The 57,671-nt window shown below is 48.5% G+C and carries 57 protein-coding genes and 1 tRNA gene (1 of these 58 running past the window's edge); 29 read left to right on the top strand and 29 right to left on the bottom strand.

Translation table 11 applies throughout. The features are described 5' to 3' along the window. Positions 1-70 precede the first annotated feature (70 nt). A complete protein-coding gene (locus BKE30_RS05820) occupies positions 71-1,504 on the top strand; it encodes an aminotransferase-like domain-containing protein (RefSeq protein ID WP_076877659.1) in 1,434 nt (477 codons plus the stop codon). Between the two features lie 76 nt (positions 1,505-1,580). On the opposite strand, the gene BKE30_RS05815 is transcribed toward BKE30_RS05820, so the two are convergent. The 5 genes from BKE30_RS05815 to BKE30_RS05800 form a co-directional block, all read right to left on the bottom strand. Then, a complete protein-coding gene (locus BKE30_RS05815; RefSeq protein WP_076877703.1) occupies positions 1,581-2,321 on the bottom strand; it encodes a phosphoribosyltransferase in 741 nt (246 codons plus the stop codon). 153 nt (positions 2,322-2,474) lie between these two features. Next, positions 2,475-3,650, bottom strand: a complete 1,176-nt coding sequence (locus tag BKE30_RS05810) for a hydroxymethylglutaryl-CoA reductase (RefSeq protein ID WP_076877658.1) — start codon at positions 3,648-3,650, stop codon at positions 2,475-2,477. A gap of 173 nt (positions 3,651-3,823) precedes the next feature. Next, positions 3,824-3,982: a DUF2474 domain-containing protein gene (locus BKE30_RS16585; RefSeq protein ID WP_143253661.1), complete on the bottom strand. Its 159-nt coding sequence runs from the start codon at positions 3,980-3,982 to the stop codon at positions 3,824-3,826. A 23-nt stretch (positions 3,983-4,005) separates the two neighbouring features. Continuing rightward, entirely contained in the window at positions 4,006-5,010 is a 1,005-nt protein-coding gene (gene cydB, locus BKE30_RS05805) for a cytochrome d ubiquinol oxidase subunit II (protein ID WP_076877657.1), read from the bottom strand. 2 nt (positions 5,011-5,012) lie between these two features. After that, positions 5,013-6,506 carry a cytochrome ubiquinol oxidase subunit I gene (locus BKE30_RS05800; protein ID WP_076877656.1) on the bottom strand — a complete coding sequence of 498 codons (1,494 nt, stop codon included), beginning with the start codon at positions 6,504-6,506 and terminating at the stop codon, positions 5,013-5,015. A 332-nt stretch (positions 6,507-6,838) separates the two neighbouring features. On the opposite strand from BKE30_RS05800, the gene BKE30_RS05795 reads away from it, so the two are divergent. The 4 genes from BKE30_RS05795 (at position 6,839) to BKE30_RS05780 (ending at position 13,169) form a co-directional block, all read left to right on the top strand. Next, positions 6,839-7,405, top strand: coding sequence for a hypothetical protein (locus BKE30_RS05795; RefSeq protein ID WP_143253660.1), 567 nt, complete (start codon positions 6,839-6,841; stop codon positions 7,403-7,405). A gap of 114 nt (positions 7,406-7,519) precedes the next feature. Then, positions 7,520-9,820, top strand: coding sequence for a TonB-dependent receptor domain-containing protein (locus BKE30_RS05790; RefSeq protein ID WP_227518350.1), 2,301 nt, complete (start codon positions 7,520-7,522; stop codon positions 9,818-9,820). 362 nt (positions 9,821-10,182) lie between these two features. Next, a complete protein-coding gene (locus tag BKE30_RS05785) occupies positions 10,183-11,352 on the top strand; it encodes a type III PLP-dependent enzyme (RefSeq protein ID WP_264754289.1) in 1,170 nt (389 codons plus the stop codon). A gap of 158 nt (positions 11,353-11,510) precedes the next feature. Then, a complete protein-coding gene (locus BKE30_RS05780) occupies positions 11,511-13,169 on the top strand; it encodes a GMC family oxidoreductase (protein WP_076877652.1) in 1,659 nt (552 codons plus the stop codon). Between the two features lie 109 nt (positions 13,170-13,278). Here BKE30_RS05780 and BKE30_RS15835 read toward each other — a convergent pair whose 3' ends face one another. Continuing rightward, complete coding sequence (locus BKE30_RS15835) at positions 13,279-13,617, bottom strand: hypothetical protein (RefSeq protein WP_143253659.1); 339 nt, start codon at positions 13,615-13,617, stop codon at positions 13,279-13,281. 273 nt (positions 13,618-13,890) lie between these two features. Here BKE30_RS15835 and BKE30_RS05775 point away from each other — a divergent pair, with 273 nt between their 5' ends. Further along, complete coding sequence (locus tag BKE30_RS05775; RefSeq protein ID WP_076877651.1) at positions 13,891-16,275, top strand: YgiQ family radical SAM protein; 2,385 nt, start codon at positions 13,891-13,893, stop codon at positions 16,273-16,275. A 78-nt stretch (positions 16,276-16,353) separates the two neighbouring features. Here BKE30_RS05775 and BKE30_RS05770 read toward each other — a convergent pair whose 3' ends face one another. From BKE30_RS05770 to BKE30_RS05760, 3 genes are all read right to left on the bottom strand, one after another. Next, positions 16,354-16,959, bottom strand: coding sequence for a glutathione S-transferase family protein (locus BKE30_RS05770; protein ID WP_406564669.1), 606 nt, complete (start codon positions 16,957-16,959; stop codon positions 16,354-16,356). Between the two features lie 50 nt (positions 16,960-17,009). Next, positions 17,010-17,708: a helix-turn-helix transcriptional regulator gene (locus tag BKE30_RS05765; protein ID WP_076877650.1), complete on the bottom strand. Its 699-nt coding sequence runs from the start codon at positions 17,706-17,708 to the stop codon at positions 17,010-17,012. Between the two features lie 291 nt (positions 17,709-17,999). Then, entirely contained in the window at positions 18,000-18,239 is a 240-nt protein-coding gene (locus BKE30_RS05760; protein WP_076877649.1) for a hypothetical protein, read from the bottom strand. A 68-nt stretch (positions 18,240-18,307) separates the two neighbouring features. Here BKE30_RS05760 and BKE30_RS16485 point away from each other — a divergent pair, with 68 nt between their 5' ends. Then, positions 18,308-18,433: a hypothetical protein gene (locus BKE30_RS16485; protein WP_264754287.1), complete on the top strand. Its 126-nt coding sequence runs from the start codon at positions 18,308-18,310 to the stop codon at positions 18,431-18,433. A gap of 7 nt (positions 18,434-18,440) precedes the next feature. Here BKE30_RS16485 and BKE30_RS05755 read toward each other — a convergent pair whose 3' ends face one another. After that, complete coding sequence (locus BKE30_RS05755; RefSeq protein WP_076877648.1) at positions 18,441-18,689, bottom strand: hypothetical protein; 249 nt, start codon at positions 18,687-18,689, stop codon at positions 18,441-18,443. 272 nt (positions 18,690-18,961) lie between these two features. Here BKE30_RS05755 and BKE30_RS05750 point away from each other — a divergent pair, with 272 nt between their 5' ends. Then, entirely contained in the window at positions 18,962-19,552 is a 591-nt protein-coding gene (locus tag BKE30_RS05750; protein ID WP_076877647.1) for a DUF4385 domain-containing protein, read from the top strand. A gap of 304 nt (positions 19,553-19,856) precedes the next feature. Beyond that, positions 19,857-20,258, top strand: a complete 402-nt coding sequence (locus BKE30_RS05745; protein WP_076877646.1) for a hypothetical protein — start codon at positions 19,857-19,859, stop codon at positions 20,256-20,258. 35 nt (positions 20,259-20,293) lie between these two features. On the opposite strand, the gene mdtD is transcribed toward BKE30_RS05745, so the two are convergent. Beyond that, on the bottom strand, positions 20,294-21,766 hold the full coding sequence (gene mdtD, locus BKE30_RS05740) for a multidrug transporter subunit MdtD (protein ID WP_143253658.1): 1,473 nt from the start codon (positions 21,764-21,766) through the stop codon (positions 20,294-20,296). Between the two features lie 236 nt (positions 21,767-22,002). On the opposite strand from mdtD, the gene ybaK reads away from it, so the two are divergent. Continuing rightward, positions 22,003-22,473, top strand: a complete 471-nt coding sequence (gene ybaK / locus BKE30_RS05735; RefSeq protein WP_076877645.1) for a Cys-tRNA(Pro) deacylase — start codon at positions 22,003-22,005, stop codon at positions 22,471-22,473. Between the two features lie 133 nt (positions 22,474-22,606). Beyond that, positions 22,607-23,047, top strand: coding sequence for an ABZJ_00895 family protein (locus tag BKE30_RS05730; protein WP_076877644.1), 441 nt, complete (start codon positions 22,607-22,609; stop codon positions 23,045-23,047). A gap of 22 nt (positions 23,048-23,069) precedes the next feature. On the opposite strand, the gene BKE30_RS05725 is transcribed toward BKE30_RS05730, so the two are convergent. The 4 genes from BKE30_RS05725 to BKE30_RS16480 form a co-directional block, all read right to left on the bottom strand. Continuing rightward, positions 23,070-23,663, bottom strand: a complete 594-nt coding sequence (locus BKE30_RS05725) for an LOG family protein (protein ID WP_076877700.1) — start codon at positions 23,661-23,663, stop codon at positions 23,070-23,072. A 526-nt stretch (positions 23,664-24,189) separates the two neighbouring features. Beyond that, a complete protein-coding gene (locus tag BKE30_RS05720; protein WP_076877643.1) occupies positions 24,190-25,077 on the bottom strand; it encodes a class I SAM-dependent methyltransferase in 888 nt (295 codons plus the stop codon). Positions 25,078-25,089: 12 nt separating this feature from the next. Further along, positions 25,090-26,406 (bottom strand): FAD-dependent oxidoreductase, encoded by a 1,317-nt coding sequence (locus BKE30_RS05715; protein ID WP_076877642.1) that lies wholly within the window; start codon positions 26,404-26,406, stop codon positions 25,090-25,092. Further along, positions 26,399-26,533, bottom strand: a complete 135-nt coding sequence (locus BKE30_RS16480) for a hypothetical protein (protein WP_264754286.1) — start codon at positions 26,531-26,533, stop codon at positions 26,399-26,401. The genes BKE30_RS05715 and BKE30_RS16480 overlap by 8 nt, the downstream gene beginning before the upstream one ends. Positions 26,534-26,920: 387 nt before the next feature. On the opposite strand from BKE30_RS16480, the gene BKE30_RS05710 reads away from it, so the two are divergent. Further along, on the top strand, positions 26,921-28,507 hold the full coding sequence (locus tag BKE30_RS05710; RefSeq protein WP_076877641.1) for a TerC family protein: 1,587 nt from the start codon (positions 26,921-26,923) through the stop codon (positions 28,505-28,507). Between the two features lie 29 nt (positions 28,508-28,536). Here BKE30_RS05710 and BKE30_RS05705 read toward each other — a convergent pair whose 3' ends face one another. Then, complete coding sequence (locus BKE30_RS05705) at positions 28,537-28,875, bottom strand: phage antirepressor KilAC domain-containing protein (protein WP_076877640.1); 339 nt, start codon at positions 28,873-28,875, stop codon at positions 28,537-28,539. 320 nt (positions 28,876-29,195) lie between these two features. On the opposite strand from BKE30_RS05705, the gene BKE30_RS05700 reads away from it, so the two are divergent. From BKE30_RS05700 to BKE30_RS05690, 3 genes are all read left to right on the top strand, one after another. Continuing rightward, positions 29,196-29,762, top strand: a complete 567-nt coding sequence (locus BKE30_RS05700) for a BLUF domain-containing protein (RefSeq protein ID WP_083698449.1) — start codon at positions 29,196-29,198, stop codon at positions 29,760-29,762. 241 nt (positions 29,763-30,003) lie between these two features. After that, positions 30,004-30,480: a BLUF domain-containing protein gene (locus tag BKE30_RS05695; protein WP_076877638.1), complete on the top strand. Its 477-nt coding sequence runs from the start codon at positions 30,004-30,006 to the stop codon at positions 30,478-30,480. Positions 30,481-30,685: 205 nt separating this feature from the next. After that, positions 30,686-31,486, top strand: coding sequence for a sulfite exporter TauE/SafE family protein (locus BKE30_RS05690; protein WP_076877637.1), 801 nt, complete (start codon positions 30,686-30,688; stop codon positions 31,484-31,486). Between the two features lie 106 nt (positions 31,487-31,592). Here BKE30_RS05690 and hisF read toward each other — a convergent pair whose 3' ends face one another. Continuing rightward, positions 31,593-32,351: an imidazole glycerol phosphate synthase subunit HisF gene (gene hisF, locus BKE30_RS05685; RefSeq protein WP_076877636.1), complete on the bottom strand. Its 759-nt coding sequence runs from the start codon at positions 32,349-32,351 to the stop codon at positions 31,593-31,595. A 139-nt stretch (positions 32,352-32,490) separates the two neighbouring features. On the opposite strand from hisF, the gene BKE30_RS05680 reads away from it, so the two are divergent. Together BKE30_RS05680 and BKE30_RS05675 are read left to right on the top strand one after the other, a co-directional pair. Further along, complete coding sequence (locus tag BKE30_RS05680) at positions 32,491-33,459, top strand: homoserine kinase (protein ID WP_076877635.1); 969 nt, start codon at positions 32,491-32,493, stop codon at positions 33,457-33,459. Between the two features lie 6 nt (positions 33,460-33,465). Beyond that, positions 33,466-34,125, top strand: coding sequence for a DUF1294 domain-containing protein (locus tag BKE30_RS05675; protein ID WP_076877634.1), 660 nt, complete (start codon positions 33,466-33,468; stop codon positions 34,123-34,125). A 93-nt stretch (positions 34,126-34,218) separates the two neighbouring features. Here the strand turns inward: BKE30_RS05675 and BKE30_RS05670 are convergent, their stop codons facing one another. The 4 genes from BKE30_RS05670 to hisB all read right to left on the bottom strand — a co-directional run bounded on the left by BKE30_RS05670 (position 34,219) and on the right by hisB (position 38,219). Continuing rightward, positions 34,219-35,625, bottom strand: coding sequence for a cytochrome P450 (locus BKE30_RS05670; RefSeq protein ID WP_198938044.1), 1,407 nt, complete (start codon positions 35,623-35,625; stop codon positions 34,219-34,221). A gap of 558 nt (positions 35,626-36,183) precedes the next feature. Then, the gene (gene hisA / locus BKE30_RS05660) at positions 36,184-36,915 is read right to left on the bottom strand and encodes a 1-(5-phosphoribosyl)-5-[(5-phosphoribosylamino)methylideneamino]imidazole-4-carboxamide isomerase (protein WP_076877632.1); all 732 of its coding nucleotides are present in this window, start codon (positions 36,913-36,915) and stop codon (positions 36,184-36,186) included. An 80-nt stretch (positions 36,916-36,995) separates the two neighbouring features. After that, positions 36,996-37,625 carry an imidazole glycerol phosphate synthase subunit HisH gene (gene hisH / locus BKE30_RS05655; protein ID WP_076877631.1) on the bottom strand — a complete coding sequence of 210 codons (630 nt, stop codon included), beginning with the start codon at positions 37,623-37,625 and terminating at the stop codon, positions 36,996-36,998. Next, positions 37,626-38,219, bottom strand: coding sequence for an imidazoleglycerol-phosphate dehydratase HisB (hisB, locus tag BKE30_RS05650; protein ID WP_076877630.1), 594 nt, complete (start codon positions 38,217-38,219; stop codon positions 37,626-37,628). A gap of 101 nt (positions 38,220-38,320) precedes the next feature. Here hisB and BKE30_RS05645 point away from each other — a divergent pair, with 101 nt between their 5' ends. Both BKE30_RS05645 and BKE30_RS05640 read left to right on the top strand, forming a co-directional pair. Further along, positions 38,321-38,698: a GNAT family N-acetyltransferase gene (locus tag BKE30_RS05645; protein ID WP_076877629.1), complete on the top strand. Its 378-nt coding sequence runs from the start codon at positions 38,321-38,323 to the stop codon at positions 38,696-38,698. Positions 38,699-38,798: 100 nt separating this feature from the next. Beyond that, positions 38,799-38,874: transfer RNA gene (locus BKE30_RS05640), tRNA-Phe, on the top strand. Positions 38,875-38,999: 125 nt separating this feature from the next. On the opposite strand, the gene BKE30_RS05635 is transcribed toward BKE30_RS05640, so the two are convergent. Continuing rightward, positions 39,000-40,433: an ATP-binding protein gene (locus tag BKE30_RS05635; RefSeq protein WP_076877698.1), complete on the bottom strand. Its 1,434-nt coding sequence runs from the start codon at positions 40,431-40,433 to the stop codon at positions 39,000-39,002. A gap of 194 nt (positions 40,434-40,627) precedes the next feature. After that, on the bottom strand, positions 40,628-41,389 hold the full coding sequence (gene ompR / locus BKE30_RS05630; protein WP_076877628.1) for an osmolarity response regulator transcription factor OmpR: 762 nt from the start codon (positions 41,387-41,389) through the stop codon (positions 40,628-40,630). Between the two features lie 384 nt (positions 41,390-41,773). Between ompR and BKE30_RS05625 the strand changes: the two genes are divergently transcribed. After that, on the top strand, positions 41,774-44,140 hold the full coding sequence (locus BKE30_RS05625; protein ID WP_076877627.1) for a Tex family protein: 2,367 nt from the start codon (positions 41,774-41,776) through the stop codon (positions 44,138-44,140). 130 nt (positions 44,141-44,270) lie between these two features. On the opposite strand, the gene BKE30_RS05620 is transcribed toward BKE30_RS05625, so the two are convergent. Continuing rightward, positions 44,271-44,633, bottom strand: a complete 363-nt coding sequence (locus tag BKE30_RS05620; protein WP_076877626.1) for a NirD/YgiW/YdeI family stress tolerance protein — start codon at positions 44,631-44,633, stop codon at positions 44,271-44,273. Between the two features lie 240 nt (positions 44,634-44,873). Beyond that, a complete protein-coding gene (locus BKE30_RS05615) occupies positions 44,874-45,776 on the bottom strand; it encodes an SDR family NAD(P)-dependent oxidoreductase (RefSeq protein WP_076877625.1) in 903 nt (300 codons plus the stop codon). Positions 45,777-46,247: 471 nt separating this feature from the next. On the opposite strand from BKE30_RS05615, the gene ettA reads away from it, so the two are divergent. From ettA to BKE30_RS05575, 9 genes are all read left to right on the top strand, one after another. Next, positions 46,248-47,909, top strand: coding sequence for an energy-dependent translational throttle protein EttA (gene ettA, locus BKE30_RS05610; protein ID WP_076877624.1), 1,662 nt, complete (start codon positions 46,248-46,250; stop codon positions 47,907-47,909). A gap of 184 nt (positions 47,910-48,093) precedes the next feature. Beyond that, positions 48,094-48,513 carry a hypothetical protein gene (locus BKE30_RS05605; protein ID WP_076877623.1) on the top strand — a complete coding sequence of 140 codons (420 nt, stop codon included), beginning with the start codon at positions 48,094-48,096 and terminating at the stop codon, positions 48,511-48,513. Positions 48,514-48,881: 368 nt separating this feature from the next. Beyond that, positions 48,882-50,795, top strand: a complete 1,914-nt coding sequence (locus BKE30_RS05600; protein WP_076877622.1) for a DEAD/DEAH box helicase — start codon at positions 48,882-48,884, stop codon at positions 50,793-50,795. 205 nt (positions 50,796-51,000) lie between these two features. Next, on the top strand, positions 51,001-51,150 hold the full coding sequence (locus tag BKE30_RS15975) for a hypothetical protein (RefSeq protein ID WP_156935829.1): 150 nt from the start codon (positions 51,001-51,003) through the stop codon (positions 51,148-51,150). A gap of 124 nt (positions 51,151-51,274) precedes the next feature. Then, positions 51,275-52,129: an ABC transporter ATP-binding protein gene (locus tag BKE30_RS05595; protein ID WP_076877621.1), complete on the top strand. Its 855-nt coding sequence runs from the start codon at positions 51,275-51,277 to the stop codon at positions 52,127-52,129. Continuing rightward, positions 52,126-52,905: a lipid asymmetry maintenance ABC transporter permease subunit MlaE gene (gene mlaE / locus BKE30_RS05590; protein WP_076877620.1), complete on the top strand. Its 780-nt coding sequence runs from the start codon at positions 52,126-52,128 to the stop codon at positions 52,903-52,905. The genes BKE30_RS05595 and mlaE overlap by 4 nt, the downstream gene beginning before the upstream one ends. Next, a complete protein-coding gene (mlaD, locus tag BKE30_RS05585) occupies positions 52,902-53,423 on the top strand; it encodes an outer membrane lipid asymmetry maintenance protein MlaD (protein WP_076877619.1) in 522 nt (173 codons plus the stop codon). The genes mlaE and mlaD overlap by 4 nt, the downstream gene beginning before the upstream one ends. 73 nt (positions 53,424-53,496) lie before the next feature. Next, positions 53,497-54,126 carry an MlaC/ttg2D family ABC transporter substrate-binding protein gene (locus BKE30_RS05580; RefSeq protein ID WP_076877618.1) on the top strand — a complete coding sequence of 210 codons (630 nt, stop codon included), beginning with the start codon at positions 53,497-53,499 and terminating at the stop codon, positions 54,124-54,126. 2 nt (positions 54,127-54,128) lie between these two features. Beyond that, positions 54,129-54,431, top strand: coding sequence for an STAS domain-containing protein (locus BKE30_RS05575; protein WP_076877617.1), 303 nt, complete (start codon positions 54,129-54,131; stop codon positions 54,429-54,431). Positions 54,432-54,518: 87 nt separating this feature from the next. On the opposite strand, the gene BKE30_RS05570 is transcribed toward BKE30_RS05575, so the two are convergent. The 4 genes from BKE30_RS05570 to recG all read right to left on the bottom strand — a co-directional run. Next, positions 54,519-55,295 carry a hypothetical protein gene (locus BKE30_RS05570; RefSeq protein WP_076877616.1) on the bottom strand — a complete coding sequence of 259 codons (777 nt, stop codon included), beginning with the start codon at positions 55,293-55,295 and terminating at the stop codon, positions 54,519-54,521. A gap of 81 nt (positions 55,296-55,376) precedes the next feature. Further along, complete coding sequence (locus BKE30_RS05565; RefSeq protein ID WP_076877615.1) at positions 55,377-56,390, bottom strand: CorA family divalent cation transporter; 1,014 nt, start codon at positions 56,388-56,390, stop codon at positions 55,377-55,379. Between the two features lie 156 nt (positions 56,391-56,546). Further along, positions 56,547-57,194 carry a ComF family protein gene (locus BKE30_RS05560; RefSeq protein ID WP_076877614.1) on the bottom strand — a complete coding sequence of 216 codons (648 nt, stop codon included), beginning with the start codon at positions 57,192-57,194 and terminating at the stop codon, positions 56,547-56,549. 3 nt (positions 57,195-57,197) lie between these two features. After that, positions 57,198-57,671, bottom strand: the 3' portion of a protein-coding gene (gene recG, locus BKE30_RS05555; RefSeq protein WP_076877613.1) for an ATP-dependent DNA helicase RecG. The gene runs 1,575 nt beyond the window's last position; the window shows 474 of its 2,049 coding nt (coding positions 1,576-2,049); the start codon falls outside the window, past its right edge; it ends in the stop codon at positions 57,198-57,200.

Raw genomic sequence — 57,671 nt, 5'->3', positions numbered from 1 at the left:
CAAAATGTTATAGTGCTTGCAGCTATAACAGGGGCTGGCTTATCCCTTCACCGCCATCAGAAGCAATGCTATGAAAAAGAAACGCTATGAAAAGCTGGCTGAAGACATTGCTGCACTCATCCATGGTGGCGTACTTCAGGCTGGTGAGCGCATACCTTCCATTCGCAGCGCCTGTGCCGCATGGACTGTCAGTCCGGCGACCGTATTTAAGGCTTATTACCTGCTGGAAAGCCGTGGCCTGATTCAGGCACGGGCAAAGTCTGGCTATTATGTACAGACTCAGCCTAAAGCCTCAGGTTTAGCCTCCAGTATAGCCACCACGCCATCCGAACAAGGGGCTGTGAAAACCCCCACCATTGTACAGGTCAGTGATCTGGTATTTTCCCTGCTGGAATCTGTGCGTGACCGCAGCATTGTGCCACTGGGTTCGGCATTTCCAGACCCGGCACTGTTTCCGGTACAGCGGCTGGCCAAGTCGGCCGCGCATGCCTTGCGCTTTGTACAGCCGGAAACGCTGGTCACGGACATGCCGTTAGGTGTGGTGGAGTTGCGGCGGCAAATTGCACAGCGTTATGCACTGGCTGATGTGCGGCTATCGCCCGATGAGGTAATGATCACCACTGGTGCCATGGAAGCGCTGAACCTGTGCTTGCAGGCGGTGACCAAACCCGGCGATTATGTGGCCATAGAATCCCCGGCGTTTTATGCCAGTTTGCAGGTGCTGGAACGCTTGCAGCTTAAAGCTGTAGAAATTCCGGTAGGGCCGCAGGGAATGGATATTGATTTGTTGCAACAAGCACTGGGGCAATATCCCCTTAAGGCGTGCTGGCTGATGAGCAGTTTTCAAAACCCCACTGGTGCCAGCCTGAGCGATGCCAGCAAGCAACAACTGGTGGAGCTGCTGACTCAACATCAAGTGCCGTTAATTGAAGATGACGTGTACCACGAACTGTACTTTGGCACGCAACCGCCTAAACCGGCTAAGGCATTTGACCACGATGGCTGGGTGATGCACTGTTCATCATTTTCCAAATGTCTGGCACCGGGTTACCGGGTGGGCTGGGTGAATGCCGGGCGCTTTAGTCAGCAGGTACAGCGCCTAAAACTGATGACTACCATTTCGCCATCTATTCCCGCGCAGGCTGCACTGGCCGATTACTTGCAGCATGGCGGCTATGATCGCCACTTGCGTAAGTTGCGCCAGCATTTGCAGCAGCAGTATCAGGCGATGGTTGCAGCGATTCAGCGTCATTTTCCGGACGATACGCAAATTTCTGAACCGGATGGCGGTTATTTTTTGTGGCTCACCTTAAACCCGGCCATCAATAGCTTAACTGTATTTCAGCAGGCACTGGTAGAGGGTATTAGCATTGCGCCGGGGCCAATGTTTTCGGCCAGCCAACAGTTTGGTCATTGTATACGCTTAAATTATGGTGCGCTAAAGGTCGAAGAAATTGAATTTTCGATTAAGAGGTTGGCGGGTTTAATTGATGGTGTGGGGTAACACTAAAAATCGCTCATAACAAACAATTTAAGGTAATCACAGGTTAATCTTCTTTATTCTTTTCTTCAAAATGCTTTTAGCTTGTTCTGCTGAGTTCTGCAAATCTTGCCGCAGTGAGATTATCTCGAACGGCGTCAACTCCGCTTCGATGGATTTGCTTTGCAATGTACCGGGCTTCTGACTCGGTAAGTCTTGAGAAATCATAACCAAACTGTTCATTCCACCAAGCCTCCAAATCCTTACCCGCCAGTTTGCGTAATTGCCCCAGCGTGGGTTTTGTTATCGTCAGTTTAGCGGAATGCGGCTTGCCCATCAAGACCGCTGCACCAACCACCTGTCCGCCGTTACTTTCGATATACCCTTTTAAATCTGCCAAAGTACCGCCTTGGGTTACAGCATCGTCAACCAGCAAGTATTTTTGTTCTTTGACCACCTCACCATTAAACCTGACACTTTTAACCAAACGTGTAATACCGTCTGCACCTGTTCTAAAGGCTCGCGTGCTTTGTACGATAGTCTGGTTTATTCGACTACCCAGATACCATTCCAGCATTGATGCAAAGGCAATAGGCAGTTTGTTTCGTCCGGTTGATTCCTCAGCATGTACTGGCACTAATTGTACGACGTCCGCTTTATCAATAATGTTCTTAATATCAATAAGGGTTTCTTTGGTCAGGTAGTCGTCTACTACTGAAATTGCAGCATGCAGATTACCCGCTTTTGCAGCAGCATACTCTGCATGTTCAGCAATGGTTCCTGTTTTATGGGAAATAACCACATCGGGAAAATTATTCCATTCTGTACGCTGTGGCTTCACGTCATTTATCAAGCAGGTGATTGTATCCAGCAATTCTACGGGCTTTTTAACATCATCATCCTCAATTTTAATCAGCTTTTATTTAATCGGTTGTTTTAAATTCTGTCGAGGATTACAAGCCCTATAAGCAGCTTTCTTCAGCTGGATTATCTTTTACTTCCGATTTCGGCCATATGCATCGTGGCTGGACACCCATTCATTGGACACAATGGCCGAGGCCAGAGATAGCTCACCACACAGCACTGTGGCGGCAATAATTTCAGCCAGCTTATAAGCCTTGCCTGCACCATAGCAATCCATGGCCTGTAAGCATTCGCGCTGGGTTGGCAGGCCAGTACCACCGCCATAAGTGGCGACAATCAGGGACGGAATGGTGACTGACATATAATAATCGCCATTGTCTTTAAGTTCGGTATAGACAAAACCGGCACTGGATTCCGCCACATTGGCAATATCCTGCCCGCAGGCCAGAAACACCGCCGCCACGCCGTTGGCAAAATGTGCACCATTACTGACTGAACCACACATGAATGCACCCAGATTGGACAGGCCACGCTGGTGCATCAAGTCTTCAGCTGTGCAATGCATAATTGGCTGAAACAGTTCGGCAGGAATGGTAATTTCCGCCACCACGCGTTTGCCGCGACTATGCAGGTTGTTTACGGCAGAATGTTTTTTATCGGTATCAAAATTAGCAGCCAGTGAAAAGTGCTCAAGGCCCGGTGGTTGCTGCGCCAGAATCCACTGGCAAGCCGCATGCGTGGCTTTGGATACCATATTTTGCCCGGCGGCATCACCGGTTGTCATGTTAAAACGTAACCAGCGCATTTTGCTGGCGGCATATTGTTCAATATCGCGCAACTTGCCGCTAAGGGTAGTGGTTTCGGCGGCGGCTTTAATTTGTTCAAAATGCTGGGTAACCCACTGGCCAAAATCACGGGCAGCACGGGCATCGTTAAACACAAACACCGGCGCGCGCTGCATGGCATCATCAATTACCGTGCTGGTAATGCCGCCAGCCGCGCGGGTCAGGCTCATACCACGGCTATAACTGGCCACCAGTGTGCCTTCAGTAGTCGCCATAGGCACATAAAATTCACCTTGCGCATGTTCGCCATGTAGCAGCAATGGCCCGGCAAAACCCATGGGCACCTGTACTATACCGCTAAAGCCTTCAATATTGCCGGGCAGGGCTTCTGGGGGAATAGAATATTGTCCAGTGTGATGCAGCGCATGACCGCTATTAGTTTCCACCACAGTCCGGCGTGCGGCAGCCATGTCACGGGTGTAATCATTGCTTTTATGTCGTGGCAGTTTGTCCAGCGCCATTTTTTGTCCTTAAATTTTGAGTAGTGGCAACGGTTATAAATGTTCTGAAAGTTTGTGACAAGCTGCTTTTTAAAGCCAAACCAGAAAGACGAAATCAGTAAAGCCACAGCAGCAATGCAATATTCATATCTGCTGTGACTTTCTATTCAGCGTTGTGGCCAGATATCTAATCGTTACTGATAGGCAAACTGGGCAAAAAAGCGGAATGCTCCTGCAATCGCGCCCATCACCACCACACCCAGCACCCATAGACCGATAAACCACAGTAATTGCCGTGCTTTACTGTGTGCTGGGGCAGGCGTGGAGCCAGATATTTGCTTGTTTGGATTCATAGTCTGCTCCTTAGCATATCGTTCTAGTGATAGCCTTCGCTGCCCACATGGATCTTGCCACGAAATACCCAATAGGACAGTGCGGTATAGGCCAGAATAACTGGAACCAGAATTGCGGTTCCTACCAGCGCAAAGGCCTGACTGCTGCGTGGAGCTGCCGCATCCCAAATGGTAATGCTGGGTGGAATAATCATCGGCCATAAACTAATGATAAATCCGCTAAAGGCAATGAAAAACATAAACAGGGCATAGATAAAGGGTCTGGCCTGTTGCTGCTTCTGGCAGGCGCGCCAGATGGCATACGTACTCCATAGCACCAGAATAGGCACCGGAAGAAAGTAAAAAAACTGCGGCATGCTAAACCAGCGTTCGGCAATGGTGGGGTTATTAAATGGCGTCCACAGGCTGACAATGCCAAAAATTACCAACAGCGCCAAAGCCAGCTTGGGCATCAGGCGGTACATGTCGTTTTGCAGTTCCTTGCTGGTTTTTAAAATCAGCCAGCCACAGCCCAGTGCCGCATAAGCCACCAGCACGCCAAGGCCGGTAAACAACGAAAATGGGGTCAGCCAGTCAAAGGCTCCACCGGCAAAGCGCTGGTCAACAATGGTAATGCCCTGAATATAGGCACCCAGAATAATCCCTTGCAGCAAGGCAGTAGCAATGGAACCCCCAATAAAAGCCATGTCCCACAAATGCTTGGTGCGATTGGCCTTAAAGCGGATTTCAAAGGCAACACCCCGAAAGATCAGTGCTACCACCATTAAAATAATGGGCAGGTACAGTGCAGACAGCACCGCTGAATAGACCAGTGGAAACGCTGCAAACAGCCCGGCGCCGCCCAGCACCATCCAGGTTTCATTGCCATCCCATACCGGGGCTACGGTGTTCATCATTACATCGCGTTCCGGCTGGTTGGGAAAAAATGGAAACAGGATGCCAATACCTAAGTCAAAGCCATCCATCACCACATACATCAGCACGCCAAAGGCAATAATGCCAGCCCAGATCAGTGATAAATCCAGCATGTTTAGCGCTCCTCATCCGATGGCAGTTTGCGGGGGTCAGTGTTGCTATTAGATGCAGGATCAGTTGAGGCATCTTGAGGTTCTGAGTTATCAACCGGTGCATCATCGGCTGCGGTAACCGGACGCATGGGCGTCTTGAAGTGACCGGGGCCACCGCTTTGCTGATCCAGTGCCAGAGGCTGCGGCCCTTGGTTGAGCAGCTTGAGCATGTAATAAATACCCACGCCAAACACCACGCAATACACCACCACAAAGATAATCAGGGTCAGGCCTACCTGTTCGGCACTCACCGGTGACAGCGCATCCTTAGTACGCAGCACGCCATAAACCACCCAGGGCTGGCGGCCAACTTCCGTGGTAACCCAGCCTGCCAGCAAACTGATAAAGCCGCTGCCACCCATCAAAAAGGCAAAGCGATGGAAATTCTTGCTGTCAAATAACTGGTTTTTATAGCGTAAATACAAACTCAGAACGCCCAGTAAAATCATCAGCAGGCCAAAGCCCACCATAATGCGAAAGCTCCAGAACACAATCAGGCTGTTGGGACGGTCTTCCGGGGCAAATTCCTTGAGGCCCTTAACTTCACCTTCTAGAGAATGCACCAGCAACAGGCTGCCCAGATAGGGAATACCCAGCTTGTAATGCGTGGTTTCTGCCTGCATGTCGGGAAAGCCGAACAGCAGCAGTTCCATGCTTTCATCCTTGTTGGTTTCCCAGTGACCTTCTATGGCTGCCAGTTTAGCTGGCTGGTACTTAAGGGTATTGAGGCCATGCTGGTCACCAATAAAAGCCTGCAACGGGGCCAGTATGGCAATCAGCCACAGCGCCATGGAAAAGGTCTTTTTGATCAGGGCATCATGGCGGCCCTTCAGCAAATGCCATGCCCCGGCTCCGGCCACCAGCAGGGCAGACACCAAAAAGGCAGCCACCAGCATATGCGCCAGCCGGTAGGGAAAAGACGGGTTAAACACAATGGCCCACCAGTCCACAGGGACAATCCGGCCATTTTCGATGGCAAAGCCTTGCGGGGTTTGCATCCAGCTATTACTGGACAAAATCCAGAAAGTGGAAATACAGGTGCCAATGGCAACCATTAGCGTGGCAAAAAAGTGCAGCTTTGGCCCTACCTTGTTCCAGCCAAACAGCATGATCCCCAGAAAGCCCGCTTCCAGAAAAAACGCGGTAATCACCTCGTAAGCCAGCAGTGGCCCGGTCACTCCACCGGCAATCCGTGAAAATTCGCTCCAGTTGGTGCCAAACTGGTAACTCATCACCACACCGGATACCACGCCCATGCCAAAGGCCACGGCAAAAATCTTGATCCAGAAAAAATACAGGTCGCGGTACACTGGATTTTTGGTTCTAAGCCACGACCCTTCCAGAACCGCCAGAAAACTGGCCAGACCAATGGTTATGGCCGGAAAAATAATGTGAAAGGACACAGTAAATGCAAACTGTATCCGGGCAAGTTCAAGTGCCGTCAGGCCTAAAGTCATGCTGCCTCCCAAACAATAAGGCGAAAATATAAAAGCTAGAAAAATAAATACGGATTGAAATAAAAACCGCAGCATTCTTATTTCAATCAGAATCTTTGTTTAAATAACCTTGCTAACTTGCTCCTATGATTTAACTGATTTGGTAAAATTAGGCTGTTAATTTTTGTGATTTTTGTAATATCATTTTTATAAATAGTCCTATTAATTTACAGGATCAGCTGAAATAAATAAAAGCAGCTCAGTTTTAAATAAGCTGAAATAAAATTGTTTAAAAATAGACAAATTTTTTTTTGGCGTTAAACTAGACGCACTTGATAAGACATGAGATGGTCGTGCAACGACAACGGGTCGGCTTGATACTGGGTTTAATGGCCTGGTGTATGCAGCTGGTGGTTTTTGTCCAGCCATTTTTACCGGGTCATAGCGCACCTGGTTTTGGCATTTGTCAAATTATTATTGATGCGCTTAGTCCCAGCCAGCAGGCGCTACAGGCGTCTCATCACTATTCGTCTCAGCAGCACAACCAGTCTCAGGGCCAGCAACGCCAGCCTGCGCAAGTCAGTGTCAGTCAACACCATCAGCACCTATTACATCACCATCAAGCTGATGTTCAACACCCTCAGACGCTAACAGCCAGCAGCCAGTTTATACACTCTGTGTCAACTGAGCCAGCAGCGCCAGCCCACATGGTAGATCATCATTTTAGCCATTTGTCCTGTGGCTTTTGTACCCTGTATGGCCATGCCATTCCACCCCCTGGTCCACAGCCGCTCTGGTCTGCAACTGCCTTAACGCTGTATGTCACTTTACCGCGTTTTTCTTATTCTGCTGTTTCTGTCTTAACCCCTCATTATATAAAACCACAAAGCCGTGCACCGCCTGTGCATTATATTGCCTGACTGTATTAACTAAAATTTTATTTAAATAAATGGTCTTTTATTGATTATATAAAGGCACAGGTTTTATTAACTAAAATTTTATTATCCAAGCTTATTTTTAGTTTTTCTGGATTAATGATGAAACATTTTGCCAAGTCCGGTTGTATTGCACCTATTCTAGCAGCACCCATTTTAAGACTATCGACCACGGCATTATCCGTGGCCTGTATTTTCTATGCGGGTTTCAATGGCAATATGGCCTATGCTGAACCTCTGTCAGCAGCATCGTTAGCTGCTGTTCAGGACCCGTCAGTATCCGGCGGGCTGGCCACTACTGCTGCCATTCCCGATTGCCACAGTGGCCAAGGCCTGCACACCGGACAACACTGTGAGCTTAGCCCTATTGTCGTCACGGCCAGCAACCCGCAAACCACGCAGGCTTACCTGATTCAGGCTGATCCCAAACAGCCGATTCAGCCAGTGCCTGCAACTGATGGCGCGGATTATCTCAAGCACATTGCCGGTTTTAATGCCATCCGTAATGGTGGCACCAATGGCGATGCGGTGTTTCGGGGCATGTTTGGTTCACGCCTGAAAATTTTAACCAATGGCAGTGAAATGCTGGGTGCCTGTCCCAATCGCATGGATGCGCCAACCTCTTATATTGCGCCACAAAATTTTGATGAAATTACCGTGGTTAAAGGCCCACAAACGGTACTGTTTGGTGCGGCATCAGCAGCCACTGTAAACTTTGCCCGTACGCCTGAGCGCCTTGAGCAGGACACCATTACGGGGCAGGCCAGTGTCATGGCGGCATCCAACCAGCGCTTTGACAATGATGTTGAAACCATTCTGGGTAACCAGCAGGGTTCCATTCGCCTCAATGCCAATACCTCAAGGTCAGACGATTACAAGGATGGCAACGGCAAAAAAGTGCCCGCCGAGTGGCGCAAATGGAATGCGGATATCACCGCCACCTATACCCCTGCCGATGACCGCTGGATTGAACTCAGCGCTGGCAAGGGCGATGGCGAAGCCCGCTATGCAGGTCGCAGCATGGATGGCAGCCAGTTTTTGCGTGAAAGTGTAGGCCTGCGTTTTGCACAAAAAAACCTGTCGCCGCTGCTGCAAAAACTGGAAGGGCAGGTTAACTACAACAATGCCGACCATATCATGGACAATTTTACCTTACGGACACCCAGCCCGATGGATATGGGCGGCGGTCATGGCCATGAGCATGGTGCCATGAGTGGCATGGACCATATGGATGACATGGACGATATGCCCAGCTCAAATGGCATGAGCATGGGCAGCATGGATTCAGCCATGGCCATGCAACTGGCGCGTAAAACCATCAGTGGCCGTCTGGCGGCTACCCTCAACTGGCTGGACTACACGCTGGTTACCGGTGTTGATGCCAGCCACAGTGAACACAAGGGCCGTATGGATGGACAATATAGTTATAAGCACATGCCGTGGAACAAGGATGCTGAGTTTGAACAAACTGGTGTGTTTGCCGAACTCAGCAAACCGTTAAGCGACACCCGCAAGATCATTGCTGGCCTGCGCATCGACCAGCATGAAGTGCAGTATCTAGCGCGTGATGCCGCCACCGAAGCCTACCCGACGCCGTATGGTAAGACCCGTAGCGAAACCTTGCCCAGTGGGTTTATCCGGCTGGAAAACAACTGGCCTGAGCTAAACCTGAATGGCTATGTGGGCGTGGGTCATGTGGAGCGCATGCCGGATTACTGGGAACTGTTTACCCCGGTACACAGCGGCAACAGCAGTGCTTTTTTGGGTGTTAAGCCGGAACAAACCACGCAGCTGGATCTGGGCTTAACTCACAATGCTGGGCCATGGTCGAGCTGGATTTCCGCCTATGCCGGCAAGATCAACAACTTTATTTTAATTGGCTATCATCACCATGAAGGGCATATGGGCAATAGCGCTGGTGCCAAAAATATTGACGCCACCATTGCCGGTGCAGAAGCCGGAACACGCTATCAGTTCACTGACAACCTGACTGGCGACCTGAACGTGGCGTATGGCTGGGGCCGTAACGATACCGACAGCCAGCCGTTGCCACAAATTGCCCCGCTGGATGCCCGCATTGGCCTGACTTACCAGCAGGATCAGTTTAGCGTGGGGACTTTATTGCGTCTGGTAGACCGGCAGGATCGCGTAGCACTGAATCAAGGCAACATTGTCGGCTATGATCTGGCCAAAAGTAGCGGCTTTGGGGTGTTTTCCATTAATGCAGCCTATCAGTTTAATCCCATGCTGAACCTGAGCATTGGTGTGGACAATGTACTGGATAAAGCCTACAGCGAGCACTTAAACCGCGCGGGTAATTCGGCATTTGGCTATGCCTCTGATGAAATCATCAATGAAATGGGGAGAAATTTTTGGGCAAAGTTAAGCATTAAGTATTAATTTTCATACTGTCACTGTATTGTCCTCCAATTAAATTAAACTCGGCAGATGCGGCTGGAAGCCATTGAAAAGGTGCAGGGAAGGCACCATTTCTTACCTGCAAAAACTGATCGGAAACTGCAATTGAAATTGCCTGAAAATTGCGGACTAAAGGTCTTGTAACGCTGCATAAATACAGGCAAAATCCGCGTTTTACAGGCTGTGTTCTGAAACACCTGAGGCAGCGTGTTAAGATAGTTAAATGATTCGTTAGTACTATGTTGTTTTACTTGAACCTTTTAAGTAAACCCGACATAGTAAAAACTCTTCGCGGCCTAACCATTGGCTACTTTTTGTTTTTCTAATCGCCGAGTTAAATGCCCATGCGCCTTGAAAACTACTGTTCACCCGAAGAATGGGAAAAAATTCAGGAATTCTCTAAAGACAAAGAGACCCCATTCCTGGTGGTGGACCTGGAAGTTATTCGCCAAAAATACCAAGAGCTAACGACCTGCTTTCCGATTGCTAAAGTATTTTATGCACTGAAAGCCAATCCGGGCGCTCCTGTGGTCAACCTGCTGCGTGAACTGGGTTCAAATTTTGATATTGCTTCCATTTTTGAACTAAATCGTGTGCTGGAATGTGGTGTAGAGCCAGACCGTATTTCTTATGGCAATACCATCAAGAAAGCCGCGCACATCAAGTATGCCTATGACAAGGGCGTGCGTTTGTTTGCCACTGATTCCAAGGCCGACCTGCAAAATATTGCGGAACAGGCACCCGGTTCCAAGATTTTTGTGCGCATTCTGGTAGAAGGTGGTGAAACGGCTGAGTGGCCACTGTCGCGCAAGTTTGGCTGTCACCCCGATATGGCGATTGACCTGCTGGTACAGGCCAAAAACCTGGGTTTAGTGCCTTATGGCATTTCATTCCATGTGGGCAGCCAGCAAAAAGACATCGCGGTATGGGATGCGGCCTTATCCAAAGTTAAATACATGTTTGACTGGATGAAGTTTGAAGAAGACGTGAGCCTCAAGATGATTAATATGGGTGGCGGTTTTCCAGCCAACTATATTTCCGAGGTCAACCCGATCCAGATTTATGCCGAAGAAATCCTGCGCTATTTGCATGATGACCATGGTGATGACCTGCCAGAAATTATTCTGGAGCCGGGCCGTTCGCTGGTGGGTGAATCCGGTGTGCTGGTGTCTGAAGTGGTGCTGATTTCCCGCAAGTCACGCACTGATTTGAATCGCTGGGTGTATCTGGACGTGGGCTTGTTCCAAGGGTTAATTGAAACTCTGGGCGAAGCCATCAAATATCCGATTTATACCCCAAAAATGGATGAAAGGGTTCAGGAAGGCACTGTGGTGCTGGCTGGCCCAACCTGCGATTCTGCCGATATCATGTATGAAAACTCGCATTACCAGCTGCCACTGAATCTGGCGGTAGGTGATCGCTTGTACTGGTTGACTACGGGTGCATATACCAACTCGTATTCATCGGTTGAATTTAACGGTTTCCCACCATTGACAACCTACTATCTGGAATAACTTCCAGACTCCTAAAAGCCGTGTCAGTTGACGCGGCTTTTTTTATGCCCATTTTTTACTCAAAATTTATTCAAAGTTTTATTCAATCATAAAAATTAAAGTATTTACTCTAAAAAAGTAGCATAATTAAAATTCTAATAATAAGCCAAGGAAGCAACATGACTGAGTCGGTCTATGATTTTGTCATTATCGGTGGTGGTTCGGCAGGCTGTGTGCTGGCTGGACGCCTGTCGGAAGATCCCAATGTGTCGGTATGCCTGCTGGAAGCCGGTGGCAATGGCAATAACTGGATGGTCAACACACCGGCTGCTGCGGTGCTCAGCATTCCCACCCGCCTAAATAACTGGGCCTTTGAAACCATTGCGCAACCCGGCTTAAATGGCCGCAAGGGTTATCAGCCCCGTGGCAAGGGACTGGGCGGCTGCTCGGCCATTAATGCCATGGTGTATGTGCGTGGCCACCGGGATGACTACGACCAATGGGCGGCACTGGGTAATACCGGCTGGTCGTATGAAGAAGTGTTGCCGTATTTTAAAAAATCCGAGCACAACGAACGCATTGATAATGAATACCACGGCCAGCATGGGCCACTCAATGTATGCGACCTGCAAACTGATAATCCCTTGCAGCAAACCTATTTGCAAGCTGCTCAACAAGCAGGCTATCCCTTAAATGATGACTTTAATGGTGCCATACAGGAAGGCCTGGGCGTGTATCAGGTGACCCAGAAAAATGGCGAACGCTGTAGTGCTGCGCGGGCTTATTTGCTGCCGCATCTGGGCCAGCGCCCCAACCTGCACGTGATTACGCAGGCTTCCGCCACCCGCATTTTAATTGAAAACAACCGTGCCACCGGGGTTGAATACCGCCAGCAGAAAAAGCTGTATACGGTGCAGGCACGTTGTGAGGTATTGCTGTCTGCCGGGGCATTCCAGTCACCACAAATCCTGATGCTGTCCGGTATTGGCGCGCGTGCCGAACTGGAGCAACATGGCATCAAGGTGGTGAAAGATTTACCGGGCGTGGGCAAAAACCTGCATGACCATCCGGACTTTATTTTTGGCTATAAGGTCAAGCTGATTGGTGGAACATTTGGCCTGTCTCCGGCGGGTACTTTTGACCTGATGAAGCAGTTGCGCTTGTATCGCAGTAATCGTCGAGGCCTGATTTCTACCAATTTTGCCGAATGTGGCGGATTTTTAAAAACCCGGCCCGAGCTGGACAAACCCAACCTGCAACTGCACTTTGTGGTGGCACTGGTGGATAACCATGCCCGTACCATGCATGGCGGCCATGGTATTTCCTGTCATGTCTGTTTGCTCAATCCACGCAGCCGTGGTTCGGTGCAAATTAGTGGCCCAACAATTGATAACCCGATTCTGATTGACTTCAAGTTTCTGGAAGATGAACAGGACGTGCAGGATATGGTGGATGGCTTTAAGGTCACCAAAAAACTGATGGATGCCCCGGCTTTTGCACCGATTATCAAGCAGGATATTTTCTCAGGTCATATCAAAACCGATGATGATATCCGTGAGCTGTTACGCCAGCGGGTTGACACGGTGTATCACCCGGTAGGCAGTTGCAAGATGGGTATTGATGGCATGGCGGTGGTTGACCCCGAACTCAAAGTCTACGGCATTGATGGCCTGCGTGTGGTAGATGCCTCGGTGATGCCTAACGTGGTGAATGGCAATACCAATGCGCCCACCATCATGATTGCTGAAAAAGCCGTGGACATGATCCGGGAAAGCCATCAGGCAAAATTTGCTGATGATGCGGATAAGGTGGCTATTGCTGAAGTGGTGTATGCCTGATGTTGTTGGTTTTAAAGCTTTAAATAGAACAAGCTGATGCCGTAGCGGTTAAGATTTGGGATCAGCTTGTTTTTATAGATGCCATTTCTTTATAGGTCTTGATGAGCGATTAACCAGTCAAAAACTGTATTTCTGCCCATGTCACTTGTGACAAAAGAAAACAATTGTTATTGTGGCGATTCCATATGAACCATAAATCGTTATCACTACCGCCTTGTGTCCAGCCTGTTGCTGTTCGTGCCACAACATGCTGGCATGTATCCCACGTTTTTGGATTTAACGTGAAGGAGAATTCAAACAGCTCAGGCATTTTCCAGTAACGAGAAGGGGATTTTTCTGATACTGGTAAAAATTCACTTAGTGCGCTGTATAATGCAGATAATAGGTTTGCTGCGTCAGCAGCATCGGCGCATTCTGCAAATAAACGAAGTGAGAGATGAGCTGACATTTAATATTAAATCCTTGATCTTATATGATAAAAGAGACCATGTTGTACGATCGGCCATAAAATGTGTGTTATCACTATCAGTGATTCAAACTGAGCGCTTCTCACGCTGGTTTAATAGAATAAAAATTGTACAACGCTCAACCATAAATGCAATTCATGCTAAAATGAGCAGTTCTCATGTTTGCTTTATTTTTTCCGCTCTGGAAATGCCAGCCTGTTTAGCAAACCCGTTTTATTCCGCAAGTGCAATTTGCCGTTCAAAGAGTCGCCAGCATGTCTACCGCTTATAAAGATATTGATACCCCAACCCGGTTGTTTGATTACAACAAGCATTGGGCATCATGTTTTGAGCCTGCGCCGTTTTTGCCGATGTCACGTGCAGAAATGGATGCACTGGGCTGGGACGCCTGCGACTTTATTATGATTTGTGGTGATGCCTATGTGGATCATCCGTCGTTTTGTTCGGGTATTATTGGCCGCACGCTGGAAGCGCAAGGTTTTCGGGTTGGTATTATTGCCCAGCCGGACTGGACATCGGCTGAGGCCTTTAAGGAACTGGGCAAGCCGGTGTATGCCTATGGTGTCACGGCAGGCAACATGGATTCCATGATTAACCGCTATACCGCCGACCGCAAGATTCGCTCGGATGATGCCTACTCTCCGGGCAATGTGCCCAACAAGCGCCCGGACCGTGCAGCTATTGTGTACTCACAGCGCTGCCGTGAAGCCTATCCGGATGTGCCGGTTTTGCTGGGTGGAATTGAGGGCAGCCTGCGCCGTATTGCGCATTATGATTACTGGTCGGACAAGGTGCGCCGTTCCATTTTAATGGATGCCAAGGCGGATTTACTGATGTATGGCAATGGCGAGCGCTCTATTGTAGAAGTCCTGCATCGTCTGGCCAAAGGCGAAAATATCAAGGACATTACCGATGTTCGCGGTACGGCATTTATTTTAAATAAAAACGGCAAGCAGGCCAAAAAAGACTTTATTGAAATTGCCAGTAATGATGTCGACAGTATTGGCCGGGTTGATCCAATTATTAATCCCTATGTCATGACTGAAGATCTGGAAGGCTGTGACATTGAGCAAAAAAAAGATTCGGTAACACAATATCAGGGTTTTACCAAAGAGCCGGTGGCTAATCCCATTATCCGCGAAGGCACCCAACTTGATGCTGATACGCAAATCGTGCAACTTAAAGCAGCGCCCAGCAAAGCCATTAAACACAAACTACCGCCGCGTGAGCTGTCGGTGATTCGCCTGCCGGATTTTGAGCAGGTGGCCAATGATCCCGTGCTATATGCACATGCCAACCGCATTTTGCATCTGGAAACCAACCCCGGCAATGCGCGGGCACTGGTGCAACGGCATGGTGAGCGTGATGTGTGGATTAATCCCCCACCGATCCCGCTAACCACCGAAGAAATGGATTATGTGTTTGACCTGCCGTATGCCCGTTTACCGCATCCGGCTTATGGTGATGCCAGAATTCCTGCCTTTGACATGATCAAGTTTTCAGTCAACATCATGCGCGGCTGTTTTGGCGGTTGTACCTTTTGCTCCATTACCGAGCATGAAGGCCGTATTATCCAGAACCGTTCGGAAGAATCCATCTTGCGTGAAGTGGAAAAAATCCGTGACACGGCACCGCAGTTTACCGGGGTGATTTCCGATCTGGGTGGGCCAACGGCCAACATGTACCGGCTGGCCTGTAAAGACCCGCAAATTGAAAAGAACTGCCGTAAGCCATCCTGTGTGTATCCGGGCGTGTGTGACAACCTGCACACTGACCATGCACCGCTTACCCAGCTTTACCGTAAGGCCCGTGCCATTAAAGGCATCAAGAAAATCCTGATTGGTTCGGGCTTGCGTTATGACCTGGCGGTATTAAACCCGGAATATGTGCGTGAACTGGTAACCCATCATGTGGGGGGTTACCTCAAGATTGCGCCGGAGCATACCGAAGAAAATGCCCTGTCCAAAATGATGAAACCGGGCATTGGCACCTATGACCGCTTTAAGCAAATGTTTGACCGCTTTAGCAAGGAAGCCGGCAAGGAACAATACCTGATTCCGTATTTTATTGCCGCGCATCCGGGTACGACTGATTACGACATGATGAATTTGGCCATCTGGCTGAAGAAAAATGGCTTCCGCGCCGATCAGGTGCAGACCTTTTATCCAAGCCCCATGGCAACGGCCACCACCATGTATCACACCTTAAAGAATCCGCTACGTAAGGTATCGCGCCATTCTGAGACGGTGGATATTGTCAAAGGTGAGAAACGCCGCCGCTTGCACAAGGCATTCCTGCGTTACCATGATCCCAACAACTGGCCGCTATTGCGCGAAGCCCTAAAAAGCATGGGCCGCAGCGACCTGATTGGCAACAGCAAGCAGCATCTCATTCCGACCTACCAGCCGCAAGGTACGGAAGGTGAGTACAATTCAGCACGCAAGAAAAATTCCAGCGTGGCAGGTGATTCGCAAAAACGCACGGGTTCACAACCGCGCAGTAGTGCGTCTAGCGCGTCCAAGCGTCCCCAAAAGGGCCAGATTCTAACCCAGCATACCGGCTTGCCACCGCGCGAGCAAAAAGACAGAGAGCAGGATAATAAAAATCGTCCGGCCAGAAGTAAGCAACGGGCGCGTTAAATTCTAATGCAATCGTAAAAAAGGACTCAACGGAGTCCTTTTTTATATCTGACACATGGTTTTTTTTAATTACTAATTTTAAGAAAACGTTGCTGCTATGGTTTGCAGGCTGGGACGCAGGCGCAGGTTTTCCACATAACGCAGGATCTCAGGATGCGGCTGTAAGGTGCCCATTTTAAGCTCCCATAAAATGCCAGCGCCAACATACACATCAGCAGCAGTAAATTGCGCCCCGCATAAATAAGGCTGTGCCTCGGTCAGGCCCTTAATCACGGCCTGATACAAGGTATTGTAGTTGCCATAGCCCACAAACATTTCCTGTTCCGGTGCAATAGCTACTTTTAAAAGACGGTCAACATTGGCCGCTTCCCACGGCCCAGCCGCCAGAAACAGCCAGCGGTAATACAGGCCGCGCTTGGGATCATCCAGTGCAGGTGCCAGCCCTTTATCGCTATATTTGTCCGCCAGATAGGCACAAATCGCGGCAGTTTCATAAATCACTAGGTCGCCATCTACCAGCGCTGGCACTTTACCAAATGGATTAATGGCCAGATATTCCGGTGCTTTCATGCTGGTGCCGTAATCCAGCGTTACCCGGGTGCAGTCAATCTCCAGCTCTGCCAGCAACCATTCAACCACCACACTGCGCGACTCCGGGTTGGTGTAAAACGTCATTTGATTCATGTTGTTCTCCTTGGCTGTTCAACATCAAGCGACTGTAAACCGGGTGTGTGTCAGTTTCTGTCAGCAGTCGCTGTAATGCGCTGTTCAAGGCACCATTGTTTAAACAACTGTTTTTTATAAGAGGGGTAATGTTCATCAATTACGTCACAGGCCAGTACCCGATCCAGCCTGAAATGCCGAAAATCACCCCGTAGCTCACACCATGCGGCCAGCACCATCTTGTGCATAAAGTAGCCAATACTAAAGGGCCAGATAATGCGCTCTGCTTTTTGCCCGGTTTCATTTTCATAGTGAATATGCAGCTTCTTTTGCTGGCGGGTGGCTAGCCGGATGCAGGCCACAATGTCCTGATCGACAGGCAGCCACTGGCTAAATGCGTACAGCGTTGTTTGTTCAAACAGGCGCTGCTGTGGCTCGGGTAATATGGCTTGCAGTTTTGCCAAAATGGAAGTTGCAGCCTGTTTTAATGGATCATCCGGCAAATCGGCCACCCATCGTGCACCTAGAATCAGTGCTTCAATTTCATTTTCAGTCCACATCATGGGCGGCAGAAAAAACCCGGTTTGCAGTTGAAAACCCAGCCCGGCTTCACCAGCTATGTGGGCGCCCTGGGCTTTCAAGGTTTCAATATCGCGGTAAATGGTGCGCACACTGACATCCAGCCGGTTGGCCAGTGTTTCCGCACTCACCGGAAAATGATGCTCTCGCAAGAGTTGCAATAATTGAAACAGGCGCTGGCTACGGGTCATGGCTGATGCCCAGAGGCAAGGAATAAAATGAAACGGTTATAGCATTGTTTTATAACCATTTAGAATATTATTTTAATTTTATGGCCATATAAGAATTAGGGGTGCCAATACGGGACTATCAATGCACTGGGCATAAAAATAAAAGCAATCCCGAAAGGGATACAAAACCATTAGTTTGGATTTTTAATCAGGACTCTGAGGATTGAGTGCAGTAATAATAAAATTTTAGGCTGTTTTTTGAATATTTTAGCGTAAGTTAAAAAGGACTACATTAAAAACCAGCTTACCGAACTAGGCCGAAGCACATGCGGTAAGACTGGTCAATTGGGCCTGATAAAACTTCTGGCGCTGCTGCAATTCTTGGATGCGCTGTTGCAGCGTATGGCGGCACGCCTGCTGATGAAATTCATTCAGTTTTTTGTTGAGTAGACGGATTTCCTGTACACAGCGTACTTGCAGCTTATGTAGCCGCTCCAGATACACTTCCGGGTTGTCAGCGCGTAGCAACTGACTTGATACCTCAATACACATGATGCACCTCTCTGGCAATAACGGAGTTTTTTTGAGCTTTATTTTTAGCAAACCAAGATGACAATTTCATGAATCATGGCCAATTCGTACTGCTTAATGACTCATGGCGCAGTGTGGTTAGCCAGTATGCAGGCCTGCCTCATCAGGTTAACCAGCGCCCACCAAACAACAATTCTGGAAAATTCCTAATGTGATATAAAATTATGAAAAATCAGAAAAGCTGTCCAAACTAATCAGTTGAGTCTGGTAAAACCTGCGGCGTTCCTGCAAGGTTTGCAGCCGCTGCTGCAAGACTTCAGCGTGCTGGTCGTGAATGCATGTGGTTTTAAGTTGCTGATGGACAATCACAATTTGCTGCATGCAATGTTCCAGTAGCCGGTGCAGTTTGTGGCAGTAACTGGCTTCCTCATGCGCGCTGCTATTGCAATCACCAAATATCTGCTTCTGCATGTATGGCTCTGTTATGGGCAAATGGATCAGTGATGCTGAAATCAGGGTCAGCCGCTGTTGGGTATTTAGGGTTCAGTTATAAGGCGGGTTAAATTTGTGAGGTGTAAGGCTTTGTAGCAAAGCGGTTAACGCCATGATTACTCCATTACACAGTTGCCATAAAGCCTCAGGAACATGAAGAATTCAACACATAAGAACCGAAATAAGTAGCAAAACCCTGCTATTGAAATGCTTAAACTGAAACCACCATTCTGTATCAGCCAGAGCAAGCCATGTCCGCGATTCGCCAGACCAACTTAACTAAACAGGCGCAGTTACCTGCCAGTAACAGCGTGCCGCGCCGTGCTGCCCGGGTTACATCGGACAGCTTTGATTACAGTCTGGACTTTAAGCAAATTAACTTTCGCCAGCATCCGGAGCTGTACCGGGTTGGGCGCGGTGAACAGGGTGTGCTGCTAGTCGAGCCTTATAAGTCAGAAATTTTGCCGCACTGGCGCTTTGCCGATGAAGATAAGGCCCGGCACAGCAGTGAAAAGATTTTTGAGCTATTTTTAAACTATCTGGAAGAGAATGATTTTGTGGGTGCCGACATGGCACGCAAGTTCCTGCAAATGGGCTATACCCGGGCGCGGCGCTATGCCAACCACAAGGGCGGCAAAAAATATGATGGCCCGGTGCCAGATGATAAAAAAGGCTTAAGTGGGGCGCATGGGCGTGATGAATTACCGCGCACCCCTGAAGATCCGGTTAAGGCTGCTGCTGCGCGGATTTTTAAGGCCAAATGGGATGAAGCCAAGGTACACCCGCATTATGTGGCGCTTAAACAACAATTTCAGCAGCAGGTTCAATCAGCATCAGCTTGAGCCTGACTTTAATAAGAAGTCCTCAAAAAGAATCAATGCGTTTTTGCTATGTTGCCGGGCATTGGCTGAAAAAATCTGGTGCATGCTTCTGTTTATCAATCACACTTCATTCCTGAAAATGAACTGTTTATTGTCCCGATCGATGCTGGACTCTTAAGCTGGAGTGCATTGTTAGCGCAGCCTTTAAGTTTGGCTTACTTATTGCTTTTGTACAGCAGGTTCAATCATGAAAAAGGGTGATCTGGTGTTTTGCGGTCCGGTAAGCCTTTCAATCCATGACACTAAAGCCTAAGGAGACAGCAGAATGAAAAACAGTTTGGGGCAAAATGAGTATGTTAATGCAGAATTCTTTTCACTGGCCAGCCAGTTGTATGTGCGCTTGCGCCGTCAGCAGGGCCGGGTGATTGACAGTGTTTATATGACCCAGAATCAGGATTATGCCCGGGAAATCCTGCGGCTGGCACGCATCAATGCCGATGCTGACATGAATGGCTTAATCAAGCGCATTGAAGCATTTGTTCCGGCGGCACACCATGACATTCCTGTGCTGGACGAACGGGTTGAGCCATTTGGCAGGTCATCTGGCCATGCAGGCCGTCCGGTGCATCACGCACATGCCACGCTGCACAATGACGGCACCACCCTGCACGGCAAGGACTACTCCCAGCAGGAAGTCGCCCATCATTATATTGGTGCCCTGCGTTAAGCGAATTCAAGTGCCATGCGGGTTTTCTTAACCGTTTATGAGGATTCAGGCAGGCCCACTTCAGTCTGTTGCTGAGGTTTGCCCTGTTTTTCTTCGGGTTCAAGCTGCCAGAAAATCCAAGCGGCGGCCATGGTCATCATGCCCATGCAGATAAAGGTGGCATGAAAGGCACTTAGCACCTGTTCATGATAATGCACGGTAAAGCCGGACAAAATAGCTCCGGCCGCGGCCACACCCAGACTCATGGACAGCATCATGATCATGGACAGCAAACTATTGCCACTACTGGCATGGCGCTGTTCAAGGTCTTTGAGGGTGAGGGTATTCATGGCAGTAAACTGTACCGAGTTAAACATGCCAAACACAAAGAAATGAATGGCTTTCAGCCAGGTTGGCTGGTCGGCAGGAATCAGCGCAAAGCTGGCAATGCCCAAACCCACAATTAAGGTATTGCTGACCAGCACACGCCGGTAGCCAATACGCTGGATTAATGGGGTAATAATCCGTTTGACGGTCATGGCTCCCAGAATCAAGGGCATCATCATCAGGCCAGCTTCTACCGGACTATAACCCAGCGCCAGTTGTAGCATTAGTGGCATTAAAAAAGGAATGGAACCGCCACCCAGCCGGGCAAACAGGTTGCCAAAAATACCAATGCTAAAGGTACGGTTTTGAAACAGGTCGGCGCGAAACAAGGCATTGCTGTGCTTGTGCGCATGAAAACCATAACCCACCACCGCAGCAATACCCATGATCAGCAAAATCAGCATGACCGCCACCATGCTGTGATCCGACAGGCCATCCAGCGCCAGCGACAGGCACACCATGCCCACCACAAGCAGCACATAACCACTTAGGTCAAAACTGGGGACTGCCGGATTTTTTAAAATTGGCATCACCCGCAGGGTTAGCAATGCACCAATAAGACCAATGGGCAGGTTAATTAAAAAAATCCAGTGCCAGCTGGCCACTTCTACCAGCCAGCCGCCCAGTGCCGGGCCAACCAGCGGACCAATTAAACCCGGAATGGTAATAAAGCTCATGGCCGCTAAAAACTGTGGCCGTGGCACAATGCGCAAAATCGCCAGCCGCCCAACCGGTAGTAGCATGGCCCCTCCCACGCCTTGCAACACCCGCGCTGCAATCAGCTGGTTTAGGCTTTGCGACAAGGCACAAAACAGCGAAGCCATTGAGAAAATTACAATGGCCGCCAAAAAGGCATAGCGGATGCCAATACGGTCTGCCAGCCAGCCACTGGCCGGAATGATGACAGCCACCGACAGCACATAGGCCACCACCACCGATTGCATTTGTAACGGACTTTCGCCCAGATTATGCGCAATACTGGGCAGGGCCGTATTGACAATGGTGGAATCCAGCGACTGCATAAAAAAGCCCAGTGCCACCAGCCACAGTAGGGTTTTATAGTCAGGATCAACCTTGGCCGGGTGTTTGGCCGGTTGCCCGGAAGACGGACTGGCAAGTGGAGTGCGAGTGGAATGGGCCACGAACTACCTCGTATAAAACCGGCTGTTAGACAGCCTGCTCATATAAAGCCGAATGACAAAATAAGGACAGCATGCGCAGTGCTGTTTAATAACAGCAAGGCCCAGTGTAAAGGCTATGGCAGGATTGGCCTGTAACAAGCTGTTGTGTAATGATAAGTTTTAATAAAAGCGCACCATGTGGTTCGGGGTTAAACCGGGTTAGAATCTGTACAGTTTTATTTTTACCGGAAAAGCCCATGACACCAGCTTGTCGCCTGCTCAAGCAACAGAAAATCAGCTATAGCCTTCATGAGTACGAGCATGACCCGGCTTGTAGCAACTTTGGTCTGGAAGCGGCCCAAAAACTTAACCTGCCGCTGGCGCAAGTATTTAAAACCCTGCTGGTTACGGACGACAAGCTGTTTTACGTCACCATCTTGCCGGTAAGCCATACATTAAGCCTGAAAAAAGCCGCACAGGCATTGGGCTGCAAAAAACTGCACATGGCTGATATCAAGGATGCCGAGCGCATTACTGGTTATCTGGTGGGCGGTATTAGTCCAGTAGGTCAGAAAAAGCGCCTGATAACGCTTATTGATGCCTCGGCGCAACAATTGGCTGTTATGTATGTCAGTGGTGGCCGGCGCGGGCTGGATATTGGCTTGACACCACAGGATCTGGCGCTGGTACTACAAGCGCGGTTTGGCGATATTCTGGATGAGCATTAACTGTCCTTCGACAAGCTCAGGCGTTCGACAAGCTCAGGCGTTCTTTGGCAGACTCAGGGCACATGTCAAACTATAGGCTCGGGAAGGCATCGAACCATATTCTTGCAAGCATTTTATTAAAGGACCATTCAAATTGAGTTTAAAAAAATACTACTGGGCTTATTTTGGCCTTTACCTATTGTTTAATGTGATTTTATTTGCAGTCAGCTTTTTTATTGACTTTGGCAGTAGCCTGTCGTTTTTGACGGCATTTATTGCAGCTATCAGCACCGGACAACTGTTTGTCAAAGACCAGCTCAGGGCACCGAATCTGGCTGAAAAAAAGCGCTTGGTCTGGGCATCACTGGCCATTAGCTGGGGCAGTTCACTGGTTTTAACGATAATTGCCTTACTATTCATGGCATGGGCCGGTGAAAATATGGCCTTTTTAAATCAGATATTACACTCGGGTGTTTTTATGCTCATGATGCTGGCCATACTTAGTGTGCTGTTTTTACTCAGCTATGCCATGACTCGCTGGGCATATGGCGGCATGGCAAATCGGTTAGCACTTAAAATCAGGAAAAACCAATAAAAGGCTGCGTGAGAAGCTGCCTTTATACATGCTCGGCTTGCAGGCTGCCCGGTTGCTGGGTGGCTTGCTGGATGGCTTGCATCACTTCATCTACAGTCTGGCATACCACCACCTTGGCACAATGTTCAGGTGTTAAAAAGCCTTCTGCGACAGCATGTGCCAGCTGGTCAATCAGGCCCTGATAATAGTTTTCAACATTAAACAGCACAATCGGCTTGCTGTGCTGTGCCAACTGGCCCCACGTGGCAATTTCCAGAATTTCCTCAAACGTGCCAAGGCCGCCCGGCAAGGCCACAAAAGCACTGGCCCGTTCTGCCATCATGGCCTTGCGCTCATGCATGGTGTCTACCACATATAGCTCGGTTAACGCGTGGTGGGCAATTTCATTTTGCAGTAAAAAGGCGGGTATAACGCCCACCACTTCCGCGCCATGCTCCAGCACCGTATCTGCTACCTGTCCCATCAGGCCAATGCTGGCGCCGCCATAGACTACTCCCAGATTACTCTGGGCCAGTTGCTGCGCCAGTAAAATGGCCTGTTCACGGTAAACTGGCTTATTGCCTGCACGTGAACCACAATACAGAGCCACCAGCGGCATGGTGGTTTTAATAGACATGGCATGATCCGGCTTTTCAGTACGCGTGCCCTGTGGCAGGCCGGATGAAGCTGAATACGGTTCAGCGTGGGTATAAGACCCTGAAGAAGTTACTTGATTCATCGTGTCTCTTTTATCCATCAGTATCAGTTAATCCGTAAGTGGTAAGCTGTCCCATCAGTCGGGCACAGTCATGCAAATCAAAGTGATTTGTTTAAAACGACTCAAAACCATAATTATAATTGCTGGCCCAGTTGAGAGTCTGGCTTGGGCACAGCTTGGCCTTACTGTGTCATGATAGCGATGAATGTTGCTGGTTTTCAGTATGGCTTTGCAGCATTTTGCTGGGTTTTATTTATTGTATTGCTACCTTTCGTCAATTGGTCATGCAATGGGTGTAACATAACCGGCTTAACAATTTAAAGCCCGATGCCGGTTTTATAAAAAGCCAAATACACTCCATTAGTCCAATCAGAAAAGTTGCGCGATTAATTTTAAAATTTTTATGAATCATTCAAGTAATCAGCTACGGCTGTCGGGCATTGTTTTAGGCCAGTCGCGCGCTCACCAGCATATAGTGGATTAGCCCATGCTGTGCCAGAAAATGACATAGCTGTGCCGTCAGTTTAATTTTTAGCCAGTCTGTTTTTGCCGCCCATGCTAGATGTTTTGGTGCTTCAAGCTGCTGGATATATTTGGCAAAGCCAGAAAAAACTTCCTGATCCAGCACTTGTAGTTGAATATCAATACAACCAGCCTGCTGTAAGGTGGCGATAATTTCATGCTGTGGTTGCAGGTTTTGTGCGGGGACGTAAGCCATATTAAGCAGCTTCAGCGTGAGGTGTTGATACAACCAGCCAGCTTGTGGCCAGCGGCTACTTTTGACAAGTGTGGTAAATGCCATGCGTCCCTGTGGTTTCAGTGCTGCCATGTTAACAGCCAGAAAATCGGCCAGTTGGGCATGGTAGGCTGCATCGACACACACCACGGCATCAAAGGCATGGTTTAAACGGTGATCCGGCAGTGGCAACTGGTCAAACGGGGCCTGATAAATGCCATCAAGTTGTGGCAGATGCGCTGCTTGGATACGTGCAATGCAGGCGGGCTGAATTTCAAGGGCGCTAAGGTGTTGTATACCAAACTGCTTTGCCCAGTACGCCAGACTGGCTCCCTGACCACAGCCCAGATCAAGCACAACATCACTGGTTTGCAAGCCTGCCGCCAGACCCACCTGCTGGGCCAGTTGCGCACAAGCCCGCTGATAATCACTGATATTTTGATCATCCAGCGTATTTCGCCAAAAGCCCAGATTACTCCAGGCCAGCACATTTGGATCACCCAGCAGTGGGCTGGCAATGGCAAAACGGTGTTTTGATACTTGCGGTAAATACTTTTGCAGGGGCTGCCGCAGGTTCAGTCGAAACAGGTTGCGCATAAAAAATAGCCTTTATCCAGCCAGACCATGCACTGCCACCATTAATGGCGCTTTACCGGCAAAGGGTGCTGCAACGCCCAGTTGCTGTGCCACCCACATGGCGGAAGTCACTGCCGATTCCAGAATGGGCAGGCCTTCACACGACCATGAGCCACAAAAGAACACGCGCTGGTCTGGCTGCTGTTGCAGTTGCTGTAACTGGCGTACCAGTTGGGTGGTGTGCTGATCGACAATGGCGCGGGTGAGCTTAACGCGGGAAATGACCAGCTCGGGTTTAGGCTCAAATACCGGATTCCAGGTTTGAAATACCGGCGGCTTGCCGACTAGCGTAGGCTCAATGGCATTAATCCAGATACTAAACATTTGCTGGTTAAACTGCCGGTTCATGCTGTAGTTCAGCACGGTCCAGTCTTTTTGCCGAACTGGCATAAAGCGGGTATCGCGGTGAATCACCAGTTCGCCACTATCAAACTGGAACTGCCGTAATATTTTCAGCTCACTGGCAAACTGCTGCTCATCCACAAAATCAAGCTGGGTGGTGGGTGTGGCCACAATCACATAATCATACAGGCCCTGTTCACCGCGTGCATTGCATACCCGTACCTGCTGGCCCTGCTGCTGTACCTGTTGTACCTTAGCCCCGCTAATACTGCGAATATCCTTAATTAATGCATCTACCAGCGCGGGTGTACCGCCCTGCATGCGTAGCAGAGGCTCACCGTCCAGCAGTTTTTCCAGAAAATCCAGCAAGGGTTTGGCAGGCCAGCGCGCAATATGCTGTGGCTCGCAGGTACAAATGGTATTGACCACCGGCAGCACGGTGCCATACCAGAACAGTGGATCAAACTGATGCAAATTGGCAAATTCGGCCAGACTCATATCCTGATGCGGACTGTATTTAAATTGCTTAAGGGCTTTTTTTAGCTGAAACACGCCTTTGACGAGCTTTAGGGTATCCCGGTTCATAAAGCGCAGGCTGGCTATGGTGGGCAGGTTCGCCAGTCGGGTACGCTGGCTTTTAAACCAGGGTGTCAGGTATGGGGAATCACCAGCCTGACCCTCCAGCCAGTTGCACGACATAAAGGTATTCACCCGAAACACCGGCACCTGCATGTGGCTGGCCAATGCCAGCGTATTGCGCCACAGCGATGGATTCATGACCCGTAGCGGTGCATCCACAATGCCACCATCCAGCATCAGGGTATGACTGTCCATGCCACGCCCGCTTAAGGCTTCATAAATAGTTACGTCAAAGCCAGCATCTTTCATCAGGCGTGCAGCAGCAAGGCCTGCCATGCCGCTTCCAATTACCGCAACGGTTTTAGTCATGTTGAATCGTTAGTCCAGTCGTCAGTGTGATCATTCGCGACAGCGTGCCACAGTGCCTTAAAATAGAGCGCAAGTCCATGGCTGGCGTGACATTCAGGTTGGGATCAGCACTGACAATGAAGCACAAAACAGCAGTCTGCCGGGTTGGCAAAAGCAGGATAAAGAGATTTTTAAACCTTAACCCCAACTTAATTTTTGATGTTTTATAAATACATAGTGCCGACGGCCACATGATTAGTAACATAATTTAATGAAACCTGTCGGAAAAAACTTAATGAAGATGGCGTAAATCCTGCTTTATACTGACTATCACTTTTGGTCAGAAATTTTTTCTTATGAGTAGTGGTTGTTGTCCTTTAGCACCCTATAGTCCTGATGACTTACCCCTTTTTACGGCTTACCGGGTTTGTGGCGCTATGCTGCAAGACGTCAAGCCCGCAGTGCGCCACAACAAGGGCGTTTATCTCTGCCATAACAAGATAGCTACTGTGTGCAATATTCAGGAGGCTACAGCATGATTTTTGAGTGGATGTCAGATCCTTCAGCCTGGCTTGGTCTGGCCACGCTGGTTCTGCTGGAAATTGTGCTAGGGATTGATAACCTGGTATTTATTGCTATTCTGGCCGAAAAGCTACCCCCTGAACAACGCACCAAGGCACGTAATATTGGTTTGACACTCGCCTTGCTAATGCGCTTTGCCCTGCTGGCTTCCATCGCATGGATTGTCACGCTGACCGAACCGCTGTTTGAGATTATGGGACATACCTTTTCCGGGCGCGACCTGATCCTGATGTTTGGCGGTGTGTTTTTATTGTTTAAAGGAACCATGGAGCTGCATGAACGTCTGGAAGGGCGGCATGCACCCAAAGAAGGGCCAGTGGTTCATGCGGCATTCTGGGTGGTGATTACCCAGATTGTAGTGCTGGATGCGGTATTCTCGCTAGATAGTGTTATTACCGCAGTCGGTATGGTGCAGCATTTGTCCGTGATGATGATTGCTGTGACCATTGCCATTGGCATCATGATGCTGGCAGCCAAACCGCTGATGAACTTTGTATCACGCCATCCGACCGTGGTCATCTTGTGTCTTGGCTTCCTGATGATGATTGGCTTCTCGCTGATTGTCGAAGGGTTTGGTTTTCATATTCCCAAAGGTTATTTGTACGCTGCCATTGGCTTTTCGGTGCTTATTGAGGTGTTTAACCAGACAGCACGCCGTAACCGCGAACGCCTGATTACCACCAGTGACCTGCGTGAGCGCACTGCCGATGCCGTACTGCGCTTGCTGGGTGGCCGCCGGGCTGACATCGAACCCGTAGAGCTGGGAGAAACTGCCGATGTACTGGCCAAGGAATCATTGGCCAATGAAGTGTTTAGCCCGGAAGAAAAAGGCATGATTCATGGCGTGCTTAGCCTTGCCGAGCGTCCGGTCAAGTCCATTATGACCCCACGGCCTGACATTGAGTGGATTGATCTGGAAGAAGATGAAGAATCCATTCGCCAGCAAATCATGAACATGAATCACTCAAGGCTGCTGCTGGCGCGTGACAATCTGGATAATCTGGAAGGCATTGCACTCAACCATAACCTGTTGAACAACTATCTGGAAACCGGCCAACTGAGGGTAGAACAGGCCTTGCGCCAGCCACTGGTGGTACATGAAAACATCAAGGTGCTAAGCCTGATGGAACAGTTGCGTCAGGCACCACTGCAAATGGCCATTATCCTCAATGAATATGGTTCTATTGAAGGGATTGCCACGCCCATTGACATTCTGGAAGCCATTGCCGGTGAGTTCCCGGATGAGCATGATAACGATGACTGCGAAGTGCAACTGGAAGACGGTTCATGGATTGTGGATGGTTCCAGCGATATCCGCCGGGTGTCGCTATTGACTGATATTGATCTGGTGGATGATGCCGAGCAATATTCCACACTGGCGGGTTACCTGTTGCTGCAATTGGGGCATTTGCCAGAACAGGGTGAAAAAGTCATGAGCGATGGTCTGGTGTTTGAAATTATTTCACTGGATGGCCGCAAAATTGAAAAGGTAAAAATTTCACCTGCCACAGCCATGCAAGACTTGGCCAGCGATTCATAAGCTCAAATCAAGCCCGGCGTGCCTGTCAATCAGGCCATGCTGGGCATTAAGTAGCGGTGCAGCCAGCGCATGCCTTTGGGCGTAATCAGCACTTGTGAGCGAAATCCGGTTTCGCCATTACTATGGGTAAACTCCACCGGACGCTGTACCAGCAAACCGGCATTCAGCTTGTCCTGATAGCCCAGCCAGTGCTTGGCGGGTTTATAAATCAGTTTTAAGCCATGCAATTGCTGAATAAATGCCTTGGGTGCAATACCAAAATACTTGGCGGCCTCGGTTAAGCAAATCGAACGATCTATCAAGGCCTGCTTTTCCTGCTGAAACAGGGTGAGCTGACGATAATAATCGCCATTGGGTAAACTGGACATCAATGACCTCTTTTAAACTGCAAACAATAATTGATAAACAACCGGTTTAATTACGGCTAGTGAATGGCCACAACTGCCGGAAGTTCTTTATATATTAGGGTGTTTAAAAAATAATCAAGGGCTTATTTTTGGAATAATAATTATTAAAATCAATAGTATAAATCTAAAAAATACTGTGAAAAATATAAAAATTAAGTAGGGGTCATGATAGGTAAAATTAGAATAACTACAAAATAGCTAATGCATTTTTAGCAAATTTTTATAATCTTGCCTTACCGATAAAATTATGTGTAACCAATACCTTAAGCTGAGAGCAAAACATGTCAAATCACTATAGCCGAATGGTCTATGCCAGTAAGGCCACCTTTAAACCATTTCAGGCTAATGCCAGTATTGATCAGGAAATCCTTGATATCCTGACGACGGCACGACGCGAAAACCAAAAAAATAATCTGGTGGGCGCACTGTATTATGGCCATGGCTGCTTTTTTCAGTGTCTTGAAGGGAAACAGGCAGACATTGATGAGCTGTATGCCAAGTTGCAAAAAGATTCACGTCATCATGACCTCAAGATTTTGTCCCTGCAACCCATTGAAGAGCGTCGTTTTTCATCGTGGGAAATGAAATATGCCACCATTGACCGGGAAGTGCGTACCTTTCTGCGAACGCACCAAATGGCTAAATTTGACCCCTACCGCTTTACCCCGGAAATGACGGCAGAACTGGTGGACATGTTGCAACAGGTGGATGAAACGCCGGTTGATGGCGCGGCTAAACCTGTGCATCAGGAGATGCACCGTGGGGTCAGTCTGACTGTATTCTGGTTAACCAATGTGATCAGCATCATTGCCACCGCAGCCATTACTTTATGGATTACGCAGGCTTAAATAACAGTCATTGATTAAGGCGCATCTGCTTGAAAATGGGACTTTTGCTCAGCACCATTTTCAAGCAGGCCATGCTCCAGAAGACTGTACGCTGTGTGGTAACCCAACAATAAGCTTCTCTCCAAACCAGCTCATATCAAATTTATCAATTGGTATCTTTTGGTTAGAAAACTGCAAAGTAATCAGCTATCGTTGAAAAATCTGTATAGGGTTAAAGGCTGGACGATAAGGACAAATAGCCATGAATGCGCAAACAGCAGACCAACTGATCCGTATGACGTATGTGAGTAAAGCCACTTTCACCCTGATTAGTGGTCAAAAAGAAGGTTACAATAGAAATATTATCAATATCTTAACCACCTCACGCCGCCAAAACCGAAAAAATAAGCTAGTGGGTGCGCTGTACTTTGGGAACAATTATTTTTTTCAATGTTTAGAAGGTACTCAGCAACATATTGATGCATTATATGCCAAGCTGGAAAAGGATGAGCGTCATACTGAGCTAAAGGTATTATCACTTGAGCCGATTGAAAAATTCGCTTTTTCATCGTGGGAAATGAAATATGCAGCTATTGATCAGGAAGTACCATCCTTTTTAAAAAGCTATGGATTAGACAAGTTTGACCCCTATCATTTTACGCCAGAAATGACTGCTGAGTTAATCAGTATACTGCAAAAAGCCAGTGAAGGTCTGGCAGATCATCAGCTCAAAAACTGATGTTGCTGCCTCAAAAATAACTACAGGCATTAACATCATTGTATGTTGGCAAACCTCACCATCAGTCTTGCAACTGCTGTCACTACTGTGTGAATGACGCAGGCTTAGGTAAAATACTGGCTTAAATAAACCCAGATCGCATTGTTCCATGGCGAGATTGGGCAAAAGCCCGTAAAATTCACTTTTTGCATCCATAGGCTGGTATATGGCACTTGAGTGGGCATTGGCCTTTATTGGTCTTGGGGCATTTGCCGGTTTTATGGCTGGCTTGCTGGGGGTTGGCGGCGGCGGCATTATGGTGCCATTACTCACCACTATTTTTCTGGGCATGGGCATTGTGCCGGACAATGTGGTGCATCTGGCACTGGGCACTTCCATGGCCACCATTGTGACCACCTCGTTTTCCAGTATGCGTGCGCACCATGCCAATGGCGCCGTGCTGTGGGACATTGTCAAACGGATGGCACCAGCAGTGATTGTAGGCACGTTTCTGGCTACCTTTGTGGCTGCGCAAATTCCATCGTTGTATCTGGCTGTATTCTTTGCGCTGTTTATGGGCTATGTGTCAGTTCAAATGCTGCTGAATAAAAAGCCCAGTCCTAGCCACAAGCCTGCTTCCAGCACGGAGTTACTGGGCGTTGGTGCCGGAATTGGTGCAATTTCGGCACTGGTGTCCATTGGCGGCGGTTCGCTCACCGTGCCGTATTTAACCTGGCGTAATTTTGATATTAAAAAAGCCATTGGCACCTCGGCAGCCATGGGTTTGCCGATATCACTGGCAGGCGCGCTGGGTTATTTGCTCAACCATGATGCAGACCTGGCCACTATTCCTTATACGGTTGGCTTGGTGTACTGGCCTGCGGTATTGCTAATGTCAGCATGCAGTTTTTTTACTGCGCCACTGGGTGCAAAGCTGGCGCATCGCTTGCCGGTCGCCACCTTAAAGAAATTATTTGCCATCTTGCTGCTGTTACTGAGCCTGAAAATGCTCACTGCACTGTTATAAACAGGGCTTCATCAGCTATAAATTTTTAGTATTTTGCAGTTGTTAAGTGCATAAAAAACGGTAGCTGTATTGCTACAGTCCACCGTTCTAATTAAATATTTGATCCTTACAAACGCATTTCAATACCCTGATCAGCCAGATATTGCTTGGCTTCCGGAATGGTGTGCTGGCCAAAGTGAAAAATGCTGGCAGCCAGTACGGCATCAGCACCACCCTGTAAAATGCCATCAGCCAGATGCTGCAAGTTGCCCACGCCACCCGAGGCAATCACCGGGATATTCACGCTGGAAGTAATTTGTTTCATCAGACCGAGGTCATAACCCGCCTTGGTGCCATCAGCATCCATACTGGTCACCAGCAATTCACCAGCGCCCAAGCCTGCCATTTTAATTGACCACTCTACCGCATCAATGCCAGTGGGCTTGCGGCCACCATGGGTAAAGATTTCCCATTTATTGTCGCCGACTTTTTTGGCATCAATTGCCACCACAATGCATTGCGCGCCAAAACGTGCAGAGGCTTCGCCTACAAATTCGGGGGTAAATACCGCTGCGGAGTTAATGCTCACCTTATCGGCACCGGCATTCAATAACTGGCGGATGTCTTCCAGCTTGCGCACACCACCACCAACGGTAAGCGGTACAAAGACACTTTCGGCCATGCGCTCGACGGTGCGGTAGGTGGTATCACGGCCATGATGGGTTGCAGTAATGTCCAGAAAGGTAATTTCATCCGCGCCCTGTTCATTGTAGCGGCGCGCCACTTCCACCGGGTCACCCGCATCACGGATGTCCACAAACTGCACGCCTTTGACCACACGGCCGTTATCAACATCAAGGCAGGGAATAATACGTTTGGCCAGCATAGCAAGTTCCAGTCAGGGGCAAGACAGACGGTAAAATACGAAATACATCAACAGCGCGCACAATAGCGCCATAACGCGCTATTCTAACGCCTGTATTCTAGCAAACTTGACAGGCAAAAAGCGTGCAGGCAGGGGATTTATGTCAGTTTATACCACCGTCACACTGGAACAAGTACAGCAACTGGCCCGGCATTACCAACTGAATGTCACTGGCCTGACTCCCATTCAGGCCGGGATTGAAAATACCAATTATTTTGTGCAACTTGATAATCAGCAGCAACTGGTGCTCACCATTTTTGAGGAAATGAGCCTGATAGGCATCAATGAGCTGATTCCCCTGCTGGAGTATTTAAAACAGCAGGGCCTGCCGGTTGCTGCACCACTGGGTGATCAAAGCGGGCAGGTCATTCATTTTATGCATACCAAGCCGGCTCAACTGGCACCACGACTGATGGGCCAGCCGCCCATGCAACCTACTGTGCTGCAAGTTAGTGAAATGGCAAGCACACTGGCGCAACTACATATAACCTTGCGCACCTATCCGCTGCACCGCGACAACAACCATGGACAGGTCTGGTGGCAGCACAGCAGGGATGAGCTAATGCCGGTTTTAAGCCAGCCTGATCAGGCATTGTTACTACAAATTTTTGCGCAGTTTGCGCAGGTTCAGCAGCAGTATCCAGAGCGTCCCAGTGGCCTGATTCATGGTGACCTGTTTCGCGATAACACCTTATTTGATGGCAATGTACTGACTGGTTTGCTGGATTTTTCCGAACTGGCCTATGATGAGTTGCTGCTGGACATTGCCATTTGCCTCAATGACTTTTGCAGCCAGTGGCCAGACGTGGCACTGGATAATGAAAAAGCGCAAGCCTTCATCAATGCCTATCATCAGGTGCGTCCGCTGACCATGGGGGAGCAACAGGCCCTGCCAACTTATCTGGCCATGGCCGCTTGCCGCTTCTGGCTGTCACGCTTGCAAGTCCAGCAACGCAACCAGCAGGAAGCACGTACCGGTGAACATATTTTGCAAAAAGACCCTGCCGAGATGCGTACCATGCTTGCAGATCGTTTACACTCGCCATTTTTCATTCATTGTGCGGAATAGGCAAGCATGCGTTATCAGGGACAACTCATTGAATGGCATGATGATCAGGGTTATGGCTTTATTCAGCCTGTAGCCCCGAATCAGGGTAATAAAAAAATATTTTTGCACATCAAGGCGTTTGCCCAGCGCGGGCCAAGGCCATTGGCCGGCGTCATGCTGGAATATGAAATCACTCGGGATGGCCATGGCCGCCTGAATGCCCAGCGAGTGACCTACGTGCGCCGTCAAAACAAGTCAAAATCAACTGACAAAACGGCTAGCGGTTCCTTGTCAAAGTCCTTGTTACCATATCGGCAATATCCGCAACAGTGGCGCGGCTGGCTAATTACCCTGTATCTGGCATTTATTGTTGCCTTAGGACTAACCCGGCAATTGCCCTTGTGGTTTTTAATAATTCCAGTGCTGCTTAGTGGTCTAAGCTACTGGCTATATGCAATAGACAAACAGGCTGCACAGCAGGGCAGGCGCCGTATTCCCGAGAAAAACCTGCATGTACTGGCTTTGCTGGGCGGCTGGCCCGGTGCCTTGCTGGCCCAACAAAAACTTCGGCATAAATCGGCCAAAACCGAATTCCAGCGACTATTCTTCGCCACTGTCGCGCTGAACTGGGTTTTAACCGGATTATTAACACTACAAGTCATTCAGCAGTTTTTTGCATTATTTTAAGACATTAAAGACGCAGCACACGACATTAAACCAAAAAGGCACCCTGAAATAAGATGCCTTGTTATTGATAGCGACGGTATGGTTAATCTTTGCTCAGCCCTTCACTTTAAAGCGTAAACGATACGGACTGAGCGTTCCCGGCAGGGGCAGCTTGGGACTCAAGCGTGACGAGCGTAATTCCAGCGCGCCAGACTCCAGTAATTGAGCCAGCATGTTACTGGTCAGTAGCAGCACCAGATTGCGCGCCGGGCATACGGCAGGCCCGTCACTAAATGGTAGCAACGGCCATTGCTGGGCGGTGGTGGTATGCTGCTGATCCAGCCAGACTTCTGGGGCAAATGTATTGGCATAGGACAGGTTTTCATCATCACGGTGCAATAGCGGTGTATAAATAATCAGGCCAGTGTTGGTGGGCATCATGCCGCTGTCCCACTGGGTTGCTGTTTTACTTTGCCGCAAAATGACGGGCGTAGTAGGCCACAGACGTAAGGCTTCCAGAATGCAGGCACGCAAATACGGCAAATATTGCCGCGACGAACCGGTATTGGCCTTTAACTCTGTCTGTGCTTGAGCAGCCTGCTGCGGATGTGAGGCCAGCAGGGCCAGCGCCCGGAACACTGTCATGCCCGCCGGGTCAAAGGCAAATAGCCAGTGCGCCACCTGATCGGCCGGTGCGGTATCTGCATCTTGCGGTGTACTGGCGATTAGGGCAGCAAGGCTAGGTTCTGGCGCTGATCCTGATTGCGCGGCCAACTGAATATAATGGTTAATGCGGCTGTGTAGTTGCTGTTGCAGTTTATCATTTTTAGGATGCATAAAGGCCCAGTTGGCATGGCCGCGTAGTTTGTTTACCAGCTGGGTTAGTTGTTCATCATCACGTGCCGCATTGCCAAACACCACACGGCGTACAATGCGGAACCAGCTTATGGCAAAGCGTTCCCAGTCCAGTTGCTGTTTATAACCCAGACTATTTAGTAACTGGCTGGCTTCTTCATGGATTACCCCCATAAAATGATCCGCCAGCCGATGTACCGGTAATGCCGTATCCAGTACGGCTTCATTAAAATGCCGGCGCTTGCTGCGCTCCGGGTCTTGTGAAATCAGTACCCCATGCGGCTGGAAATGGGCCAGTGCTGCATGTTTCTCGCGGCTGTCAGTAGCAAAAGGCTGGTGGGTTTCCTGCAACACGCGATGTACATGTTCCGGCATAAAGACCAGTGCATAGTTAATGCTTTTGGGTAAGCGCAGCAACAGTGGGTCATTGCCATATTTGTCACGCAGCTTTTGCATATAGCGTACCGCATGTTTATCAAGGCCCAGACTTTCTGCAATACCAACCATGGCAGGCCGTCGAATAATTACACCCTTGGCCCAGGTTGGTCCCAGAACTTGAGCAAAAACTTTCAGACTTTCCAGTAAAGTGGCGTGCGGCAGAGTATTTGTGGTGGTCATCGCCTGAGCGTCAGCCATAGCATGCTCCTGTTGTTTTGGATATTGCATGCGCTCTACCTTAAAACAAAGCGCCCGCTAAAAACGCGATAAGATGAGTTGGTTTTCTGCTAATAGATGTTACGGGTTAAATCTAACCCATAACATTAAGTCATTTCTTGGAGGATTACCTCTTCTACACTATTGGAATTTGTCCAGACCTGAATATGCAAAGTTCGGCCATGCCATTCATAAACAGCTCGACCAAAATCAAAATCACCCATGTTCTGGAAAGGGCCAATATCTCGAATAATCTCATCAATGGACTTTGTTTTTACTACTGAAGATTTTAAAAAATAGTCTCGAAGTACTTCATCACTGACCGTGCAAGTATCCGATTGAGGACTTGATATTGAAGAAGCTGTCTCTGGAATAAATTTGCTCCAGAGATTAAGCAATACAATAACAATGATGAATATTATGAAAAATGTCAGATTGCAATTCATTATTCTTATAGCGTTAACACAAAAATTAATATGATTTAATTGCTATTACAAGCAGCCCGTAGGACTGCCTGTAAGATGTCATAGGGTTAATTACCACGAGCAAACTAAGGCTTATCTACTTTAATCAAACGTGTTCTTCATCCAGCAGTAATTGTGCTTCCCGCAAGCTCAGGCTGCCTTCATAAATGGCACGGCCGGTAATGGCACCTAAAATGCCTTTTTGGCCTTTCAGCAGACGAATGTCTTCAAGGTTGGTCACGCCGCCTGAGGCAATAATCGGCAAGCCACAGTAATCTGCCAGTTGCACGGTTTGCTCCACATTCACACCCTGCATCATGCCATCACGGGCAATATCGGTATACACAATACTGGACACCCCTGCATCGGCAAAACGCTTGGCCAGATCGGTTGCCTTAATGTCCAGCACATTGGCCCAGCCATCAGTTGCTACCATGCCATCTTTGGCATCAATACCCACAATAACGTGCCCGGCAAATTCCTTGCAGGCCTGTTCTACAAATTCCGGCTCTTTGGCCGCTTTGGTGCCAATAATCACAAAGGACACTCCGGCTTCTAAATAATGGCGAATGGTATCCATTGAGCGAATGCCGCCACCAATTTGAATGGGCAGTTCAGGGTGTGCATCAGCAATGGCTTCCACCACATTTTTATGAATGGGTGTGCCGGCAAAAGCACCATTCAAGTCCACCAGATGCAGGCGTCGTGCGCCTTCATTGACCCAGTGCGTTGCGGTGGCCACAGGATCATCTGAAAATACCGTATCATCTTCCATGCGGCCCTGTTTTAGACGCACGCACTTGCCGTCTTTTAAATCAATTGCTGGAATAATTAACATGGCAAGTGTCCTCAGTATTAAGCAAAGAAAGTGAAGCAATAAATCTTAAAAATAAAATGCCTAAAAATAATACGGCAATTTTAAATATCCCACGCAACAAAGTTCTTAAGCAGTTGTAACCCAACTGTATGACTTTTTTCCGGGTGGAACTGTACGGCAAACAAATTATCTTGGCTTAAGGCGCAGGTAAATGGCTGGCCATAATCGCAGGTCGCTGCCGCAATTTGCGGATTTTCAGGCTGCACATAAAAGCTATGTACAAAATAAAACCGGCTATCCTGCGCAATGTTCTGCCACATTGGATGGGCAGGATCATGCTGCTGTACCTGATTCCAGCCCATGTGCGGCACTTTTAATCCGGCCTGATTGGGAAAACGCACCACGTCGCCTGCAAAAATTCCCAGACAGCCTACACCACCATTTTCCTGGGAACGCTGCATTAACGCCTGCATGCCCACACAAATCGCCAGAACGGGCTTGTTAAATACGGCCTGTTTTACTGCGTCATCGACATGCACATCCTGCATACCAGCCATACAGTCGCGCATGGCACCCACGCCGGGAAACATGATCTTGTCAGCACGTGCAATGACCTTGGGATCATTGGTCACATCAACCGCTGCACCCACAAATTCCAGTGCCTTGGCCGCCGAGTGCAGATTGCCCATGCCATAATCCAGCAAGGCAATACGTGTTCTGGCCTGACTCATTTACAGGCTACCTTTGGTGGAGGCAATGGTTCCTGCGGCACGCGGATCCAGCTCGCAGGCCATGCGCAATGCACGGGCAAATGCCTTGAACACACTTTCAATTTGATGGTGGCTGTTTTTGCCTTTGAGGTTATCAATGTGCAGGGTCATCAGGGCATGATTTACAAACCCCTGAAAAAACTCGGAAAACAAATCAACATCAAAGGTGCCAATACGCGCACGGGTAAATGGAATATCCATAAATAAGCCCGGACGCCCAGAAATATCTACCACTACACGCGATAGCGCTTCATCCAGTGGCGCATAAAAATTGCCATAACGACGGATGCCCTTTTTGTCGCCCAGCGCCTTGGCAAACGCCTGGCCCAGAGTAATACCACAGTCTTCTACCGTGTGGTGATCGTCAATTTCCAGGTCGCCCTTGCATTCAATATCAATGTCGAACAAGCCGTGGCGTTTGATCTGGTCAATCATGTGATCCAGAAAAGGCACACCGGTATTGAGCACCCCTGCACCAGTACCGTCCAGATTGACGCGTGCGCGGATTTGCGTTTCACTGGTATGGCGCACCACTTCACTGACACGTTCTGCCATCGACAAAGCTCCCGAAAAACATTAATTATAACGTATTCTCTGGCAGTAGGGTGAAGCCTTTGCTAGAGTTAATTCATTCAAAAATACCAGGGGAGGCTGTTATGCCAATTACCGTTCATGCGTATTCCGAAATTCAGGATGAAGAACTGCGCACCCAGCTCAAGCGTCTGTATGATACCAGCCCTGAATTTGGTGATGGCGACGATGCCGTGCAACAGCTGGAAACAGCCATGCAGCAAGATAGCCTGATTTATACTGCTGAGTTTAACCAGAAAATTATTGGTGCAGTCTGGGTGAGCGGGCAGGATAATACCCGTCTGGTGCATTATGTGGTGGTGCATCCGTCCAACCGTGGCCGTGGTGTGGCTGAGCGCCTGATTGAAGGTGTATGTGAGGCCGAGGAACAAAAAGGCGTAAAACACTTTAAGCCGGGCTGTGGCGCTATTCATCGTTGCCTGTCGCATCTGGGCAAGATTTAACAAAAAGTCCGCCAGCCTGTTTAAAAAAAAGGCATAAGAACGCTTTTTAAGGAATAGCACTTGACTTGAACCTATGATTTCTATTTAATTCACACCCATCGGCGCGATAGCTCAGTCGGTAGAGCAACGGATTGAAAATCCGTGTGTCGGCGGTTCGATCCCGCCTCACGCCACCATATGCGTAAGACCTGTAGTCACATACAGGTAAAAAACCCCTAGAGTTTTAAGCTTTAGGGGTTTTTTGTTGTGTTAATTTGTGGTGCAGAATAATAAAATAAACCATCAGGGTTTTGATGGCATTTCATGTTTCACCGGTTAAGCGATTCTTGATTTTGCGCAAAGCACTGCCTTCCGTCTTGGTGGTTTCTGGCGGTTTACGCACCAGAGGTAGGCCCACACTGACCTCAAGGCCGCCATCCGGGTGATTGCGTGCATTCACATAACCGCCATGCAGCTCGGCAATTCGTTTAACAATGGCCAGTCCCAAGCCACTGCCCTGGGTGGTGCGCGCACTATTACCCCGCACAAAAGGCTGCATCAATGACTCAATATCTGCTTCATCAACGCCTTCGCCACTATCACGCACAGTAATGATAATATAAGCCCCCAGCAAGCTGGCAGAGAGATAAACCGGTTCGGCACCGTACCGTTTGGCATTGTTGACCAGATTGCCAATCATACGTTTGATGGACAGGCTGCGCAGGCAAATTTGTGGCAACAATTGGGGCTGGTAAATAATTTTAAGCGGCTTGAACTGGACAATAATTTCCTGCATGAGCGCATTAATATCAGTGATTTGTTCTTTTTCATCCGAGCCATCACGCATGTAGGAAATAAACTGGCTTAAGATGGCATCCATATCATCCACATCGTAAATCAAGCCCTGTTGCAGGTCTTCATCCGGCATTAGCTCGGCAGTCAGGCGAATACGGGTGAGTGGCGTGCGCAGGTCATGTGAAATACCGGCCAGCATAATAGTACGTTCCTGCGCGGCCTGTTGCAGGGTGCTGATCATATGGTTAAAGGCTGAATTTACCTGACGGATTTCAATAGGACCATGGTTGGTTTCCAGATACGGCGCCTTGCCCGTCTGGGTAAAATCCCGGGCAGCATGTTGCAGGCGTAGCAGCGGTCGGTTTAACTGTCGTACCAGCGTCAGGATAATAATGGATGTCAGTAGCGGGATACCCAGCAGCCAGAGCAAAATTAGCTCGGCACTATACTCGGCATAAAAATCGAGGGGTTCGCGCACCCAGGCTTTGCCCAGCGAGGGATAATAAATCCAGAGTTGAGGTGAAGGCTTAAATTCAAAATAAACCGTGACAGGTTCATTGAGTTCCCGCGATAGTTCTTTTTCCAGCCGTCCGGTAAAAAATTCGGCGATTAGTTTTTCGCGTGTGGTTGGAAATTCACTGGGTTCACGAATAATTTGTACGCCAACCCGTTGTTCCAGCCAGTCGTGCAGGTCAAAGGCAAACGGATCTTCGGTCACTTGCAGGTCGGTTTGCTCCAGCAGATCCAGTTCAATGGCAAGATAGCGTGCGTGTTGACGGATTTCAGGCAAATACAGGGTGCGCCAGAAAAAGGCCAGCGACATAAATAAACTGAAAAACACCACCACCGACACCAGTGCCGTCGTGCGCATGGCGGTAGAACGCGGTTTGATGCGGTCTAAAAAAAGTTCCCAGCGGGTACGGGTGCGAGGACGATAGACGCTTCCTGATTCAAGCGTCATGCTGTCGCGGTTATTATCAGACTGCGCCCTATTGTTATTCACTTGCTGTGGCAAAACTTGCCATCCTTATATAAATTACTGGACTGAAAGCCCATGCTTCAATCCAGTGCATGACCTGATTTTTAAAACCGCCTGATCCAGCATCTTATTACGCTATTTCAACAGTGTACAAAACGTTCCGGCTACTGCAAAACTTATTCTGCACCATCCGGAACAAACACATAACCCACGCCCCAGACCGTTTGAATATAACGGGCACGTGCAGGATTTTCCTCTATCAGGCGACGCAGGCGCGACACCTGAACATCAATAGAGCGTTCCATGGCACCCCATTCGCGTCCACGCGCCAGATTCATCAGCTTGTCGCGGGTCAGTGGTTCACGTGGATGCTGTACCAGCGCCTTTAATACTGCAAATTCACCCGTGGTCAAAGTCACCACCTGACCTTCACGGGTAAGGGTGCGGGTGGATAAATCCAGCGCCCAAGGGCCAAAACTCACCACTTCAACCTGCTGGCTGGGTGCGCCGGGAATTTCACGCACCTGGCGCCGCAGTACGGCACGGATACGCGCCAGTAATTCATTGGGGTTAAACGGTTTGGGCAGGTAGTCATCGGCACCGGCTTCCAGTCCGGCAATTCGGTCACTGTCACTGCCACGGGCGGTCAGCATAATAATCGGCGTGTCAATATTGCTGTTGCGCAGCCGACGGCAAATACTGATGCCATCTTCTACGGGTAACATGAAATCCAGCACAATCAGGGAAAATAATTCACGTTGTAACAGACGATCCATCTGGGTGCCGTCATGCGCGGTTTTGACCACAAAGCCCTTATCTTCCAGAAAACGCTGTAGTAAGGTACGCAAACGGACATCGTCATCAACGACCAGAATTCGTTCAACCCGGTCTGCTTCAGGGCGTAGGAGTTGCTCTTCTGCAGGCACAACGAGACTCATGTTTAACTCCTTTTTTGGATCTGCAAGCCAGATCCGCTAATTTTATAAAATGCTAATCAAATACTGAGTAATTGCTTACATTTAGGGCAAGACGGGCAAAAACACAAATAGATTCAAGCAATAGATACCAAATATATACAGGTTAATCTACTAAAATAATCATAAAGCAGAGGTTTGCAGCAAACCAGTTAAAAAAACACCAGATTTCAAGTGACTAAACAAAAAACAGTGCTGATGGTTAAAGTCAAATTACCGCATTTTAATGACGGAAAAACAGCCTTGGCGGCTAATGGTGGACTGATGAATAAAATTTAATAAAGCGTATTCAAGACAAGGGTACAGGACGTATAATCGCCACTTTCATTTTTGTCGTGGAAGCGTTGTATGACTGAGCTGGTTCAACAACTGGCAAGCGAGCTTGCGGTTCGTCCTGCCCAAATTGAAGCGACCATTCGCTTGCTGGACGATGGTGCAAGCGTTCCTTTCATTGCGCGCTATCGCAAGGAAGCCACTGAGGGCCTGGATGATACCCAGTTGCGTCAGCTGGAAGCACGTTTGATTTATTTACGCGACTTAAATGAACGCCGCCAGAAAATTATTGATTCTGTGCGTAGTCAGGACAAATTGAGCGATGAGCTACTGTCCCGCTTAAATGCCGCTGACAGCAAAACTGCGCTGGAAGACTTGTACCTGCCGTATCGTCCCAAGCGCACCAGTAAGGCTGCCCTTGCCCGCGAAGCCGGCTTAGAACCCTATGCCTTAAAAATCTGGCAGGAAGCCATTGAGCCGGAAGCGGCACTGGCTGGTTTTGTTGCTGCTGAGGGGACAGAAGAACGCTATTCTGATGTGGCCAGCCAACTGGAAGGCATCCAGCATATTCTGGTAGACCTGTGGACGGCACGTCTGGAGCTGACCGAACAGCTAAAACAGGGTTTTGCAGCCAGTGCGCAACTGCTTAGCCGTCTGGCAGGTGAAGAAAAACGTGAAGTGGGCAAAAAATTCCGTGATTATTTTGAGTCCGGTGAAAGCCTGGCAAAAGTAGCCAATCACCGCCTGCTGGCCATGCTGCGTGGCCGTCAGGAAAATGTGCTGACTTTAAAAGTAGACGGGGAAGATGCGCCGCGTCTGGCTGAAATTTATGGTGACTTGCAACTCAATGACATACAGCCTGAATCACGCCAGCAGTTTTTAAAGCAAAGTGGCGAACTGTTGTGGCTGGGCAAATTGCGTCCGCATTTTGAACATTCCCTGCTGACTGAAAAACGTCTGGCTGCCGAAGCCGATGCCATGAAAGTGTTTGCTGAGAACCTGCGGCATCTGCTGCTGGCAGCACCTGCGGGCGGACGCTGCACACTGGGTGTTGATCCCGGTATTCGTACTGGTGTCAAGCTGGCAGTGGTCAACAGTGCTGGTGATGTACTGGCATATAGCACCATTTATCCGTTTGCACCAAAAAATGACACCGAAGGCGCGCTGGCCGAGCTTGAGCGCCTGTGTCGTGAACATCAGGTTGATCTGGTGGCCATTGGCAATGGCACTGCCAGCCGTGAGACTGAAAACCTGCTGGGCGAGCTGGCCAAAAAGCATCCTGACCTGAACCTGACTCGTGTCACGGTCAGTGAAGCGGGCGCATCAGTATATTCAGCCAGTGAATTGGCGTCTCAGGAACTGCCAGAGCTGGATGTTAGCATTCGTGGCGCGGTTTCCATTGCCCGCCGTTTGCAGGACCCACTGGCCGAGCTGGTTAAAATTGATCCCAAATCCATTGGCGTTGGCCAGTATCAGCATGACGTGAACCAGACTGGTTTGGCACGTACGCTGGATGCGGTGGTGGAAGACTGTGTCAATGCGGTGGGGGTAGATGTAAATACTGCATCGCCAGCATTACTGTCGCGCATTGCCGGGTTAAACAAAAATATTGCTCAGCAAATTGCTGATTACCGTCGGGAACATGGCGTGTTCAATAACCGCCAGCAACTCAAAAAAGTGCCGCGTCTGGGTGACCGTACCTTTGAGCAGGCGGCAGGCTTTTTGCGTATTCAGGATGGTGAAGCACTGCTGGACCGTTCGGCCGTACATCCGGAAAGTTATGCGCTGGTTGAAAAAATACTGGCCAAACTGGATAAATCGCTGGATCAAGTGCTGGGCAACGCTGAAGTATTGTCCGGTATTAACGCGGAAGAGTTTGTCGATGAGCAATACGGCTTGCCAACGGTACAGGACGTGTTAAGTGAGCTGTCCAGGCCTGGCCGCGATCCACGTCCTGAATTCCGCACGCCCAAGTTCCGTCCTGACATTCAAAGCATGCAGGATTTAAGCGACAACCTGTTGCTGGAAGGTGTGGTGACCAACGTTACCAATTTTGGTGCATTTGTGGATATTGGCGTGCATCAGGATGGTTTGGTGCATGTGTCCGAGTTGTCAGCCAGCTTTGTCAATGACCCGCATAAGGTGGTTAAGCCGGGGCAGATTGTTCAGGTTCGGGTAATTAGTGTAGATGCAGAGCGTAAACGCATTAGCCTAAGCCTGCGCTTGAATCCGGAAGAAAAGCCCGAACGTGCTGCACGTTCATTTAACAATGAGCAGCGCAAGCAGGCCAAACCTGCGGCCAGAAAATCCGGTGAGCGCGCGCCTAAGCGTCAGGATAAGCCATCCGGAAAACCTCACGACAAGGCAGCCAAGCCCAGCGAACCAAAAATTGGCGGGTTAGGTGCATTGCTATTACAGGCGGGTGTGAAAAAATCCGGCTAAGCTAAGGCTGGATTTAAGCTTTCGGTGCATGAAAGGCTTAAATTCGGCAGGGTTTATAGCTGGAAATTATTAATTTAAAATCGTTTTAATGCAAAAAAGCACGTCAAGGCGTGCTTTTTTGCATTTAGCCTTATTGTATTTTTTCAATGCTAATAACTTCAATATCCGTAGGTTTGCGGCGATGGGTATCTACTTCCCCAATAAGGCGTACCTTATCACCTGCCTTCAGTTGCATGGGTTTCCATAGGTCATCATCAACCTCAATTACAATAGAACCGCTGGCATCCTTAAACTCAAAATCATCGCCAGAAATATGCCTGACAATGTGACCTGCTAAAGTAACGCCTGTTTCATCTGCTAAGGTTTTAATCTGTGCCACAGTTACTGCATGTTGAGTAGCTTCTTGTTGTATGGCCTGATCAGATTTAGCAAAGGCATGGCTATGAACCAGTAAAGCCAGCCCAGCCAGTGTGGTTGCCATTATTGTTTTCATCATGATTACTCATATTTTAAGTATTGTTTATCTAAGCAAAGTTTTGAAAAAATGCTGATTGAATTAGGTAAGTTTCAGTATGAACTTGGCAAACATAACAATAAGCTATTAAAAATTTTATAAATAATAATGTTTTGGCCCTGCGCTCATCACGGTTAAATAAAAAAGCTGTACAGCAACCTTGGTTACGTACAGCTTCCATTAGCTATCTAATCTCATTTTTAGGGCAGGAATCAAGGCTTACCAGTGTTCACCCGGTACCAGACGGGCAAAGGCACGCTGCGCCAGATTCAGTTTACCTGCTTTTTTACTCTTACTGTCGCCAAGGGCTGCTGTCGAGCTTGGGAATAACTGATAACCAACCGACATCACAAAGTCATTGAACTTGGGCACTAGCGCATAGCTGACTGCAGCAAACGTACCCACTTTGGTGGCAATGCTTTTTGGCTTTTTGATAATGGCTGTAGCCACCATGTCAGCCGCTTGTTCCGGTGACAGGGTAGGCACATATTTATACATTTTGGTGGGCGCAATCATTGGTGTGCGTACCAGCGGCATATAAATGGAAGTCAGCTGGATATTATGCGCATGCACTTCTGCCGACAGGCAACGGCTAAAGGCATCCAGCGCAGCCTTAGAGGCCACATAAGCGGAAAACCGCGTGGCATTGGCCAATACACCAATGGAACTGATATTAATGATATGGCCGTTTTTACGCTTAATCATATGCGGCAATACGCTTAAAATCAGGCGCACAGCACCAAAGTAGTTAAGCTGCATAGTGCGCTCAAAGTCATGGAAACGCTCTACCGATTCTTCAACCGCACGACGGATCGAACGACCGGCATTATTAACCAGAATATCAATATGGCCCACTTCCGACAGAATTGTCTGCGCGCATTCATCAATGGACGCCATGTCATTCAGGTCACAGGGAAATACCGATGCCTTGCCGCCAGCCTGCTCAATTTCCTGTTTCACTTCTTCCAGTTTTTCACGGGTGCGCGCAACCAGTAGCACATGGGCACCTGCACTGGCCAATTGCTTGGCAACTGTTAAACCGATACCACTGGAAGCACCAGTAATTAAGGCAACTTTATCCTTAACCACTTTGGGTAACATCTTTTGAATCTGGCTGGCCATAAGATAATCTCTTTCAAAAAAAACAATATAAAAATTCCAGGCATTTATTTAATTTTGCCTAAATATATAGTTATAAAAATTTCAAAAAAAATATATACCTTTCGTCGGATTAAAATTTAACCTGATAAAAATTAAATAATTGAAAATTATCAATATTATTGAATTGATCTAGAGTAATTATTCTAAAAAAACGTACAAAAAACAATCGAGTCTTTACTCTATTTTAGAGTCTGGATACATTTTTAATACGTTCAAAAAATAAACTGAATTAAATCGCCTATTTTAAAGTGCTGGATGGCGCTGTGAAATGATGGCTTTTAACAAAATTCAGGCTTGGCGCAATTGCATTGCACGAGTTTTCTGATAAATCCGCTATACTATGCACCAAATTTGTTTCAATACTTTTTGACCATCGTGATTTAAGTGTAGTGAATTGGTGTTCACTACAAAGAAATACTTCAGGAGTCCTACGTGGCCCAATATATTTATACCATGAACAAGGTATCCAAGCTGGTTCCGCCCAAGCGCGAAATCCTTAAGGATATCTCTTTATCATTTTTTCCGGGTGCCAAAATTGGTGTGCTGGGTCTTAATGGTGCGGGTAAATCAACCTTGCTTAAAATTATGGCAGGGGTTGATAAAGACTTTAACGGCGAAGCACGTGCCCAGCCCGGCATTAAAATTGGTTATCTGGAACAGGAACCGCACCTGGACCCAGCCAAGGACGTCCGCGGCAATGTGGAAGATGGCCTGCGTGAGCCACTGGATGCACTGGCACGTCTGGATGAAGTGTTTGCTGAATACGCCGCCGAAGATGCTGATTTTGATGCGCTGGCCAAGGAACAGGAAAAGCTGGAAGCCATTATCCAGACCTGGGATGCCCACAACCTGAATAACCAGATGGAACAGGCTGCCGATGCCTTGCGCCTGCCAGCCTGGGATGCCGATGTCAACAAGCTGTCCGGTGGTGAGCGCCGCCGTGTGGCCCTGTGCCGCTTGCTGCTGTCCAAGCCCGACATGCTGCTGCTGGATGAGCCAACCAACCATTTGGATGCTGAATCAGTATCGTGGCTGGAACGCTTCCTCAAAGACTTTGCTGGCACGATTGTGGCGATTACCCACGATCGCTACTTTCTGGACAACGTGGCGGAGTGGATTCTGGAGCTTGACCGTGGCCATGGCATTCCATATCAGGGCAACTATACCAACTGGCTGGAACAGAAAACGGCTCGTTTAGAGCAGGAAAACAAGCAGGAAGAAGCCTTTGCTAAAGCCCTGAAACATGAGCTGGAATGGGTTCGTAAAAATGCTAAGGGCCAGCAGGCTAAATCCAAGGCACGGATTGAACGCTTTGAAGAGCTGAACTCGCGTGAATTCCAGCAGCGCAACGAAACCGCTGAAATCTACATTCCACCCGGCCCGCGCCTCGGTAACAAGGTGATTGAAGTAGAAAACATCAGCAAGTCCTTTGGTGACCGTTTGCTGTATGAAGGCTTGAGCTTTAGCGTACCGCCTACTGGTATTGTGGGTATTGTTGGCCCGAATGGTGCCGGTAAAACCACTTTGTTCCGCATGATTACCGGTGAAGACAAGCCGGATACCGGATCAGTAAGCCTGGGTGAAAGTGTCAAGGTGGCTTATGTCGGCCAGATGCGCGATACATTGGATGCGTCAAAAACCGTGTGGGAAGAAGTGTCTGATGGTCTGGACATTATTACTATTGGCGAGTACACCACGCCTTCACGTGCTTATATTGGCCGCTTTAACTTTAAGGGTCAGGACCAGCAAAAACGCGTCGGTGAGCTATCCGGGGGTGAGCGTAACCGCCTGCAACTGGCCAAAACCCTGCGTCAGGGTGCCAACGTGATCCTGCTCGATGAACCATCTAACGATCTGGACGTTGAAACCCTGCGTGCGCTGGAAGAAGCTATTCAAGTGTTCCCCGGCAGCGTACTGGTGGTCTCGCATGACCGCTGGTTCCTTGACCGGATTGCCACCCATATTCTGGCATTTGAAGATGAAGGCCCACAGTGGTTTAATGGCAACTACAGTGAATACGAAGCCTATCGCAGAAAAATGCTGGGTAATGATTCCGGGCCAAAGCGTGCCAAGTACAAAAAAATTGGCGGCTAGGGATTTTTAAAATCCTGATGTAATCAGCGTTACCAAAACCTCAGCCAGTGCTGGGGTTTTTTATGCAAATGCATTTTCATGTAAGCAATTATTATATTTATCAGTGAAATGATAAGCGGTGCAATTTTAACCATGGCTTGTTTTATACTGGGTTAAATTGAACTACGAATAGTGAGACATAACAATGATTAATTCACGACAGATTTACCTTGCTGGTTTGGGCTTACTGCTGGGTAGCTCTATTTTCTCAACCCTGAGCTATGCGGCAACTGAACTGTCAGACCGTGCCCTGCGGCATGAAACAGAAGCCAATCCGGCCAAAGCTGAGATACCGGAAGTGCTGGATTGCCCCAAGGATATGCGTGAAGCAGAATGTACCCGACTACAATATGAGCGTTATGCCAATCAGACCGATCGCTCTTATAATGAATTCCTGAAGAATGAAATTACCAATCCCCTGCGTAACCGGGTAATTAAGCAGCCATTACTCACCCAGCCACTGGAAAATCCTAGCGCGCCTGCCGAGCCCCGCCCTAATCTTAACAATTTCATCAACCAGCTACCCAACAGTTTGCCACCGACGAGCATGGGTAATCAGCCCTAGCTAGAGGATATTTAAGGGTTAAATGTGCGCTTATTCGCACCTCGTGAATAAAGTGTAATATTGTATAGCTTTTCTAAATGATTAGCGCTATAATGCGCCACGCACTTATTTCCGTTCATCGCCTGAACATCTAATTGATTTACGATTGCGCGTTTACAGTCCTCAGGATGACTATTCTTCGCGCCTCTCATCTCTAGTCAGTCCACACTGACCATCTTTTCAGGCTGCTGCCGTAAGCTGTTGTGCGTATATTGCATCGTCTTTATAAGTTAAGCCTACTGACAAGAGTCAGATTTCTGCTTTGCTGCCTGATGCCGATGTCTATTTTATGACTTTATTGGAGCGCCCAACATGGGGCGAGACTCTCTATGAGCAACACTTTTGCTGATTTTCCTTTAGCTGAACAATATCAAAAAGCCCTTACTGATCTGGGTTTCACTGCACCTACAGCTGTTCAGGCTGCTGCTATTCCTGCCGCATTAGACGGTAAAGACCTTCTGGTATCAAGCCAGACTGGTAGCGGTAAAACCGTTGCCTTTTTATTGCCAACCTTAAATCCGCTGGCTGAAATCAACCAGTTGCAGTCTGCTAAAGACCGTGCCAAAAATATTACTTCGCCACAAGTGCTGGTGTTGTGCCCAACACGTGAACTGGCTCAACAGGTTAGTCAGGATGCGATTGCACTGGTTCGCCATGTTCGTGGCCTGCGTATTGCGACCATTGTAGGCGGCATGCCATTTGGTAAACAAATTGCCCAGTTAAAAGGCGCTCAGGTGGTTGTAGCAACGCCGGGCCGTTTGCTGGATCTGGTTAATCGTCGTCAATTGAGCCTGCAAGAAGTTGATGCGCTGATTGTTGATGAAGCCGACCGCATGCTGGATCTGGGTTTTTCCGAAGATCTGGAAGCCATTAGCGATCTGGCGAGTGGTCGTAAGCAAACCTTAATGTTCTCTGCAACATTTGCTGACCGTATTATTCGTCTTGCTGAAAAGATGATGAATTCGCCTGAGCGCATTGCGATTGAAACCGGTTCAAGCACCAATGTGGATATTGAACAGACTCTGCACTGGACTGATGGTTTTGAACACAAGAAAAAACTGCTGGCCCACTGGTTAAGCGATGAAACCATGGATCAGGCCGTAGTGTTTGCAAGCACTCAGGAAGATACCGACATGCTGGCTGAAGAGCTGGCAGAAGCGGGTCACCAAGTAGTTGCACTGCATGGCGCCATGCCACAAACCGTGCGTAACCGCCGTATCAAGAGCCTGCGTGATGGCCGTGCGCGTGTTCTGGTTGCCACTGACGTTGCTGCTCGTGGTCTGGATGTTCCTGGTATTAGCCATGTCATCAACTTCGGTTTACCGATGAAGAACGAAGACTACGTACACCGTATTGGCCGTACCGGTCGTGCGGGCCGTAGTGGTCGTGCTATTACACTGGCATTACACCGTGAGCGCGGTAAAATCCGTGGTCTTGAAGACTATTTAAGCGCCCGTTTAGCCGTAACCGAAATTCCTGGACTGGAGCCAACCCCACAGGCAGAGCGCCCACGTGGTACTGGCCGTAATGATCGTGGTGGCAATGGCCGCGGTGGTCGTCCAGGTGGCGGTGGCCGTCGCTTTGAAGGTGAATCCCGTTTCGGTAGTGGCGAGCGTCGTCCATTCAACCGTGATGGCGGTGATCGTCCAGCACGTCCGTTTAACCGTGAAGGTGGCGAACAGCGTCGCAGCTTTGGCAATAGCGAAGGTGGCGAGCGTCGTCCATTCAACCGTGATGGCGGTGACCGTCCAGCACGTCCGTTTAACCGTGAAGGTGGCGAACAGCGTCGCAGCTTTGGTAATAGCGAAGGTGGTGAGCGTCGTCCATTTAACCGTGATGGCGGTGACCGTCCAGCGCGTCCGTTTAACCGTGAAGGTGGCGAACAGCGTCGTAGCTTTGGCGGCAATGATGACAACCGTGGTAATCGTGTAGATTATCGCAGTGAGCGTCCAGCGCGTTCATTTGGCGATAACAACAATGCCGGTGGTGAGCGTCGTCCATTTAATCGCGAAGGTGGCGAACGCCGTAGCTTTGGTGGTGGTGACCGTCCAGCACGTCCGTTTAACCGTGAAGGTGGCGAACAGCGTCGTAGTTTTGGCGGTGGCGAATCACGCCCACGTCGTGAGTTTGGTGGTGAGCGTAGCTTTGGTGCTGAACAGGCACCGAATGTTGAGCGCAAGACCCGTCGCTTTAAAGAGCAAGCCTATGCCAACAAGGTACGCAGCAACAATAATGATGACTAATTAATCATGCTGTAGCCTTGCCAATCCATTGAGTATGCTCAGTGGATTAGCTCAAAAAAGCCGGAACTGTTCCGGCTTTTTTTATGGCGTATGTTCGTCTTTTTTAAACTTGTTCATTGAGACAATAGGCTATACTATGCACAAAATAGCGGATTCGCTACCAGGCTTGGTCATGGCGTGGTAAAAATTTAACAAGGAAAAAAAAATGCCTTATCTTTTTGTATTTTTAGTCGGTTTAAATGCCGTTTATCTGGGCTTTCAGCTATTGAAGGAAAAAGAGCCTTCGGTCTTGCCCGAGTTTAATATCCAGCAGGCGGAAGTCTATCCAGAAACCATTCAACTGGTGGAAAAGTAATAATTTATTGGGTGCTGCTCATTCATTTTTTCATAAAACAAAAGCACTACGTTCCCTACTTATAGTGCTTTATAAAGTATGCTAAAGTTCTTTTTTTAATAATTTGTTACGGATTATTGTGCGCATGGTCGATACCTGGAATCGGACACAAGATTCGCAAAATTTAACTGATGATTCATTAATTGAAGTCAGGGATCTGGTTTTTTACCGTGGTGAGCGCCCTATTTATGATGGCGTAAACATGCAGTTCAAGCGCGGACAGATTACTGGCATTATGGGGCCTTCGGGAACTGGTAAAACCACTCTATTGCGCCTGATTGGTGGGCAATTGCTGCCAGACAGTGGCCAAGTCCTGTTTGAAGGACAAAATATTGCCAGTCTTGGGCGCCAGCAATTATTTAAAGTGCGCGCGCGTATGGGCATGCTGTTTCAAAGTGGTGCCTTGTTTACCGATATGACGGTTTTTGAGAATGTGGCTTTTCCCTTGCGGGCACACACACGCCTGCCTGAGCACCTGATTGCCGAGCTGGTTGGTTTAAAGCTTGAAGCAGTTGGCCTGCGTGGTACGGAGCAGCTCATGCCATCAGCGCTTTCCGGTGGTATGAATCGCCGCGTTGCTCTGGCCCGTGCCATTGCACTGGACCCTGACTTGATTATGTATGATGAACCATTTGCCGGGCAGGACCCAATTGTCATGGGCGTACTGACCCGCCTGATCCGTACCCTGCGTGAAGCATTGGGGCTAACCACTATTATTGTATCGCATGATGTGGATGAGACCCTGTCGATCTCCGATTATGTGTATGTGGTGGCCGAAGGACAAGTTATGGGCGAAGGTACGCCTGAACAACTTAAGGCATCATCGTCCGCTTTTGTGCAGCAGTTCCTAAATGGCTATGCTGAAGGCCCGGTAGAATTCCAGTACAGCCAAACTCCTTATCTGGCAAAGCCTCAACAGCTTAAAGGAGAATCAGTGTGAATCCGGTGCAGCGTCTTGGACGTGCCGTTATTGAGCGGATTGAAGGAATCGGGGCCGCCATGCTGTTGCTATTGCGCACTTTACTGGCTGTTCCATCACCGCGTGGCTTTGGTTTGTTTATTGAGCAAATGTACCGGGTAGGTGTGCTTTCACTGCTGATTATTACCGTATCAGGCCTGTTTATTGGTCTGGTTCTCGGGTTGCAGTTGTACTCTATTTTAATCCGGTTTGGCAGTGAGTCCATGTTGGGTACGGGTCTGGCACTCACTTTGTTACGTGAACTTGGCCCAGTGGTTGCGGCATTGCTATTTGCCGGACGTGCCTGTTCCAGTATTTCAGCAGATATCGGTTCCATGAAAGCTTCCGAGCAGCTATCCAGTATGGAAATGATCGGGGTTGATCCCTTGCGCCGAATTGTGGCACCGCGTTTATGGGCTGGTATCGTTAGCCTGCCGCTATTAACCATTATTTTTTCAGCAGTGGGAATTCTGGGTGGTAAGTTTGTCGGGGTAGACTGGCTGGGGGTGGATGAAGGCTCATTCTGGTCCAGCATGCAGGGTTCGGTGAGTTTTAGTGACGATATCGTCAACGGCATTATTAAAAGCATTGTCTTTGCAGTAACTTGTACCTGGATTGCGGTATATCAGGGTTATGCCTGTGATCCCACTCCTGAAGGTATTGCCACAGCCATTACCCGTACAGTGGTTTATTCGTCCCTGTGTGTACTGGGACTTGATTTTGTTTTGACTGCGGTCATGTTCGGAGGATTGTCATGAGGACACGAAGCAGTGAACTCACCGTAGGCATTTTTGTTATTGTGGCGGCTATTGCCCTGTTTTTTCTGGCAATGAAAGTTAGTGGCCTGCTAGGGAACAATTATGGAGACACTTATACGCTAACCGCACAATTTAATAATGTTAACGGCTTAAAACCGCGTGCTAAAATTACTATAAGTGGCGTTACCATTGGGCGTATAACCGATATCCGCCTTGATCCCAAAACCCTACAGGCTGAAGTGGTGATGGAGATTGACAGCGCCGTTCAAACCATTGATGACGATGCATATGCCATGGTGGCCACCAACGGAATTCTGGGTGAAAAATACCTCAAGATTGTGCCGGGCGCGGGTGAAAAATACTATAAAGCGGGCGATGTCATTACCCAGACGCAAGGCTCCATGGATATTGAAGATTTGATCAACAAGTTTATTACCGGTAATGCCGGCGCAAACAAGACAGCGCCTGCAACGCCTGCGGTACAGGCGCAACCGGATGGCTTTGCAGAAGGGTTTTAGGACTTTTTGCAGGGCATGATTTCCATCAGGCAGTATTAATTGCAATGCTGCCTTACTCAATGAGAGGAATAACATGAAATTTAAAGCATTGCCAACCGCCCTGAGTGTCAGCATGCTCGCAACAATGATTGCCAGTACCAGTGTGCAGGCTGCACCTGAACCTGCACCGGTATTTGTAAAACGGATTTCCGATACACTGGTTGACCGTCTGGTGAAAGAGCGTGCCAGCTACCAGAAAAATCCTGCGGTATTAAATACCATCGTAAAGGAAAATGTTGAGCCTCACGTGGATTTTGAAGGTTTTGCCCGTGGTGTGATGGGGCAGTATTACCGTCAGGCCACCCCAGCCCAGCGTAGTACCTTTACCCAGACCTTCCATCAAAGCCTGATCCGTACCTATGCGAAAGGACTGGCTGCCTATAACAACGAAAGCTACACCATTCGTCCGTTTACGCCCGGCCGTGATCCCAGCAAGGCTGTGGTGAGCATGGATTTTAAAACCAGCAACGGTACTATTCCGGTGACTTATCAGCTGATCCAGAGCGGGGATAGCTGGAAAGTGCGTAATGTGTCCTTAAATGGTATTGATATTGGCCTGACTTTCCGCAACCAGTTTTCCTCTACGGTACAAAGCAACAAGGGTAATCTGGATAGCGCCATTAAAAACTTTACCCCCTCTGCTGATGCCGCAGGTAACCGTTAATTATGGCGGCACAGCTTAGTGTTCAGGATCAGGTTCTGTTTTTAAAAGGCAGCATTGAGTTTGATAATGCTGCCACGGTGTATGAACAGGGCCTGACGCTGTTAAAGCAACAACAGCAGTGGCCAGTATCTATTGATTTATCTGGACTTGAATCCAGCAATACCATTGTACTGGCAGTATTTGTGCAATGGTTAAGGCAATGTGCAACTGGCCAGATGTTTTATTTGCAGAAAGTTCCACAAAAAATGCAGGCGATTATTCAGGCGTCCAATTTAATGGCAGAATTTGGCTTAACACCACAATAAATTTTAGAAAAAAACATAGGCGTGATTTTTTTAAATATTATACAAGATAAAACGTCCTAAAATTTTAAACCCGCAAAGGAGTTGGTATTACCCAACTCTTATTTTTCTTGAAGGGTCTATTTTCTTGTTTTTAGGTCTATCCTGTGCCAGCTCAATCGAAGTAGCCCGCATCATCAATGGCTGAATCAGTGGCGAGCTGAGCAGGTTAATCACTTGGCGTGCTTTGACCGTGTTTTTACGGGCAGGGTTAACATAGCCACGTAAAATAATTTCTTCATTGGAAATATAAACAAACTGGTCACCCGGACGCAGCCATTTATCCAGCGTTACCGCGCACTGAACCTGCTTGCTACGCGCCATGCGCCATGCTGCCAAGGAGTCGCTGGCGGTGACCAGACGGGTATTGGAAGGAATGTTAGGAACACTTTTAAGAAAGATATTACCAACCCGGCTTCCTTTGGGAGGGACTGCAATGGTGCTGACTTTAGCTTGAAATAATGTATCCAGTAAGGTTACACGTTTGGGCAATGGGTCATTAGGACACCACAGGATAACCTGACTAGCAGCAATGATCTGACTATTTTTTTCCAGAAACTGATTAACTTTTTTAGCACCATAACCTGAATTTTCAATAAAAATGATTAAGTCAGCAGTGACATTTTTTTTATTAAAATCAGTGTATAGCTCAATGTTAGGACGTGAATAAATTTCAATATTCATGCCTAGCTGTTGCGTTAAGCGCGGCTTAAGGGATTCTAGTACGGGCGAAAAACCTTGGCTAATACCAATCCGTAAGGTTTCGACGGCGTGTGCAGGGATTACCGTTAAAGCGACTGCAAGTGCTACCACTTTTGATAATTTCACGACAAAGCCTTTATGTTAATTTTATATTACTTATTGTAATCGCATTTTTGCAAATTACAAACATTAAATGCTGTAAGTGACTTATATCCACTTTTTAGCACGGAAGTAAATAAGAGGTCCAATAAAAAATAGTAAGACAATAAGTATTACCAGAAAAAAACTGTAGTGCCCCTGTGCAAACGGCAGGCTATCGGTATTCATGCCATAGATGCTGGCAATCAGCATTGGCGGGGCTAACATGCTGGGCAATATGGAGAAGCGACGGATCGTATCACTTTGTTCGGTGTTAATAAAACCTGAGGTGGTATCCAGCAGGAAGCGTACTTTTTGATACAAAAAAGTATCGTGTTCAACCAGTGAACGCACGTCTTCGGTTAATTCCCGCACGTCAACATCATAAATATGGCTACCCAGCGCACGTGGACGGCTTAAAAAAGTCAGTACGCGGCGCAAGTCAATCAGGCATAACTGGGCTTTTCCTAGAACATCTTCCTGCTGGGCCAGCCGGGTTACCATGTCGTCCAGGTCCAGCACATTTTCACGGTGATGGTTGTTGAGCACTTCGGTAGAGTATTTTTCCAGATCGCGGTGTACGTCTTCCAGAATATCGGCCAGTTCATCAACCTTGGCTTCCAGCAGACCCAGCAAAATCCAGATGGGGTCTTTGTAGTCAATGTCATAGTCATTGCGACGGGCACGGGCACGAAAGGCCCGAAACGACACCAGTTTTTCACCACGCAGGGTATAAAGCCGGTCCTTGCTTAAAATAAAGGCAACGGTCTGGGCAGTGGCCAGTATGTGGCTGTTGTCTTCATCTTCATTGTCAGCTTGCAGGCTTTTATTCTTGGATAAAAAATAGGTGCTGATATGCAGGATGCCGTCATCATCACGGTAGTAGCGTGCCGAGGATGAAATATCTTCCAGCGAGCGAATGGTCGGCAGGTTTTGACCATAGGCCTCTTCAACCCACTGCTGTTCTTCCTGTGTGGGGGCAATCAGGTCGATCCAGACCAGTTCCTGCTCAAGGTCAAAACCACCCCGGACGGTGGTATCCTGTAAGCTGCCGCGCTCGGTGGCAAAAAAGGCTTCGAGCATACAATAAGCTCCCTTGCGCGAAATAATGATCAGTTAAACAGCGCTAAACGTGGCGCCTATTCTATTCATCTATTTGAATAATGGGCAGGGGTTAAGTGGTATTTTTACCAAAAAATCTTGCCAAGTTACCAGTTTATGATTGCTTGGCCCGAACTGTTAAGCCTGCGCAATCACCAGACTCTGGATTTGTTGTACCCCTAAACTCTCTAGCTGTTGATGTATGGCATTTAGGGTGCTGCCAGTGGTGATGACATCATCAATAATCAGTACTTTACGATAAATAACCCGGCACTGGGTGGTATTTATATAGAACGCATCCTGCAAATTGGTTAAACGCTCGGCACGTGACAGGTTTTGCTGGGCTGGTGTATGGTGCCGGTTTAAAGGCTGCCACACTGGAATCTGCCATGCTTTGGACAGTTCATGGGCTAGCAGCGAGGCCGGATTAAAACCGCGCGTGACCAGTCGCTCCGGTGAGCTGGGAACTGCAATCAGTGCCTGAACAGATGGCCTGGATGTGCGCAGCAAAATGTCACGCAAGACTGGCAATACATCCAGCCGTTGCTGGTATTTATACAAATGAATCAAACGGTCAACTGGCCAGCCATAATGGCATGCAGCCTGTACTGGATGCGAGATGCTCTGATTTGAAGCTGAGGCGCTTTGTAGCAGCCATGGCAATTCAGTCCAGCACGACTTACACAGGCTATGTTGAAGCTGAACCGGATAAAGCTGACACAGCAGGCACGTTGCAACATGACGACTGCCCAGTGCTTGTACTGCCTGCATTAGACTGGCGATCATGAATTAAACATACGCATAGCGTGGGGCTTCCGGTAGCCAGCGCTGTAACAAAGGTTCAGCCAGCTCAGCATGCTGTTTTAAAATTAATGCGGCAATACGCTGTGCCTGTGGCAACAGGTATTCATCGCGTTGCAGGTTGGCCAGCCGAAAACCGAGCAGGCCGGTTTGTCGCGTTCCCAGAATTTCACCGGGGCCGCGCAGTTCAAGGTCTTTTTCAGCAATCACAAAACCATCGGTACTGGCGCGCAAGGTAGCCAGCCGCTCTGTGCCATTTTCAGACAATGGCGATTTGTACAGCAGTACACAAAAACTGGCGGTACTGCCACGGCCCACGCGACCACGTAACTGGTGCAACTGTGATAGTCCCAACCGCTCGGCATTTTCAATAATCATTAGCGAGGCATTGGGCACATCCACACCCACTTCAATTACGGTGGTGGCAATTAACAAATGCAGTTCATTATTTTTAAAGGCACG

This window comes from Alkanindiges hydrocarboniclasticus (genome assembly GCF_001982605.1).
Lineage (GTDB): Bacteria > Pseudomonadota > Gammaproteobacteria > Pseudomonadales > Moraxellaceae > Alkanindiges > Alkanindiges hydrocarboniclasticus.
This window is presented reverse-complemented; position numbering and strand designations above follow the sequence as displayed.

Coding starts and splice junctions, on each gene's coding strand:
- BKE30_RS05720 (WP_076877643.1), bottom strand. CDS start 25,077: ATGCGCAACCTGTTTCGACTGAACCTGCGGCAGCCCCTGCAAAAGTAT.
- BKE30_RS16585 (WP_143253661.1), bottom strand. CDS start 3,982: ATGAATCCAAACAAGCAAATATCTGGCTCCACGCCTGCCCCAGCACAC.
- BKE30_RS05800 (WP_076877656.1), bottom strand. CDS start 6,506: ATGACTTTAGGCCTGACGGCACTTGAACTTGCCCGGATACAGTTTGCA.
- BKE30_RS05635 (WP_076877698.1), bottom strand. CDS start 40,433: ATGACGCTTGAATCAGGAAGCGTCTATCGTCCTCGCACCCGTACCCGC.
- BKE30_RS05620 (WP_076877626.1), bottom strand. CDS start 44,633: ATGAAAACAATAATGGCAACCACACTGGCTGGGCTGGCTTTACTGGTT.
- BKE30_RS05755 (WP_076877648.1), bottom strand. CDS start 18,689: ATGCAGAAGCAGATATTTGGTGATTGCAATAGCAGCGCGCATGAGGAA.
- BKE30_RS05695 (WP_076877638.1), top strand. CDS start 30,004: ATGAATGCGCAAACAGCAGACCAACTGATCCGTATGACGTATGTGAGT.
- BKE30_RS05780 (WP_076877652.1), top strand. CDS start 11,511: ATGACTGAGTCGGTCTATGATTTTGTCATTATCGGTGGTGGTTCGGCA.
- hisH (WP_076877631.1), bottom strand. CDS start 37,625: ATGAGTCAGGCCAGAACACGTATTGCCTTGCTGGATTATGGCATGGGC.
- BKE30_RS15835 (WP_143253659.1), bottom strand. CDS start 13,617: ATGTCAGCTCATCTCTCACTTCGTTTATTTGCAGAATGCGCCGATGCT.
- ompR (WP_076877628.1), bottom strand. CDS start 41,389: ATGAGTCTCGTTGTGCCTGCAGAAGAGCAACTCCTACGCCCTGAAGCA.
- BKE30_RS05715 (WP_076877642.1), bottom strand. CDS start 26,406: ATGACTAAAACCGTTGCGGTAATTGGAAGCGGCATGGCAGGCCTTGCT.
- BKE30_RS05750 (WP_076877647.1), top strand. CDS start 18,962: ATGTCCGCGATTCGCCAGACCAACTTAACTAAACAGGCGCAGTTACCT.
- BKE30_RS05615 (WP_076877625.1), bottom strand. CDS start 45,776: ATGGCCAGCCAGATTCAAAAGATGTTACCCAAAGTGGTTAAGGATAAA.
- BKE30_RS05710 (WP_076877641.1), top strand. CDS start 26,921: ATGATTTTTGAGTGGATGTCAGATCCTTCAGCCTGGCTTGGTCTGGCC.
- BKE30_RS05625 (WP_076877627.1), top strand. CDS start 41,774: ATGACTGAGCTGGTTCAACAACTGGCAAGCGAGCTTGCGGTTCGTCCT.
- hisB (WP_076877630.1), bottom strand. CDS start 38,219: ATGGCAGAACGTGTCAGTGAAGTGGTGCGCCATACCAGTGAAACGCAA.
- BKE30_RS05810 (WP_076877658.1), bottom strand. CDS start 3,650: ATGGCGCTGGACAAACTGCCACGACATAAAAGCAATGATTACACCCGT.
- BKE30_RS05770 (WP_406564669.1), bottom strand. CDS start 16,959: ATGAATCAAATGACGTTTTACACCAACCCGGAGTCGCGCAGTGTGGTG.
- BKE30_RS05600 (WP_076877622.1), top strand. CDS start 48,882: ATGAGCAACACTTTTGCTGATTTTCCTTTAGCTGAACAATATCAAAAA.
- BKE30_RS05560 (WP_076877614.1), bottom strand. CDS start 57,194: ATGATCGCCAGTCTAATGCAGGCAGTACAAGCACTGGGCAGTCGTCAT.
- ybaK (WP_076877645.1), top strand. CDS start 22,003: ATGACACCAGCTTGTCGCCTGCTCAAGCAACAGAAAATCAGCTATAGC.
- BKE30_RS05790 (WP_227518350.1), top strand. CDS start 7,520: ATGATGAAACATTTTGCCAAGTCCGGTTGTATTGCACCTATTCTAGCA.
- BKE30_RS15975 (WP_156935829.1), top strand. CDS start 51,001: ATGCCTTATCTTTTTGTATTTTTAGTCGGTTTAAATGCCGTTTATCTG.
- BKE30_RS05670 (WP_198938044.1), bottom strand. CDS start 35,625: ATGCAATATCCAAAACAACAGGAGCATGCTATGGCTGACGCTCAGGCG.
- BKE30_RS05765 (WP_076877650.1), bottom strand. CDS start 17,708: ATGACCCGTAGCCAGCGCCTGTTTCAATTATTGCAACTCTTGCGAGAG.
- BKE30_RS05785 (WP_264754289.1), top strand. CDS start 10,183: ATGCGCCTTGAAAACTACTGTTCACCCGAAGAATGGGAAAAAATTCAG.
- BKE30_RS05775 (WP_076877651.1), top strand. CDS start 13,891: ATGTCTACCGCTTATAAAGATATTGATACCCCAACCCGGTTGTTTGAT.
- BKE30_RS05675 (WP_076877634.1), top strand. CDS start 33,466: ATGCGTTATCAGGGACAACTCATTGAATGGCATGATGATCAGGGTTAT.
- BKE30_RS05565 (WP_076877615.1), bottom strand. CDS start 56,390: ATGCTCGAAGCCTTTTTTGCCACCGAGCGCGGCAGCTTACAGGATACC.
- hisF (WP_076877636.1), bottom strand. CDS start 32,351: ATGCTGGCCAAACGTATTATTCCCTGCCTTGATGTTGATAACGGCCGT.
- BKE30_RS05605 (WP_076877623.1), top strand. CDS start 48,094: ATGATTAATTCACGACAGATTTACCTTGCTGGTTTGGGCTTACTGCTG.
- BKE30_RS05690 (WP_076877637.1), top strand. CDS start 30,686: ATGGCACTTGAGTGGGCATTGGCCTTTATTGGTCTTGGGGCATTTGCC.
- BKE30_RS05725 (WP_076877700.1), bottom strand. CDS start 23,663: ATGTCTATTAAAACCACCATGCCGCTGGTGGCTCTGTATTGTGGTTCA.
- BKE30_RS05645 (WP_076877629.1), top strand. CDS start 38,321: ATGCCAATTACCGTTCATGCGTATTCCGAAATTCAGGATGAAGAACTG.
- BKE30_RS05745 (WP_076877646.1), top strand. CDS start 19,857: ATGAAAAACAGTTTGGGGCAAAATGAGTATGTTAATGCAGAATTCTTT.
- BKE30_RS05700 (WP_083698449.1), top strand. CDS start 29,196: ATGTCAAATCACTATAGCCGAATGGTCTATGCCAGTAAGGCCACCTTT.
- BKE30_RS05580 (WP_076877618.1), top strand. CDS start 53,497: ATGAAATTTAAAGCATTGCCAACCGCCCTGAGTGTCAGCATGCTCGCA.
- mlaD (WP_076877619.1), top strand. CDS start 52,902: ATGAGGACACGAAGCAGTGAACTCACCGTAGGCATTTTTGTTATTGTG.
- cydB (WP_076877657.1), bottom strand. CDS start 5,010: ATGCTGGATTTATCACTGATCTGGGCTGGCATTATTGCCTTTGGCGTG.
- BKE30_RS05595 (WP_076877621.1), top strand. CDS start 51,275: ATGGTCGATACCTGGAATCGGACACAAGATTCGCAAAATTTAACTGAT.
- BKE30_RS05760 (WP_076877649.1), bottom strand. CDS start 18,239: ATGTGTATTGAGGTATCAAGTCAGTTGCTACGCGCTGACAACCCGGAA.
- BKE30_RS16485 (WP_264754287.1), top strand. CDS start 18,308: ATGAATCATGGCCAATTCGTACTGCTTAATGACTCATGGCGCAGTGTG.
- BKE30_RS05705 (WP_076877640.1), bottom strand. CDS start 28,875: ATGTCCAGTTTACCCAATGGCGATTATTATCGTCAGCTCACCCTGTTT.
- BKE30_RS05680 (WP_076877635.1), top strand. CDS start 32,491: ATGTCAGTTTATACCACCGTCACACTGGAACAAGTACAGCAACTGGCC.
- BKE30_RS05820 (WP_076877659.1), top strand. CDS start 71: ATGAAAAAGAAACGCTATGAAAAGCTGGCTGAAGACATTGCTGCACTC.
- BKE30_RS05575 (WP_076877617.1), top strand. CDS start 54,129: ATGGCGGCACAGCTTAGTGTTCAGGATCAGGTTCTGTTTTTAAAAGGC.
- hisA (WP_076877632.1), bottom strand. CDS start 36,915: ATGTTAATTATTCCAGCAATTGATTTAAAAGACGGCAAGTGCGTGCGT.